This is a genomic window from Bacillus sp. XB1, from assembly GCF_053557995.1.
Genome location: NZ_JBNRIL010000002.1, coordinates 1,367 through 59,037 on the forward strand (window position 1 = coordinate 1,367; position 57,671 = coordinate 59,037).

Sequence of the window (57,671 nt, forward strand, 5' to 3'; positions counted from 1 at the left end):
TCTAAAGTGAATATTTTATCATCGCGGGGTGGAGCAGCACGGTAGCTCGTCGGGCTCATAACCCGAAGGTCGCAGGTTCAAATCCTGTCCCCGCAACCAAATGGTCCCGTGGTGTAGTGGTTAACATGCCTGCCTGTCACGCAGGAGATCGCCGGTTCGACCCCGGTCGGGACCGCCATTTTTTACATAAAGGCTCGGTAGCTCAGTCGGTAGAGCAGAGGACTGAAAATCCTCGTGTCGGCGGTTCGATTCCGTCCCGAGCCACCATTTTGAAATCACGAGCCGACTTAGCTCAATTGGTAGAGCAACTGACTTGTAATCAGTAGGTTGGGGGTTCAAGTCCTCTAGTCGGCACCACTTTCAAAATGAGCCATTAGCTCAGTTGGTAGAGCATCTGACTTTTAATCAGAGGGTCGAAGGTTCGAGTCCTTCATGGCTCACCATTTACAATTTAATGCGGGTGTAGTTTAGTGGTAAAACAAGAGCCTTCCAAGCTCTGGTCGAGAGTTCGATTCTCTTCACCCGCTTTTCAATTATGGGCCTATAGCTCAGCTGGTTAGAGCGCACGCCTGATAAGCGTGAGGTCGATGGTTCGAGTCCATTTAGGCCCACCATAATTGTTCCGCAGTAGCTCAGTGGTAGAGCTATCGGCTGTTAACCGATCGGTCGTAGGTTCGAGTCCTACCTGCGGAGCCATATTTATAGAGAAGTACCCAAGTGGCTCAAGGGGCTCCCCTGCTAAGGGAGTAGATCGCGAACGCGGTGCGAGGGTTCGAATCCCTTCTTCTCTGCCAGAACTGGCCCGTTGGTCAAGTGGTTAAGACACCGCCCTTTCACGGCGGTAACACGGGTTCGAATCCCGTACGGGTCATACTAAAAGAGATAGCATAATCTGCTATCTCTTTTTTGTTGTATAAAAGTGAACTTTGGATAGTCTGCTTTTTTATGCAATAGAAGAAATATGAAGTATGGGCTGTTGCAGTTGGGTATATAGAGCGGTAAATACAATCATGTTGTTTATTTGGGCCTGTATGAATATGAAGGAACTATCTATCTAAAATGATACCTCAAGTTGAACTTTTACCCCAGCTGTATGGCTGTAGCCTCCTAAACTTGGAGAAACCGATGAAAATACATCCGGGAGCTACTGTGGAAAATAAATAATATATAGAAGAAGCTGCCTCTCAATAGGGTGACCTACTGGAGACAGCTTTTTTATGTTGTCATTATTGTCGAGTTTTGTCGGTAAGTCGATATATTACAAAAATCGCTGATATAATTTGAGTTACGATCGATAAATTTTAATAATCGCTGATATATTTGGAGTTACGGTCGATATATTCTAAAAATCGCCGATATAATTTCACTTACCGATGAAAACCACAAGAAAAACCCTTTCACAATCTAAAGAAAACGCCTCCATTGAAATGGATTCCACACCTATTCCAATAACTTTACACTCTATGTGAAAAAGTTCACAAATAGGTCATAATTTGTGAAGTAATTCACAATAATACGTGCTACAATATGAATGTAAAGAAGTTAAACAACATTAAATTAGTATTTTAATTAATTACTTAAACAATCATAAAAAAATATATGTGAACAATAGAGAGGGGAAATTACCATGAAAAAAGGTATCAATCGTGTAGTATTAGTAGGAACAGGAGCTGTAGGTTGTAGTTACGCTTACTCAATGATCAACCAAGGTGTAGCTGAAGAATTCGTATTAGTAGATGTTAATGAAGCAAAAGCAGAAGGGGAAGCAATGGACTTAAGCCATGCGGTACCATTCTCTCCATCACCAACAAAAGTTTGGAGCGGTAGCTATGCAGATTGTAAAGATGCAGATTTAGTTGTTATCACTGCTGGGTTACCACAAAAGCCAGGTGAAACTCGTTTAGACTTAGTTGAGAAAAATACAAAGATCTTTAAACAAATCGTTCGCGGCATTATGGATAGCGGATTCGATGGAATCTTCTTAATTGCAACTAATCCAGTTGATATTTTAACTTACGTAACTTGGAAAGAATCTGGTTTACCGAAAGAGCGCGTAATCGGTTCTGGTACTACTTTAGACTCTGCTCGTTTCCGTTACATGTTAGGTGACTACTTAGATGTAGATCCACGTAACGTTCATGCTTACATCGTTGGTGAACACGGTGACACTGAACTTCCAGTATGGAGCCACGCTACTATCGGTGTACAAAAATTAGAAACAATCTTAGCTAACAACGAACAGTACAAACAAGAAGACTTAGACAAAATCTTCGAAAACGTACGTGATGCAGCTTACCATATCATCGAGCGTAAAGGTGCAACTTACTACGGAATCGGTATGTCACTACTTCGTGTAACTAAAGCAATCTTAAACAACGAGAACAGCGTATTAACTGTATCTGCATACCTTGAAGGTCAATACGGCGAGAAAGATGCTTACGTAGGTGTTCCAGCTGTAATTAACCGCGAAGGTGTACGTGAAATCGTAGAACTTGAGCTAAATGAAGAGGAAAAAGCGAAATTCGCTCATTCTGTAAAAGTATTAAAAGAAACAATGGCACCAGTACTATAATAATTGCTAAATAATTCAGAGGTGGGAAACTGCTTCTTACCTCTGAACTTATATAATTTAATATAAATTCCTTTTCCGGTTTCCCTTGTATATCCCCAATATACCCCTTTGCTGGATAAGGGTCGTTTATAGAAAAGAGCACTCTATTTTACGTAGAGTGCTCTTTATTATTCCGCTATTTGCCGGGCAGTAAAAACCCACTGATTAAAGTTTCAATTTATTATTTTTTAGGTGTTAATCCTAATTTCTTTAAAATATCTGCCAGTGTACCGCTTTTGGATTTTTCTACAGGTGTTTGTGATTTAGATGCATCTGGACCTTTTTTCAAGAAGTTCCTTTCAACGAAGCGAATATCTTTTTCGTCGACAATACCATCTTTATTAAGGTATCCGTCTTTTACAGTTAGTCCTTTTTTACCATAGTTGCTAGCGATAATTTCAGCATCTTTAATATCGATTACTTTATGAGCATTTACATCGCCGGTAAGGTTTTCTTCAGGTCTTGCATAATAATATTGGCCAAGCAGCTTACCGTCTTTTTCAGTACCAAGTTTCGTTGTTAGGCGGCTTGTTAAATGTCTTGGCACCTCTACATATAAGTTATAGTCGCGTTTATTAACTGGAAGTTCATTTAGTTTGAAGTATCCGTATTTATCTAGTGAGCCTTCAAACTTATGACGGTAAGAATCAGTCGCATATACTTTTACGCCAAGCTTTGTATAATCGAACTTTTCATCTAAATATTCGCGTTCATTTAAGAACGCACCAGGTTTAATATTTCCTTCTACTAGTGAGTTTAAGGACATAACTGAGAATGTTTGATCTTGAAGTACACGCATTCTATTTGGTTCTGATTCACCTTGTTTCCAGTAAACAAAAATTGGTGACTCTAATTGAGCGTTTGCTTCATAAAATTCATCATTTTCTACTTTGAAAGTTACATCAATGAACGGGAAATCACCATCTAATCCAGCAAAGTTTTTGTCATCGATAGCGCCGCCAACTGTAACAGAACCTGCCTCTAGTTTCGGTTCATTTACTTTTGCGGTTACTCCTTTTTCGGAAAGTAGCTTTTCAAAAGCAGGATTAAATTTCGCATTTCAATAACATTGTGACAAAAAATATTGAGAAACATTTTTTTATGACAGATTATTTTGTTTTGATTTTGAGTGGAAAATAGCATGAAAAATAGGATAAACATAATAAAATAAAGGTTGAGAAAAAATAATTGGTAAAAATATAGAAGAATAATAAAACGTTTTCAATGAATATTCGTCAAAATTCGATATTTTACACGGAAATGTGAAGAAAAACTAACATTTTTAAGAAAAAAACGAATGTTTTTTATAAATTAACAAGGATATTGCAGTTTTTCGCAGAAATAGTTAAAGTATAAAAAATTCTGTCATCTAAGTGAGGTGAGCATATTGAGTGTAATAAATTGTGAAGAAGTGAAACGAGATGAGTTTCATACAGAAAAGTACTATGAAAGTTATAACATCTTTGGCGCACATGTTGTGACGGAAGATGAGATTCAAGGGGTACGATTTACAGTCTGGGCTCCTCATGCGAAAGCAATGAGTGTTGTTGGAGATTTTAATGAGTGGGATTATGAGCAACATAAGATGCTACAAGTGACAGAAGAAGGGATTTGGTCCTTATTTATACCGCATATTGAAGAAGGAGAAATATATAAATATGCGATTGAAACGTTGGCTGGTGACGTCATTTTAAAGGCAGATCCGTATGCTATATATGCAGAAGTAAGACCGAATACGGCATCTGTAGTTTTTGATATAAAAGGATATGAATGGAATGATAAAAACTGGAATCGTAAGAAAAAGAAAAAACCGATTTATAAAGAAGCGATGACAGTTTATGAATTACATTTTGGTTCTTGGAAAAAGAAAGAAGATGGAACACTATATTCTTACAGGGAAATGGCAGAAGAACTCATTCCGTATGTGGTGGAACATCAATTTACACATATTGAAATTATGCCGCTTGTTGAGCATCCATATGATCGTTCTTGGGGATATCAAGGAACGGGATATTATGCAGCGACGAGTAGATTTGGTACACCGCATGATTTAATGTATTTTGTCGACGAATGTCATAAATATGGAATCGGTGTCATTTTAGATTGGGTACCGGGGCATTTTTGTAAAGATGCTCACGGTTTATATTTGTTTGATGGCACACCGACCTATGAATATAAAGATAAAGATGTACAAGAAAATCTAGTATGGGGAACTGTCAATTTTGATTTAGGAAAGAGAGAGGTACGTAATTTCTTAATTTCAAATGCGTTATTTTGGATGAGATATTTCCATATTGATGGTTTCAGAGTAGATGCAGTTGCGAACATGTTGTACTGGAATAAAGAAGGACAAGAGCAAAGTAATGAGTACGCTGTGTCATTTTTACGGGAGTTAAATGAAGCAGTGTTTGCAGAGGATGAAGATTTTCTTATGACGGCAGAGGATTCAACAGCTTGGCCACTTGTAACAGCACCAACGTATGAAGGTGGGCTTGGATTCAATTACAAATGGAATATGGGCTGGATGAATGACGTGCTGAAATATATGGAGTGTGCGCCAGAGTACAGAAAATATATTCATGAGAAAATGACGTTCTCTTTACTATATGCTTACTCTGAAAACTTCATATTACCCCTTTCTCATGATGAAGTCGTTCATGGGAAAAAGTCGTTATTAAATAAAATGCCAGGTGATTACTGGGATAAGTTTGCTCAGCTTCGTTTGTTATATGGATATTTCTTTACTCACCCAGGAAAGAAATTACTTTTCATGGGAGGAGAATTCGGGCAGTTTGATGAGTGGAAAGACCTTGAAGATTTAGATTGGAATTTACATGATTTTGAAATGCATCGTTATATGCATGATTACTTTAAAGAGCTCATAGCATTGTATAAGCGCTCAAAACCACTTTGGCAGCTTGATCATTCGCCTGAAGGTTTTCAGTGGATTGATGCTAATAATAACGAGCAAAGTATTTTCTCGTTTATCCGCCAAGGGGATAAACAAGAAGATGCGTTAGTTATCGTATGTAATTTTACGAAAGCTACATATGAAAACTATAAAGTAGGTGTACCAGATTTCGAGTATTATAACGAGATTTTAAACAGTGATGCACAGCAATATGGCGGTTCGGGACAAGTGAATAAGAAACGTCTTAAGACGATTCTAGAACCGTACCATAATCAAGCAGCACATGTAGAGATTACAATACCACCATTTGGCGTATCCATATTACGACCAGTGAAGACGAGAAAGGGGAGCAAAAAACAAGATGGCTCAAAAACAAAAGTGCGTAGCAATGTTACTAGCAGGGGGAAAAGGTAGTCGTTTAAGTGCATTAACAAAGAATTTAGCCAAGCCAGCTGTTCCATTTGGTGGTAAATATCGCATTATTGATTTTACGCTAAGTAACTGTGCGAATTCTGGTATTGAAACGGTTGGGATTTTAACGCAATATCAACCACTCGAACTTCATAATTATATCGGAATCGGAAATGCGTGGGATTTAGACCGAGTAAACGGTGGGGTCACAGTCTTACCTCCTTATGCGGAGTCTTCAGGGGTTAAGTGGTATACAGGTACGGCAAGTGCCATTTATCAAAACTTAAACTATTTAAGTCAGTATGAACCGGAGTATGTTCTCATTTTATCAGGCGACCATATTTATAAAATGGATTACAGTAAGATGCTAGATTACCATATTCAGAAAGAATCGGACGTATCCATTTCTGTTATTGAAGTACCTTGGGATGAAGCGAGTCGCTTTGGCATTATGAATACAAATGAAGAAATGGAGATTGTTGAGTTTGAAGAGAAACCACAATTTCCAAGAAGTAATCTTGCATCAATGGGAATCTATATTTTTAATTGGTCAATTTTGAAAGAGTATTTAGAGATGGATGCAAGAAACCCTGAATCTAGTAACGATTTTGGAAAAGACGTACTTCCGCTTTTATTGGATGAAGGGAAGAAGCTAATGGCGTATCCGTTTGAAGGATATTGGAAAGATGTTGGAACGGTGAAGAGCTTATGGGAAGCGAATATGGATTTGCTTCGCGATGAAACATCACTGAATTTAAACGATCGTAATTGGCGTATTTACTCTGTCAATCCAAACGAACCGCCTCAATATATTGCTGAAAAGGCGAAAGTAGAAGAATCGCTTATTAACGAAGGGTGCGTCATTGAAGGGGACGTGAAGCATTCTGTGTTATTCCAAGGAGTGACGGTGGAAGAAGGAAGTATGGTGATTGATTCTGTCGTTATGCCAGGGGCTAAGATTGGTAAAAATGTTGTGATTGAAAGAGCGATTGTTGGATCAGAAATGGTTATCGAGGATGGAACAATCATTCGTCCAGAAAAGAATGTTGACGATGTAGTATTAATTGCTGAAGGGAAATAGAAAAGGGGGATGAAATGAATGGGAGAAAAAATGTTAGGAATTATTAATGCAACGGGAAGTTTTCCTTCCTTAAAGAAAGTAACAGGGCATCGTTCACTAGCGGCGTTACCGTTTGGGGGCCGTTATCGACTCATTGATTTCATGCTTTCAAATATGGTGAATTCTAGTATTCATAGTGTGGCAGTTTTTACAAGCCATAAAAATCGTTCGTTAATGGACCATGTTGGTTCAGGAAAACAGTGGGATTTAGATAGAAAAAGAGACGGACTATTTTTATTCCCGCCAAACTGCCAATGTGACCAAGATGAATTTGGGTCTTTTGCACACTTTAGAAGACATATTGATTATTTTCTAAGAAGCAGAGAAGAGTACGTTGTTATTACGAATAGCCATCTCGTAACAGCATTAAATTTTCAAGCGGTGTTAGAGCGGCATATACATACGGCAGCTGATATTACGGAAGTTTGCCATGAAGGGGTTTCACTTCAAACATATGTGTTAAAGAAACAATTATTGTTAGACTTATTTGAGTCATATAAAGATGTGGAACAATACAGTTTATTTGATGTAGTGAGAGAAAAGCGCGGGAAATCATTACACATTGCTACATATGAACATACTGGATATGTAGCAATTATTGACTCGATTGAAAGTTACTATAAACATAGCTTAGAAATTTTGCAACCTGCTATTTGGAAGCAATTATTTAAGAAAGAAGCACCGATCTTTACGAAAGTAAAAGATGAGCCACCAACTCGTTATTTAAAGGGTGCAGTCGTGAAAAATACAATGATTGCAAACGGTAGTATTATTGAAGGGGAAGTCGAAAACAGTGTTGTTTCCCGTTCAGTTAAAATTGGAAAAGGTTCAATTATTCGTAACAGTATTATTATGCAAAAGAGCCAAATTGGAGATAACTGTATAATAGATGGTGTTATTATTGATAAAGACGTGAAAATTGGTGACGGTGTCGTATTAAAAGGAAACGCCGATGGGCCGTATGTTGTAGAAAAAGGAAGCGTACAAAACAGTACGATTAATAGTTATTCTTAAAAGAATCAGTGGGGGCTTTTTCCTCCACTGATTAAAGTTTTAATTCAAATGAAAACTCGAAGGGAGGAAGCTGCAAGAGGAGTAATAAAAACTTTTCGCGCAGTGGGACAACAAGTGAATATTTTATTTGCAGTATCAGAATGTGTACCGTTTGTGAAATCGGGAGGATTAGCTGATGTAGCGGGTGCGCTCCCAAAAGAGCTGAAAAAATTAGGAGTGGACGTTCGTATTATACTTCCGAATTATAGCCTCATTCCGCAAAAGTTAAGAGATGGATGTACGTTACATAAAGTAATTAACGTCCCGCTTGGGTGGAGAAATCAATATTGTGGAATTTTAAAAGGTGAGCAAGACGGAATTACGTATTACTTAATAGATAATGAATATTATTTTAAGAGAGATTCTTTGTATGGTCATTATGATGACGGAGAGCGTTTTTCTTATTTCTCAAAAGCGGTGTTAGAGTGTATTCCGCACCTTGATTTTGAAATGGATGTTCTTCATAGCCACGATTGGCATACGGCTATGGTTAATTTCTTACTTCGTGAAAAGTATCAAGATAACCCGTTATATGAGCGTATTAAAACGGTATATACAATTCATAACTTACAGTTCCAAGGTGTATTTCCTCCTGAAGTAATGTACGACTTGTTAGAACTTGGTGATGAATATTTCCACAGTGAGCAGTTAGAGTTTTATGGGAATGTGAACTTTATGAAGGGCGGTATTATCGCTTCGGATCAAATTACAGCGGTGAGCCCGACATATAAAGAAGAAATTCAATATGAATTTTTCGGTGAGAAGTTAGATGGATTACTGCGAAAATATAATGATAAGCTTAGCGGCATTGTAAATGGTATTGATACGAGCGTATATAATCCAGAAACGGATTCGTATATTAAGGCTCAGTATGATGCAGAGTCATTATATGAAAAGAGTGAAAATAAACGCGCCTTGCAGCGTTATTTTGGTTTGCCAGAAAAAGAGGATACACCAATTATTTCAATGGTAACGAGATTAACGAAGCAAAAAGGTCTTGATTTAGTACGTACTGTATTCCGCGAAATAATGGAAGAAGATGTACAATGTATTATTTTAGGATCAGGTGATTCGGAATATGAGCAATTCTTTGAATGGATGGCATATGAGTATCCGGAGAAGGTAAAAGTTTATATCGGATTTAATGAAGAATTAGCTCATCAAGTGTATGCAGGAAGTGATTTATTCTTAATGCCATCGCTGTTTGAACCGTGTGGACTTGGACAACTTATCGCATTAGCATACGGTACGATTCCAATTGTAAGAGAAACAGGTGGATTAAACGATACGGTACATTCTTATGATGAAGAAACTGGAGAAGGAAATGGTTTTAGTTTCGCGAATTTTAATGCACATGACATGCTGCATACGATTCATCGTGCAATTGAATTCTATCACGATAAACCGGTATGGGAGCAGCTTGTAAAACAAGCGATGACTGAAGATTATAGCTGGGAGCAATCGGCTCTTGCTTATAAGGAATTGTATAAAAGTCTCATGGAATAACATGTAGGTGGTGAAAAAATGTTTACTCATGTTGAAAGTTTTAAATCAACTTTTCTAGAAAAGTTAGAGACGATGTATGGTAAAAGTTTTAAAGATTCTACAACTCGTGATCAATATAATACACTCGGCCATATGGTACGTGAGTATATGAATAGTCAATGGATTGCAACGAATGAGAGTTATCGATCCGGAGAGCAAAAGCAAATGTATTACTTGTCTATTGAGTTTTTGCTTGGACGTTTGCTTGGAAGTAACATCTTGAATTTAGGTATTAGAGATGTATGCGAGCAAGGGTTATCTGAACTAGGGATTTCGTTACAAGAGTTAGAAGAAGTGGAAGCAGATGCAGGCCTTGGTAATGGTGGGCTTGGACGCTTAGCAGCCTGTTTTCTCGATTCACTTGCATCTTTAAACTTGCCAGGACACGGCTGTGGAATTCGTTATAAACATGGTTTGTTTGATCAGAAAATTGTTGATGGTTATCAAGTCGAATTTCCAGAACAGTGGCTTCTTCATGAAAACGTATGGGAAGTAAGAAGGCATGATCAAGCTGTAGAAGTAAGTTATTTCGGCAATGTTGAACCGCTAGAAATTGACGGGCGTTTAGAGTTTAGGCATACAAATGCAGAAGTCATTATGGCCGTGCCATATGATGTGCCGGTAGTTGGCTATGAGACGAGTACTGTAAATACACTTAGACTTTGGAATGCTGAACCAGTTCCTTTCCCGCAAAACTGCAAAGATATTTTGAAATATAAGCGTGAAACAGAGGCTGTATCGGAGTTTTTATATCCAGATGATACGCATGATGAGGGAAAAATACTTCGTTTAAAACAACAGTATTTCCTCGTATCAGCAAGTTTGCAAAATATCGTTCGAATGCATAGAGAAAGATATGGTGACCTTCGTCAACTACATGAAAAAATTGCGATCCACATTAACGATACACATCCGGTTTTAGCAATTCCGGAACTGATGCGTATTTTACTAGACGAAGAAAAGTTAGCATGGGAAGAAGCTTGGCACATAACGACGCAGACGATTTCTTATACGAATCATACGACGTTATCAGAAGCGCTCGAAAAGTGGCCAATTCACATTTTTAAACCGTTATTACCGAGAATTTATATGATTATTGAAGAGATTAATGAACGTTTCTGTCATGAACTGTGGGAACAGTATCCGTATGAGTGGGATCGTATTGAAGCAATGGCGATTATTGCACATGACCTTGTGAAAATGGCTCATTTAGCGATTGTCGGTAGCCATAGCGTAAACGGTGTAGCGAAAATTCATACGGAAATATTAAAGCAGCGGGAAATGCGATTGTTTTATGAATTTTATCCAGATAAGTTTAATAATAAGACGAATGGAATTGCTCATAGGCGCTGGCTTATGAAAGCAAATCCACAGTTAACAAATCTCATTTCAGAGGCGATTGGAACAGAGTGGAAGAAAGAACCGATTAAGCTTCAAGAGCTACAATTAGTTCAATATGATGCGAGTTTCCAAGAGAAATTTGCAGAGGTAAAACAAGAGCGTAAAGAGATTTTAGCGGAGCGTATTCATAATACAATGGGGATTACCATTGATCCAAATTCTATTTTTGATGTGCAAGTGAAAAGATTACATGCTTACAAACGACAATTATTAAATGTTCTTCATATTTTATATTTGTATAACCGTTTGAAAGAGGATGCTAGTTTTACATTTTATCCGCGTACTTTTATTTTTGGAGCGAAAGCATCACCTGGCTATTATTACGCGAAAAAAATTATTAAATTAATAAATGAACTCGCAAGAAAAGTAAATAATGACCCGTATGTCAGTCAATATATGAAAGTTATCTTTCTAGAAAACTATCGAGTTTCTTTAGCAGAAGATATATTCCCGGCAGCGGATGTAAGTGAACAAATTTCAACGGCGAGTAAAGAAGCATCGGGAACAGGTAATATGAAATTTATGATGAATGGTGCGATTACACTCGGAACGCTAGACGGTGCTAACGTTGAAATAAAAGACCGGGTCGGTGATGATAACTGTTTCATTTTCGGTTTAACAGCCGAAGAGGTTCTTCATTACTATCAAAATGGTGGATATCGTGCAAGTGATTATTATCACCACAATGGGCACATTAAAAAGGTAGTAGATCAGTTAACGAATGGTTTCTTTGCACAGTCGGGAGCCGAATTTGAAGCAATTTACGATTCTCTCGTTATTCAAAATGATGAATATTTCGTTCTGCGAGATTTTGGTCCATATGCTGAAAGACAAGAAGCTGTCGGTAGAGCTTATGAGAACCGAACGAAGTGGCTAGAAATGTCGATTTTAAATATTGCACAGTCTGGTCATTTTGCGAGCGATCGAACGATTTTGCAGTACAGTAATGAAATTTGGGGTATTGGTAATGCAGTTAAACAGTTTTAAAGAGGTTGCTATATTGGGAGATATATTATCGATTTACCAACAGAAATGGATATTAATAAATAAAACGTGCTTAATAAAATTAAGCTCGTTTTATTTATTTTGCTTAAGAAAGAAATGGAACAGTGGTATATATGATACCTGCCCCATCATACTCTCCTGTCGCAAAGTATGAAAATGTAAGGAAACCTGTAACCGTAAAAATTACAATAAGGAAAAATGCGAAGATAAATTTTAACATGTAAGGTCCCCTCATCCAAAAATAACTTCATAGATTATTATAGTATACGAATATTTTATTTCCAATTGTTTACTGGTTAAAAATGAGAAGTCAGACATGTTTTGTATGTTGTAATGGAATGATTATTTGTAATGGATTTTGTGTTTTTTGTAAATGTCATGTTGTGATGGACGTGTGCATACTCCCAATCATGATCATTAAAATTTATGTTTCGGGGAGGGAGAAGTGGAACGACATCGAATAAGTTGACGAAACGAAAGCTACTAGCTACTTGTAGTTTATAATAATTTCGAAAAGCGATATCTCCTACTTTTGGAGAAGCGAATGTATAAAGTCCATACTGTGCGAAGGCAGTATTTATACGTGCATCTAATATGTGTAATGTGGCAAGCGCGCCACCTAGACTATGCCCAGTAGCTAGCAGTTTTTTATGTGCTGGCAATGATACGAGCATATCCATAATAGAATCACGACAAGACTCATAAATAGAGAGAAAACCGTTATGGACATTTCCGCCATTTAAAGCATAAGGATAAGGTTTTTGATTGACGAGAGAATCAATAATCCAATCTGGATCTGTTTGAGTGCCTCTGAAGGCAACGATAATTGTATCCTCAGATTCTAATATAAATCCGAACCATTCTGTTGTTTGAATGGCCTTTCCTTGAAAACCTTGTACATATTGAAAACCATCTGGTATTTCGAAAATACCATTTTGTTTATATTGTTCATACGTTAACTCACAACAAGAAGCTAACAGTATGGCAGTGTCTTTATCAAAGGATAAAGGAGTACGCATTAAGGTAGCCCTCCTTAAGAAAAGGTATAGTTTAATATATGCGGTGAGGAACTTGATTCATTCTTTTGGAGGTGGGGAATAGCTTGTATCGCTTACCTAAATCAGTGGAGGAAATTATAATGTCAAAATAAAACAGTGCCTGATAAGGACACTGTTTACTCTTTTTCATCTCAAGGAATCGACTTTTTTAGTTATTCTTAATGAACTGACGCATGCGTTAGTTGCATAAGTAAGAGGTTTGAAAAAATAGCCTGTATATATTTGAATGATGAATAACTTACCTATTTTCTTGTGTTTGTTTGCGTTACATACAGAAAAAATTCGGAAAATAAAACATATTATTTATCTGTTTGTTTTTGCTTCTTTTTCAAATACTCCGTACGCAATTTTTCAAGTTGCTGCTTTTTATCAAATTTGGCAGGCTTCTGTTTTTCATGGAACTTTGCCACAGCTACCTGACTTTTGGAATCCAATTGATATTTTCCCACTTTGTTCACCTACTTTTCTTGTCTCTAAAGAGAATCTACTCAACAAATATAATATACCTTATTTTCCTTAAGTAAACCTTATTACTTTATTTTAACTGCTTTTTCTCGTTTGTAGACGTAAATTAAAACACCCTTTCACTTTATTACTGCAAGCAAGGGTGTTTTAATTTTATTATTTTATTAGTTGATGGCCATGCCCACATAAGGGCACAGTTTACTCTTTCCCATCTAATAAACGACCAAGGCCACCTAATACACTACCTTCGCCAGTACTTTGCGCTGCTGGGCTTGTAAGGCGTGCTGCTAATCGGCTAAGTGTTAAGGACTGAATCCAAACTGTTCCAGGTCCTTCTAACGTTGCGAAGAATAAACCTTCGCCGCCAAATAGAGCTGTTTTTACTTTTCCAACGAACTCGATATCATAGCTAATGTCTTTTGTCATAGCAACGAGACAACCTGTATCAATGCGAAGTTTCTCACCAGGTTTTAATTCACGTTTATATACAGTTCCACCTGCGTGCATGAAAGCAAGACCGTCACCTTCAAGTTTCTGCATGATAAAACCTTCACCACCGAAGAAACCAGTTCCTATTTTTTTCGTAAATTCAATTCCGATAGAAACACCTTTTGCGGCACAAAGAAAGGCATCTTTTTGACAAACTACTTTTCCTTGATATTCTGTTAAATCTACAGGAATAATTTTACCAGGATAAGGAGCAGCAAATGAGACGTGGCGTTTGCCGTGACCTGTATTTGTAAATACAGTCATAAACATACTTTCGCCTGTAACGAGACGCTTACCAGCGCCCATTAATTTTCCGAATAAACCTCCAGATGGGCCAGAACCATCACCGAAGATTGTTTCCATTTCTATGTAATCTTCCATCATCATCATTGCGCCAGCTTCTGCGATCACGCTTTCTTCTGGATCTAACTCAATTTCAACAAACTGCATATCATCTCCGTATAACTTATACTCGATTTCATGTGCTCTCATTTTTTTCACCTCGTATGTAATAGATACTTATATTGTACAGAATTTAATAGGATTAGAATACTTTAGTTTTGTTAATTTTCAAATAAAGTGGAACAAACCAAAACTGATTATCAGCTCCCGCCAATCAAGCTGTCCGCAAATACCGGGCTAAAATATGAATATGGAAATTCAACATTATATTAAAATTATAAAAAAATGGTGGAATGAAAGTGTTCTCATTTGACGTTTTGGATATAGCGTGATATAGTGAAATCACTATTGAGCTACATAATGTGGTACGGAAATAAAGCACGTTGAATTAAAGGCTGTAAGCTTGTTATACATTCATGTCCTTTATATCCACCTTTTCATGTGGATTCATAGTTTCATTTTTATTTAGGAGGTACATGACATGCAAACAGGTAAAGTTAAATGGTTCAACAGCGAAAAAGGTTTCGGTTTCATCGAAGTTGAAGGTGGAGACGATGTATTCGTTCACTTCTCAGCTATCCAAGGTGACGGATTCAAAACTTTAGAAGAAGGTCAAGAAGTTTCTTTCGAAATCGTTGAAGGTAACCGTGGACCACAAGCTGCTAACGTTACAAAAAACTAATTAGCTAGCGATAAAAAGCATTCCGATTTTCGGAATGCTTTTTTTTATTCTTTGGAACTCGACTCATTTGAAGATAATTCGCCCTTAAAGGTACGCTCTTCAAAGTCATCAAGCATTTGTTCATATTCTTCATGTTCTTCCGTAGCGAAAACTTGCGGATTTTTTCCATACATATCTGTACCAATAAAGTTTTCGAAATCTTCTACGTATCCTACATTTTCCTCACTGTTTACGTACATGCCATTATAGTTTTTCGAATCTTGTCTTTCTAAATCAGACGGTGTTTCAGACGTTCCATAATTGGCAACATCTTGCCACGCATCTTCTGCATCGTACTCAACAGAGCGATCCTCATCGTGTTTATGGAAAGAGGGAGACAATACTTCTTCTTCAACTGGTCGTGTATTCATATTTAGCTTATTTGTCGCGTGCTGGATACATGTTGTAGCAGTCGGCATTGCTTCTAATCTTTCAAATGGAATTTCTTCGCCAGACACTTCGCAAATGCCGTACGTACCCGCTTCTATTTTTTGCAAGGCATGTTTCGTATCCTCTAGCTGTTTATGCCAAAGTTCAATAAGCCCGAAGTCTTTTTCACGTTCATATAGCTCTGTTGCCATATCAGCTGGATGGTTATCATAGCTAGATAATTCTCCAACAGACTCACGTTCAGATGCACGATCTTCATTTTCGTGTGTTTGTATCGTTTGCTCTAGTTCGTGTTTTTGTTTTTCTAAAACGGATTTAAATTGATTTATTTGTTGTGGAGTTAACATAGTCGTCCACCTTCCTACAATTCAGTTTCTTTACATAGTATGAGCGTTGCGAGTAGGAATTATGAGATGAATTTCAGATATGAAAAAGGAGCCGCATAAGCAGCTCCTTTTATAGAAAGTATCCAAGTAATAATCCGATTCCCATGAGGAGACCGAAGATCGTATTTGTTTTTGCTGTTGCAATCATCGCAGGTACCATTTCCATTGGAATGCTTTTGCCGATAAAGCCTTTCGTCGCTTTAAATGCTTTCGGTGCACTTAAAAATACGATAAGCATCCATGGTGATACGATGCCCACGATAATTAAAGCAATTGTCCAAATGTAGGAAACGATGAACATAGAAGCAAGTACACCAACCGCTCGCTCGCGTCCAACGAGAATTGCTAACGTTTTACGACCGTTTTCTTTATCGCCATCTAAGTCACGAATATTATTAGCTAGTAAAATGGCACCAATTAAAATGGAGCTTGGAATAGATAGTAAAATGACTTCTGATGTTACAGTTCCAGTTTGAATAAAGAATGAAATTCCAATAATGATAACACCCATAAATAATCCGGCTGTTAACTCTCCAAATGGTGTATAGGCAATGGGAAGTGGGCCACCCGTGTAAAGGTAAGCAACGGCCATACAAACAAGACCGATTGCAGCAAGCCACCAGCTAGAATTCATACAAATATAAACACCTAATAGTATTGCGATGCCGAAAAATCCAAATGCTAAGTTAAGCACTGTTTTTGGCTGAATGCCATCGCGAACGATAGCGCCGCCGATACCAACTGAACCTTCGTGATCGAGTCCTCTTTTATAATCAAAGTATTCATTAAACATGTTTGTTGCTGCCTGAATGAGAAGACAAGCAAGAAGCATTATAAGGAAAAGAGGGAGATGGATTTGATTTATACCTCCGACCTGCATTGCATAGGCTGTTCCGATGAAAACAGGAACGAAAGCTGCTGTTAATGTATGGGGACGTAGTAAACTCCACCAAATGCGCCAGCCTGTTTGCTTGCTTGGTTTTGGCGCCGTAGGAGAGGAATTCGTTTCGACGTTCATTTCCATGTTGAATCCTCCTTTGGTCACATATTGTACACAACTAAGTGTAGAAAAAGCATCATTTAGTGTCAACGTTTATTTTCTAGGAAGAGAAGGTGAATTTCTCAGAAATGCTAAACGTTGACAGGCCTTTCGTTTGAGGTGTATCTTAAAATCAAGCGTAATTATGACTATTTTTCGCCCATAGGGGGGAGACAATTGTGATTCAAACGAAACAAAAAGGCTTGCAAGAAGTTCTTAGTGCAGCCATTAAGCATGCAACTGATGAAAAAATATTGGTTAGTTTTGTAAAACAAATAGACTGGATGGATCCGCTTCTGTTTTATGCAGCAGGAAAAAGGATTGCATTGGAAAATAGATGTTATTTTGCAGATCCAGCTCAGCATGTAATATTTGCTGGAATTGGCTCTGTTTTCACTATAGCAAATTCTTCTCACAAACGCTTTCAAGCGGCTCGTGACGAGTGGGATAAAGTAAAAGAGAAAGCATTTGTACAAAGAGAAAAATATGAATTTGGAACAGGTCCTCTTTTATTTGGTGGATTTTCATTTGACCAAGAAAAAGAGAAAACGGACTTATGGAAAGAATTCGATGATACGACATTTTCACTACCAGCATTTTTATTAACTGTAAAAAATGAAAAAGCATGGTTAACGATGAATACATTCGTTTCAGCAACAGATTGTGCAGAAACTCTTTATAACGAAATTGTTTCTTTAGAAGAGAAAATTTTTGGGGAGAGTAAATGTGCATTAGAAGGATCGAAATTAACAGTTACTTCTAAAGTGGAAGTGGATCCGAAAGGCTGGATGAAAGCCATTGAGAAAGTGCAAGATGAGATGAAGCAGGGTAACGTGCAGAAGGTTGTATTAGCGAGGGAGCTAAAAGTAGAAATGGATCATCATATTGATTCTGCTCTTGTTTTAGAAGCACTTCGCATTGGGCAACCGGATTGTTACGTATTTTCTTTTGATTATAAAGGAGCATGCTTCTTAGGAGCGACGCCAGAGAGGTTAATTCGCAAAGAAGATGAGAAGTTTACTTCGATGTGTCTTGCTGGTTCAACTGGTCATGGTCAATCTATAGAAGAAAGTAAGCGAAATAGTAATGCGCTTCTTCATGATGAAAAGAATTTAGCTGAACACGGTTATGTTGTGAACATGATCAGGTCGGTATTAAATGAGCACTGCGAATACGTTAATATTCCGGAGAGTCCAGGTCTATTAACAACGAAAAACTTAATTCATTTATATACGCCTGTAGAGGCAAAAGGCACTGCGAGTCTTTTAACGATGGTAGAAGAATTACATCCAACACCAGCTCTTGGCGGGACACCTCGTTTGGAAGCGATGAAACTGATTCGTGATGTTGAATTGTTAGACAGAGGATTATATGGTGCACCGATTGGCTGGATAGATGATGAAGGAAATGGTGAATTTGCGGTTGCACTTCGCTGCGGATTATTAAATGGCGAGAAAGCATCCTTATTTGCCGGTTGCGGGATTGTAATTGATTCAGTACCGCAACTTGAATATGAAGAGACAAGTTTGAAGTTTAGACCGATGCTTGGTGCTTTGGAGGAATTAATGAAATGAACAATCATATAGAAGCATTATCATATTATTTAGGCGCGTTCGTGGATGAACTGACGCGTCTAAATGTATGTGATGTTGTCATTAGTCCAGGCTCACGGTCAACGCCGATTGCTCTACTAATGGAACAACACGAAGGAATGAACACATATTTACATGTAGATGAAAGATCTGCAGGATTTTTTGCGCTCGGTATCGCAAAAGCGAAAAAACGTCCGGTTGCATTATTATGTACGTCAGGAACGGCAGCAGCGAACTACTATCCAGCTGTATGTGAAGCTTTCCATTCACGAGTGCCGCTTATCGTCTTAACAGCAGATAGACCGCATGAATTAAGAGATGTCGGTGCACCACAAGCGATGAATCAATTTAATTTATACGGTACGTTTGTGAAGCAATTTACAGAGATGGCACTTCCAGAAGCGAGTGAAGCGATGTACCACTACGCTCGCATGACAACGCAGCGCATGATAGCAAGTGCTTGTTTAGCGCCGCAAGGACCTGTTCATCTTAATTTTCCAGTTCGTGAACCGCTTATCCCGGACTTTTCATTAGAAAGTTTATGGGATAAAGGACGCGGGGAATATACAGGAGTAGTTCAGCAAGGGAACGTGGTGATGCCGAGTGAATATGTAGATTCTCTTGTAGGGCGCCTTTCACATATGGAAAAGGGGCTTATTATTTGTGGAGATGATAGTCATTCAGAAATCGCAACGTTTGCAACGCAACTAGCTGAAAAAACGGGATACCCAATATTAGCAGACCCACTTTCTAATATTCGTAGCGGACACCACGATAAAACGATGGTAATCGACTGTTATGATACATTTTTACGAAATGAATTGTTAAAAGAGACGTGGAAGCCGGACGTTTTAATTCGTTTTGGTGGTATGCCTGTTTCGAAAGCATTAACGCAGTTCATTAAAAAACAAACGAAAGCTGTTCATATCGTTGTTGACGAATCTGGACAATGGAGAGATCCAGCTCTTGTTGCGACAGAAGTTGTACAGGCAAGTGATATTGCATTTTGCAGTACATTAATAGAAAAAATGCCAGTTATGAAAAAGAATGATTGGTCCCAAATGTGGCAACATATAAACGAAAAAACGAAGGAAACGCTTCGTGAAATGGAAACATATGAAACTGCATTTGAAGGAAAAGTCATTACAGATATTGTACGCGTATTACCAGAAGGAGCAACGTTATTTGCGAGTAATAGTATGCCAATTCGTGATACAGATTCATTCTTCTTCACATCAGATAAAAATATTCAAGTGATGGCAAACCGCGGTGTAAATGGGATTGATGGCATCATTTCGACAGCTTTAGGAGCGAGCATGATTTGCGATCCGCTCGTATTAGTCATCGGTGACTTATCATTCTATCACGATTTAAATGGACTATTAGCTGCAAAATTACATGAATTAAATATAACGATTGTCGTTGTAAATAATGATGGTGGGGGTATTTTCTCATTCTTACCACAATATGAGAAAAAGGAACACTTCGAATCGTTATTTGGAACGCCGATTGGGCTTGACTATGAGCATGTTGTTAAAATGTACGGTGGTTCATTTAGCCGTGTAAATGGTTGGGAGCAATTCCGGGAGGAAGTACAAAAGGGAGCAACGACAGAAGGTTTACACGTTGTAGAAATTTGTACGAACCGTGATGAAAACTTAACGTTGCACCGTACGTTATGGGCAAAAACACAGGACGTAATTACTACATCATTGCAAGGTGAATCAAAATGAAAGTAACGCTGCAAGGTGTATCGTATGAATATGAAGTAGTCGGAAGCGGGGAACCACTTCTACTTCTTCATGGTTTTACGGGAAGCATGGAAACGTGGCGTTCTTTTATCTCTTCATGGAGTGGGCAGTTTCAAGTTATTGTAGTGGATCTTGTTGGACACGGAAAGACCGAGAGTCCTGAAGATGTTGCGCATTATGACATTCGAAATGTGGCATTGCAAATGAAAGAACTATTAGATTACCTTCATATTGAAAAAGCACATATACTTGGCTATTCAATGGGCGGTAGACTGGCGATTACGATGGCGTGTCTATATCCAGAATATGTACGTTCTCTTTTATTAGAAAATTGTACAGCTGGACTCAAAAGTGAAGATGAGCGAAAAGAACGCTGTGAAAAAGATGAACGACTTGCCGATAAAATTGAGCGAGAAGGCATAGAAAGTTTTGTATCGATGTGGGAAAATATTCCGCTGTTTGAAACGCAAAAACGTTTAGCAAAAAACGTACAAGAAGCGGTGCGAAAAGAACGACTTGCTAACAACCCAAAAGGGCTCGCAAATAGCTTGCGCGGCATGGGAACTGGGGCTCAGCCTTCATGGTGGGATGAGCTAAAAAACTTAAAAATACCTGTTCTTTTAATGAACGGAGAGCATGATGAAAAGTTCTTTCGCATATTAAAAAATATCGAAAAATGCGTCTCTGATGCGAAAATTGTCAAAATTGATGGTGCTGGCCATGCAATTCATGTGGAACAACCGGAAAAGTTTGATACAATAGTAAAGGGATTTCTAAAAACTATGCAGTGATGCTTTTTTCAGTTAAGAATGAAGTTACACTTATAGAGGAGATCAGAAATATACAAGGAGGTAGTTGTAATGGCTATTGAATGGGTAAAAGAAGGCAATTACGAAGATATTATTTATTCAACATACAATGGTATCGCAAAAATTTCGATTAACCGTCCTGAAGTACATAACGCATTCCGTCCAAAAACGGTAATGGAGTTAATCGACGCTTTTGCACAAGCTCGTGATGATGCAAATGTTGGCGTTATCATTTTAACAGGTGAAGGTGGACGTGCATTCTGTTCTGGCGGCGACCAAAAAGTTCGTGGTCATGGTGGATATGTAGGTGACGACCAAATCCCACGTCTAAACGTATTAGACTTACAACGTCTAATTCGCGCAATTCCTAAACCAGTTATCGCAATGGTAGCAGGTTATGCAATCGGTGGAGGACACGTACTTCATATCGTATGTGACTTAACAATCGCTGCAGAAAATGCTGTATTCGGACAAACAGGTCCTAAAGTAGGAAGCTTTGACGGTGGATACGGAGCTGGTTACTTAGCTCGTATGGTAGGCCACAAGAAAGCTCGCGAAATTTGGTACCTATGCCGTCAATACAGTGCTGGGGAAGCGCTTGATATGGGCTTAGTAAATACAGTAGTACCATTAGAACAACTTGAAGCAGAAACAGTACAATGGGCACAAGAAATCTTAGCAAACAGCCCAATGGCACTTCGTTTCCTAAAAGCTGCATTCAACGCAGACACAGACGGTCTAGCTGGTATTCAACAACTAGCTGGAGATGCAACGTTATTGTACTACACAACTGACGAAGCAAAAGAAGGTCGCGACGCATTCAAAGAAAAACGCAGTCCGGACTTCGGTCAATTCCCTCGTTTCCCTTGATCAAATCAAAAGCGGAGCCGACTGTTTAGCCTCGTAGGCTAAGGTTCTTTCGCACAGAAAGTGTTTTTTTACTTTCTCGTGCGGAAGGTTCTTAGACGGAAGGGGCTAGGAGGCGCAGCTAGATGAAACCAAAAGCGGAAGCGGCTCGCTTAGAACAAGAGGGCGTTGGAACTCCTGACGTAGAGGCGCTTTTTGCCTCGTAGGAAGGCGTGAAACGACCGACTGTTCTAGCCGCTGTAGCTAGATGAGATCAAACCAGAAACAAAACAACTAAGAGACTTGATGTCACATCAAGTCTCTTTCTTTCATGAAAGGAGAATGTATGATGGAGACGATGCCAAATTGGTTAAAGCAACGTGCATTTTTAACACCAGATCGTACTGCAATTGAAATAGAGGAAGAGAAAGTTACTTTTATGCAGCTGCATGAAAAGGTAGTATCTGTTTGTGAACACCTCACGCATGTAGGAGTGAAGCGAGGACAAAAGGTGGCTGTTCTGATGAAAAATGGTATGGAGATGATTACAGTTATTCACGCCCTATCGTACGTAGGGGCAGTAGCTGTGCTTTTAAATACGCGTCTTTCAAGAGAAGAGCTACTTTGGCAAATGGATGATGCTGAAGTTATTTGTTTAGTGACCGATCAAGAATTTGATGCTAAAGATGTTCCTGTCTATTCATTCGCCGAGGTGATGAATGGACCAAAAGAGGAAGCCTCTATACAAGAAGAATTCTCTTTAGAAGAAGCGATGACGATTATTTATACGTCAGGGACGACAGGGAAACCGAAAGGCGTTATTTTAACGTACGGTAATCACTGGGCCAGCGCGGTTGGCTCTTCGCTTAATTTAGGACTTCGTGATGATGATTGCTGGTTAGCGTGTATGCCGATGTTCCATGTTGGCGGGTTATCTCTTCTAATGAAAAATATTATGTACGGCATGCGCATTTTACTCGTTCCGAAATATGATGCTGATTTTATTCATACAGCACTTCAAACGAGAGGCGTAACGATTATTTCAGTCGTATCAAAAATGTTAACTGATTTATTAGAGAGACTTGGAGAAGAAACATATCCTTCTTCTTTACGATGTATGTTACTTGGCGGAGGACCAGCGCCAAAACCGTTACTCGAAACATGTGTAGATAAAGGAATTCCTGTGTATCAAACGTACGGTATGACAGAAACGTCTTCGCAAATTTGTACGTTGTCCGCAGATTACATGTTAACGAAAGTAGGATCAGCTGGAAAGCCACTATTTCAGTGCCAACTTCGTATTGAAAAAGACGGCGTAGTAGTGCCGCCACATGCGGAAGGCGAAATTGTAGTAAAAGGGCCGAACGTAACAGGCGGTTATTTTAACCGTGAAGATGCGACGCGTGAGACAATTCAAAACGGATGGCTTCATACTGGTGACCTCGGTTATTTAGATGAAGAAGGATTTTTATACGTATTAGACCGCCGCAGCGATTTAATTATTTCTGGTGGAGAGAATATATACCCAGCTCAAATTGAAGAAGTGTTACTCTCTCATCCGATGGTAGCGGAAGCTGGTGTTGTCGGTATGTCTGACGATAAATGGGGACAAGTACCCGCTGCTTTTGTTGTGAAAAGCGGGGCGGTAACAGAAGAAGAAATTCTTCACTTTTGCGAGGAGAAATTAGCGAAATATAAAGTGCCGAAGAAAGCATGTTTCTTAGAGGAATTACCACGTAACGCTTCGAAAAAATTGTTAAGACGAGAGTTAAGAAAATTAGTGGAGGAGAGGTAAGTGGAAATAAAAAAAGCGACACTTCATATAACAGAAATGCCACTCGTAATCCCGTTTGCTGCAAGCTACGGAACGTATGAGAAGCGTGAGAGCATCGTTATTAAATTAGAGGATACGGACGGATACATTGGATTTGGCGAAGTCGTCGCCTTCTCTGAACCGTGGTATACGGAAGAAACAGTGAAGACAGCATTGCATGTACTGCAAGATTTTTTATTACCTGATTTATTAAAGGCTGAAATTTCTCATCCGAATGAAGTGCCAAGTTTGTTCCAGCATATAAAAAGAAACCGAATGGCAAAGGCAGGAATAGAAGGAGCTGTTTGGGATTTATATGCGAAGCGACAAAAGAAGTCATTAGCGACATTACTAGGCGGGACTAGACCTGAAATTGAGGTCGGTGTTGTAATTGGTATCAATACAATTCCGGTTATGTTAAAACAAATCGAAAAGTACGCAGAAGAAGGGTACGAGCGTTTTAAAGTGAAAATAAAGCCAGAGCATGATTACGAATTATTGAAAGAGATTCGAAAAGAGTTTCCGCATATCCCGCTAATGGCAGATGCAAATTCAGCATATACATTAGGGGATACGGAGAGGCTGAAACGACTAGATGAATTCCAATTAATGATGATTGAACAACCGTTAGCCGATTATGATTTTCTTGATCACGCGGAGTTGCAAAAGAAAATTGAAACGCCGATTTGTTTAGATGAAAGTATTCATAGTTTAGAAGATGCACGCGTTGCGATTACCCTTGGTAGCTGCCAAATTGTGAACATTAAACCAGGGCGAGTGGGCGGATTAACAGAATCGGTTCAAATCCATAATTATTGCATGGAGCACAACATACCCGTTTGGTGCGGCGGTATGGTGGAGATGGGGATTTCAAGAGCACAAAATGTTGCGCTTGCCTCATTGCCGAACTTTACGATTCCAGGCGATATATCTGCTTCTAGCAGACATTGGGAGCAGGATATTATTTCGCCGGAAGTGATGCTTGAGAGCGGGAAAGTTATGGTGCCGCAAAGTGTTGAAGCTGAGTATGAAGTAGACCGCGGAAGGTTGGCGGAGATCACGAAACAGCGAATTGTTTTGGAGCGGTAACTTGAGTCTTTAAAGTAGCGGGCGAATTTCGTTGTTAATTGTCGGTAAGTCGATATATTTCAATAATCGCTGATATAATGCGAGTTACGGTCGATATAATTGAGAAATCGCCGATATAATTCAAGTTATGGTCGATATATTTGGAAAATCGCTGATATAATTTTATTTACAAAGGTTACTCTAATGGGTAACCTTTTCGTATTGTACAAATTGGATAGACTAGTTTACAATCGAGCGTATAAAAGGGGGAGTAAAATGAAGCGCATTTCAATTTTAATAGTGGATGATGAGGCAGAAATTGCTGATTTAATTGAGATACATTTAGAAAAAGAAGGGTACCACGTCGTGAAGGCAGCAGACGGGGAAGAGGCTGTTCATATTATTGAAACGCAGCCAATCGACTTAGTGGTTTTAGATATTATGATGCCGAAAATGGATGGGTATGAAGTGACGCGTCAAATTCGCGCGAAGCACCATATGCCAATCATTTTCTTAAGTGCGAAAACTTCGGACTTTGATAAGGTGACAGGTCTTGTATTAGGCGCAGATGATTATATGACGAAACCTTTTACACCGATTGAATTAGTTGCGCGTGTAAATGCACAATTACGTAGGTTTCTTACATTAAATCAGCCGAAAGTAGCGGAGAATAAATCTGCTTTAGAGATAGGCGGAGTTATTATTGATCCTGAGCGAAGAACAGTGAACGTCTATGGAGAGCAAATTGAGTTAACACCGAAAGAGTTTGATATTTTATATTTATTAGCGAGCCATCCGAAGAAAGTGTATAATGTGGAAAATATTTTTCAGCAAGTATGGGCAGATGATTATTATGAAGGCGGAAATACAGTTATGGTACATATTCGTACGTTGCGGAAAAAGCTTGGGGAAGATAAAAGAAAGGATAAATTAATAAAAACAGTGTGGGGAGTAGGTTATACTTTCAATGGCTAATATGATGAAAAGTTTTCGATTTAAAATGATTGCCTTATTTGCGTTAAGTATGGTGCTTGCAGCAACTGTAACTTATATAATTTATAAAGGATTGCAGCTGTATTATAAAACGATGGTTCGCTACGAAGAGCCTTTAGCGCAATTTAGGTCAGTGGTAAGGGAAGTTGGAGACATTAACTTCTTTTTAATTTTCTTTATTCCGTTATCTATTATCTTTTTCTTCTTTTTGACAAAACCGTATTTAAAGTATTTTAGTGAGATTTCTAACGGGATTCATCATCTTGCGAACGGTAACTTTACGAATAAAGTTCAAGTTTCATCAAACGATGAGTTTGGAGATATCGCACGTGAAATAAATGTTGCGAGTGAAAAGTTAAAAGAAGCGGTGGAAAGAGGAGACTTTGCTGAAAGTAGTAAAGATCAGCTCGTTGTAAACTTAGCTCATGATTTAAGAACTCCATTAACATCCGTGTTAGGGTATTTAGATTTAATTCTTAAAGATGAGAATTTAACAAAAGAACAAATTAAACATTTCTCCACAATTGCATATACGAAATCGCAAAGGCTCGAAAGTTTAATTGATGAGTTATTTGAAATTACACGTATGAATTATGGCATGCTAAAGCTGGATAAAAAGCCGATTGATATAAGTGAACTACTTATACAGTTAGATGAGGAATTGTATCCTTTATTAGAGAAACATCATTTACAAGCTAGGTTGAATATTGATCCTCATTTGCCAATTAACGGTGATGGAAAATTGCTAGCTAGAGTATTTGAAAACTTGTTAACAAATGCCGTTCGATACGGATATGATGGGCAATTTGTTGATCTGAATGGGTATATCGATAATGGAGAAGTTGTCGTACAAGTTATGAATTATGGAGACAGCATTCCAGAAGAAGATTTACCGTATCTTTTTGATATGTTTTATACAGGTGATAAATCGAGAACTGAGAACCGTGGCGGGACAGGCCTTGGACTGTTTATTGCGAAAAATATTGTTGAGCAGCATAACGGTACAATTTCTGCTGAAAGTAATGTAGTTAGAACAATGTTTGAAGTGCGATTGCCAAAAGACGAGAACTTAACAATTTAATAAAAATTTAAACTTTACCCCACTTTTTATTTTAATAGTTTTTTCTATTCTATACGTAAGTTACGTTAAGGAGGAACTAGAAATGAAAAAGTGGGTATTTATTTCTTTTTTTATAGCATGCACAGTATGTGTAGGCTTTTATATATCACCGTTATTTCAAAAGGAAATCGATGTTAAAATTGTCGGAAAAGATGAGCTAGTAAAGGCGGCAAATACCGAGAGGAAAGAGATTACGAAGGAACAAATTTATAAGGGTGATTTATTATTAGTTAATAGGGATTATCCAGTAAAAAAAGATAGTATTAGGTCTGATATTATAAATGTAAATCATAATAGTGAATTAGTAAGAGGCTACGTAATATTTGATAGAAATCTTCGTTTATCAAAGTATGTTGTAAAAAAGTTTTTGAACGTTGTCGATGCGGCTGGAAAAGATGGCGTACAGCATTTCTTAATGAGTAGTGGGTATCGAGATTTTAAAGAACAAAGTAAATTATATAAAGAAATGGGATCTGATTACGCGCTTCCAGCAGGATATAGTGAACATAATTTAGGATTATCACTAGACGTTGGATCAACGCAAAAGAAGATGGAGAAAGCGCCTGAAGGAAAATGGATCGAAGAGAACGTATGGAAGCATGGCTTTGTATTACGTTATCCGAAAAATAAAAGTAACATTACTGGAATTCAATATGAGCCATGGCATATCCGTTATGTTGGCCTACCTCATAGCGCAATTATGCAAAAAAAGAATTTCACACTAGAGGAATATTTAGAGTTTTTAAAAGAGGAAAAAGAGATTTCAACTGAAGTAGAAGGTAAGAAATATACTGTTTCTTATTATAAAGTTTCTGAGAATATGAAAGTGAACATTCCGGCAAACAAGCAGTATGAAATTTCGGGGAATAATATGGATGGGGTTATTGTGACGGTTCAGGAATAGAGAAAAAGGCTGTGCCATTTGGGACAGCCTTTTCTTATATAAGAAAGGAATTGAAGTTTTTTTGTCGGTAAATCGATATTCCTTGTCGAATCGTTGATATATTGTAAGTTATGATAGATATATTCAAAAAATCGTTGATATAATTTCCTATACTACTACCATTTTGGAGGAGCATCTTTTTATTCACTTTCAAACATTATAACGTTATATTTACTTCTAACTTTTTTTGTGTTACGCTAAACGTGTGAAAGAGATATAAAAAATGAAACTTAAATGTAAGCGTATTCTTATGGCTTCTTATAGAAAAGGGTGGAAATACAATGACAGAACGATTCGTACTACGTAATGTGAAACGTGTGAACGGGGAAGAGATTGACATTGTAATTGAAAATAACAAAATCGTACAGGTGACGAAAGCTGGTGCTGGTGAGGGTGGAAAGGTTCTTGATTACTCTGGTACTTACGTATCGAGTGGCTGGATTGATTTGCACGTTCATGCTTTTCCGGAGTTTAATCCGTATGGCGATGAGGTAGATGAAATTGGCGTTAAGCAAGGGGTAACGACAATTGTTGATGCGGGTAGCTGCGGAGCTGATCGTATTGCAGATTTAGTAAAAAGTAGAGAACAGGCGAAAACGAATTTATTTGCCTTTTTGAATATTTCTCGCATCGGTTTGAAACGAATTGATGAATTGTCCAATATGGAATGGATAGATAAAGAGAAAGTAATAGAAGCAGTAGAAAAGTATAAAGATGTAATCGTTGGGTTAAAGGCGAGAATGAGTAAAAGTGTCGTTTGTGATAGCGGAATTGAACCGCTTCATGTTGCACGCTCTTTATCCCGTGAAACATCATTACCAATTATGGTACATATCGGTTCAGCGCCTCCTCACATTGAGGAAGTTGTACCTCTTTTAGAAAAAGATGATGTCATTACACATTACTTAAACGGGAAAGAAAATAATTTATTCGATGAAGAAGGCAAACCGCTACCTGTATTACTAGATGCAGTGAATCGTGGTGTTCATTTAGATGTTGGTCACGGTAATGCTAGTTTTTCTTTTAAAGTAGCAGAGGCGGCGAAGCATCACGGTATTGCTTTTAATACAATTAGTACAGATATTTACCGGAAGAATCGTATACACGGTCCCGTGTATAGTATGGCTCACGTTCTTTCGAAATTCCTTTACTTAGGTTATCCGCTAGAAGAAGTAATTGACGCGGTTACGAAAAATGCAGCAGAGTGGCTGAAAAAACCAGAGCTTGGCCGCATTCAAGAAGGAGATATTGCAAACTTAACTTTATTTACAGTGAAAGATGAGAAGGTTACGTTAATTGATTCAGAAGGGGATCAGCGCATTACTGAAAGAAGGATTGATACGAAAGGGGTTGTAATCAATGGGTCATTCATTGAATGCTAAGTACGGATTAAAAAGAGTAATTAATGCGAGCGGTAGAATGAGTATTTTAGGTGTATCCGCTCCTACAGATACAGTTATGGATGCGATGAAACATGGTGGACAAAATTATGTGGAAATTGCTGATTTAGTAGATAAAGCGGGAGACCATATTGCGAGAATTCTAGATTCAGAGGCAGCGGTCGTTGTGAACTCAGCATCGAGTGGCATTGCGCTTTCTATCGCTGGTATCGTGACGGAAGGAAATCGCCGTAAAAGTGAAAGACTTCATCAAGAAGTAATCGCGAAAAACGAAGTAATTATGTTAAAAGGTCATAACGTTCAATACGGTGCTCCTGTTGAAACGATGATTTACTTAGGCGGCGGTAAACTTGTAGAAGTTGGCTACGCAAATGAAGGGAAAGCAGAGCATATTGAAGATGCGATTGGCGAAAATACAGCAGCAATTCTTTATGTGAAATCACATCATGCAGTGCAAAAAAATATGATTTCTGTTGAAGAAGCATGGGAAGTTGCGCAGCGAAATAACGTACCGCTTATCGTGGATGCAGCAGCTGAAGAAGACATTCAAAAATATGTGAAGTATTCAGATCTTGCTATTTATAGTGGTTCAAAGGCAATTGAAGGACCTACTTCTGGTATTGTGGGCGGTAAAAGAAAGTATATTGAATGGCTGAAAGTGCAATTACATTGCATCGGAAGAAGTATGAAAGTTGGGAAAGAAACAACTTTCGGCTTACTTCAAGCGCTTGATGAGTACGGAGTAAAAGAAGATAAAAGTGAGCAAGAAAAAGAATTGCTACAAGTACTTATGCCGCTAAAAGAATTAAAAGGTGTAAATGTAACGATCGTTCAAGATGAAGCCGGAAGAGCAATCTTTAGAGCACGTATTCATATTAACGAAAAAGAGTTAAATAAATCGGCAAAAGACGTTGTGACAGCATTACGCGAAGGGGAAATCGCAATCTATACACGTGATTACGGAGTAAGACAAGGATTCTTTGATATTGATCCACGTCCACTTCAAGGTGATGACATACATGTAATTGAAGAAAAATTGAGAGAAATTGTAGGGGGAAACTAAAATGACAAATATTCAAAAACGTTTTTATAAAGGCCGCGTAGCATTAAATGTATTAGCGAACAATACCCGAAATGCGAAAGATATTTTTGAAGCAGCAGAAGGGTATGTAGTAGTGGGGGTATTATCAAAAGACTACCCAACAGTAGAAGAAGCCGTTACAGCGATGAAAGCATACGGAAAAGAAATTGATGACGCTGTATCAATCGGACTAGGAGCAGGAGATAATCGCCAAGCGGCAGTTGTAGCTGAGATTGCGAAGCATTATCCTGGCAGCCATATTAACCAAGTGTTCCCTTCAGTTGGAGCTACACGTGCAAATCTTGGCGAAAAAGATAGCTGGATTAATAGTTTAGTATCGCCAACAGGAAAAGTAGGTTACGTAAATATTTCTACTGGTCCAATTAGCGCAGCTGGAGAAGAAAAAGCAATCGTTCCAATTAAAACAGCAATTGCAATTGTACGTGATATGGGCGGAAATTCATTGAAATACTTCCCAATGAAAGGTTTAGCTCATGAAGAAGAATATCGTGCAGTTGCGAAAGCTTGTGCGGAAGAAGGATTCGCATTAGAGCCAACAGGCGGAATTGATAAAGAAAACTTCGAAACAATTGTACGTATTGCGCTTGAAGCAAACGTAGAGCAAGTTATCCCGCACGTGTACTCTTCTATTATTGATAAAGAAACTGGTAACACGAAAGTAGAAGATGTTCGTGAATTATTAGCAGTCGTGAAGAAGCTAGTTGATCAATATGCGTAAGAAAATTGCAGCGTTTGGCGAAGTAATGATGCGCATGCAAGTACCTGGATATGAATTGTTGTCGCAAGCTAACACGTTAAATTACTCATTTTCAGGTACAGGTGTGAACGTTGCAGCGGCACTTTCTCACTTAGGGCATGAAGGGCTTCTTATTTCAACTTTACCGGAAAATTCGGTTGGAGATGCAGCTGTATCTTACATTCAAAAGTTAGGGATTCAAACTTCTCTTGTTTCAAGAGGCGGTAAATATGTAGGTATGTATTTTTTAGAAAATGGATTCGGTGCACGTGCAAGCCGCGTTACATATTCGAATCGATTAGAAAGTAGCTTCAATACGGCATGTGAAGAAATGTATCAATTTGAAGAAATCGCAAAGGAAATTGATATCGTTCATTTTTGCGGTATTACACTTGCGATGAATGATACGGTGCGTCATCATATGAAATCTTTAGCGAGAGCAGTTAAAGAAAACGGAGGAACCGTCGTTTTTGATTGTAATTATCGTCCCTCACTTTGGGGAGAAGACGGATATGAACAGGCAAAACCGCATTATGAAGAAATGCTGGGGCTTGCTGATATCGTTATGATGAACGAAAAAGATGCGATGTTCGTTCTTGGAATGAAAACAGAAGAAACGGAGCGAGAGGCGCAGCTTGTTGATCTTATTCCAAAGGTGGCTGAAACGTATCATATCGCTACAATCGCTGGTACTCATCGCTCTATTAACAGTGATAATACACACTCGCTTCGCGGATTTATATGTAAAGATGGCGCGTTCACTTTTGCAAAAACACTTACGTTTTCTGTATATGATAGAATAGGTGCTGGAGATGCTTATACGAGCGGGATTATTCATGGCGAGATAGAAGAGTTTGCACCAGAGAAAGCTGTTTCATTTGCGTCAGCAGCTGGAATGCTTGCACATACAATCGTCGGTGATACGCCAATGTCATCAGAGAAGGATATACTTCGGGCAATGACGGCATCAGTAGGTGATGTAGAAAGGTAGTGGGTGTAACGGTGAACGTAACGAGAAAAAAAGGACCATTATATTTACAAATAAAAAATATTATTCGTGATCGAATATTGCATGGTGTATATGCGATTCATACGAATATTCCTTCCGAACCGCAGTTAGAAGAAGAGTTCAAAGTGAGCAAAATTACAGTGCGTAATGCGATTAAAGAACTCGCTCAAGAAGGATATTTAGAAAAGAAAAGCGGTAAAGGAACGAAAGTTATCCGCAATACTTCTGCGACAAAGTTGTCAAAAGGTAAGAAATTTACAGAAGTGTTAGTGGAAGAAGGATATAAAGTACAAAAAAAATTGCTAAAAGCAGAAATCGTTCAGATTGAAGAAGGAACGGTGCCATTTCGATTATTCGGTAAGGAGAGTTTTCGTATTGAACGTTTATACACGTTAAATGATGCACCGTACATTCATTATACGCACTATTTCTCAGCAGGAATGGCAAGTACAGATTTATCGGACTTTGACTTGCAATCGCTTTATGATTTAGTTGAAGACCGAGGCATTCACCTAGAAAACTTCAGAGATGAATTCGCTGTTGGACTCGCGCCTAGTTTCGTTGCAGAAGCGCTAGGTGAAAAAGAGGGGACAGCGCTATTAAAACGTATGCGTTATTCTTACGATGAAGTTGGCGAAGTAATTGAATATAGCGAAGGCTACTACAATACAGAGATGCAGCATTATGTAGTGAATTATGACGTATAAAAAAGAGGGGATGTTCCCTCTTTTTTTATAAAGTAAAACTTTAATTAGTGGAGGAGGGCATCATCCACTAATTATTAGCTCACACCAATCGGGATAAAAGTAAGGGGAATGAGAGATGGATATATACTTATTAATCGTCACGTTACTTGCGATCACAATTGTTATTTTAGGGGTATCATGGTGGAAATGGCATGCATTTATTAGTTTAACAGTTGCGAGTTTATTTTTAGCTATTATGTCTGGACTGAACTTAACGAAAATAGTGGCTGCCTATGAAACTGGTGTTGGTAGTGTACTAGGGCATTTAGTTGGTATTTTAGCACTTGGAACAATTTTAGGAAAAATGATGTCCGATTCAGGGGCAGGCATGCAAGTTGCAGATTTCTTTATTCGATTTTTCGGCGTAAAAAAATTACCTTGGGCTATGTTATTTGCAGGGTTTGTTATAGGGATTCCCGTATTTTTTGAAGTGGGGATTGTCATTTTATTACCACTCGTTATTTCAATTCGAAAAACGACGAAGCAAAATATATTATTAATTGCGTTACCTGTCATTGCAGGATTATCTATTGTTCACGGGCTCGTACCACCACATCCAGGGGCGATGACAGCAATCGGTATTTATAACGCGAACTTAGGAAAGGTACTTTTATATTCATTAATTATCGCGTTACCAACAGCCATTATCGCAGGCCCAATATTTGCAAAGTGGGTACATAAGAGGGTTATACCTGAAAATGAACCGGAGCTTGTTCGAGTTACGACAGTATCAACTGATTTGCCAAGTCGTAAAGTTTCATTCTTTATTATTTTATTACCAGTTGTATTGATGATTTTATCAGTAGTTGCACCATATATTTCATTACCGAAAAAATTGACTGAATTTTTTGTGTTTATAGGGAGTCCAGTAATCGCCTTACTTATTTCATGTTTCGCAGCATTTTATTTACTTGGTATCAAACAAGGTATTAATAAAAAGATGATTAAAAAATTAACAGATGAAAGTTTATTGCCTGTCGGTTCTATTATTTTAATAATTGGTGCAGGCGGTGGATTTAAACAAATATTAATTGAAAGCGGCGTTGGAACAGCTATTGCACAAATGGCAGAACATATTTCGTTATCACCAATTGTATTAGCTTTCATGGTAGCTGGTTTAATTCGAATTGCAACAGGTTCAGCTACAGTAGCATTAACGACAGCAGCAGGGATTGTTTCACCAGTTATTCAGCACATGTCTGGTGTGAATTTAGAGTTGCTAGTTATTGCAACCGGTGCAGGATCATTAATGTTTTCTCACGTAAATGATGCAGGGTTCTGGCTTGTAAAAGAGTATTTAGGTTTGACGGTGAAGGAAACGTTTAAAACGTGGACGGTACTCGAGACATTGTTATCATTTATTGCATTTGGTTTTGCTCTTTTGTTGAATATGTTTCTTTAGGGAGAAAAGCCCATTTTAATTAATAAAACCCACAGGAGAAATTCAATTTCTCTGTGGGTTTTGCTATTTTTTAATCGTAGTTACTTACAAATATACAGGGCAAGGTGCTTTTTATATCTTTTTTCTATTGTCCTATTATTTAATAGAACGGACATACTGATTTTCTCCATCGTCTTTGACAAAGACTCCTAGCTCATTCAAATCTTTGCGTAAATGCTTCTTTTTTTTCGAGTTTCCTTCTCGAAGGGCATTTCGTCTTTCATACAAAATAGTATTTATGCTTTTATTAAATCGCGCATCCTCTAATTTCCATAAGCTATACTCATGTTTATAAGGATCTTGTTCCACCCAGGGGAAGCCGTGCGTTAAGAAAGTATCTTTAATTTTGCTTGGGGTAATGTCAGATGTTTCACGTAACCATTCTCGGTCTTCTTGATCAATGATAACCACTTGACGCTTATCTACAAAAACGGCTTTTACATTTGATCTGGTGATTTGTTTCTTTTGATCGTCCTTATTCACGTGAATGCTTTCCGAAGTAATGTTCATTTTTAAAGCTTCACTATAAATAATTAAAGAAAATAAAATTCCTGCAATAACACCAATTAGCATGAGGATAATAGGAAGCCAGAAGGGATTAATAAAATTTAAAAGTTCTATAATTTTTGAATCAGAAAAGAGAGGAATCTTTTTTATAATCTCTATTAATTTAGGTGAAAAATATCCAATAACGCCTAAAAGGATTGGACTTACTATAGCAAGTAACTTTTCTAAAAAACCTAATCCAATGACAGATGCCTTTTTCATGTGTAGTTCATCCTTTCTTATATATATTTTTTAACCAGGGCATGTTTTAAATAGTGAGTTTTTTCACCATTTTTATGAGCTCATCTGAGTAATTTTCTATGGATATAGATGAATTTGCCTTCAACATTCTTTCTTCGATTGCTCCTAAAATAAATGAAGCTAATGTGTCGGTTTGAAAAGAGTTAGAAAACACACCATTTTGTTGTCCAGTCTTCAAAATATCTAATAACATCGTTCTAAGAGCATCCTCTTCGTCGTCTTCGATTCTGTAATAAGGAATGTTCTCTTCATTTCTTGCATTAAAGACAATCTCAATTAAGGCAATATTATTTTTGTAATGAGTTTCTTGATAAGCCAAGTGTGCTTCAATAAAAGCCTCTAGTTTATTTATTTCAGATTGAGCTAATAGTACTCGATTACTAATAAATTCATGTTGTTTGGCAACTAAAAATTGTAATGTACGGTTCATAAGGTAAAGCTTATCATTAAAATGATAAGAAATAAGTCCGGTACTAATCTTAGCCTTTTTTGCCACCTTCGTTAAGCTTAAGTTGTTATATCCAACCTCTTCTAATGTATCAATACATGCAAGAATAATTTGTTCACGCCTAGCCTCTGCAATAAAAGAATCAGTCACGCTATTCAACTCCTGATTTATATAATTTGAATGCATAATCAAAAAAATGATTGATCGTTCAATTAAATATTAGTAAGAAATTATTAGTATGTCAAATGTTTTATACCTACATCTTGATAAGGCTCATTTTCTGAAACAAGCCCGTTTTTAGGTAAGCCAAGCTTCCTATTCGCCCTGAAAACATAATATAAATGGAATCCCCTCATTTAGAGCAAGGTGAACTTGTTATGAATGATACTAAAGGAGGAATAGGGTAATGAGCGAAAAGTGTGAACACAGACATGATGATTGTAACCGCAGACATGGTTGCGGAGGCGGTTTTGCGCTTCTAATCGTATTGTTTATTTTATTAATTATCATCGGTGCTAGCTGCTTCGGCGGAGGCGGCGGTTGTGGTTATGGCGGTTACGGCGGCTACGGATATGGTGGCTACGGCGGATATTGCTGCTAATTATTAAAAACTATTGAAAATGGCCTTGTGCAATATGCACAAGGCCATTTTATTCATATTTTTATATGCTGTGATAATTTATTAATGTACAGAGAGCGGATTAAGAAGAAGAAAATAATCTCGATAATCCCGAAAAAGGTGAGTACGATACATGTCTCTTTTAGTAATGAGAAAGAAAACATGCTTTGTAAAAACTTAACCGCAAATAACGTGTGAACACCAGCAACGATGTAAGGAACGAAAAATAAAATTCCTAATTGAATGGTTGCAGAGCGAAACATTTCTGATTCAGTTAAGCCAAGCTTTGTAATCGTAATATACTTTTGTCTTTCAGTTGTTAAGTCATTATACATACGGAAGTATAGAACACTAGCCGCACCGATAAAGAAAATAAAGCCGAGAAATGCCCAAATAAAAAATTGAGCAACTGCATTTCCTTTACCGTAAATGAGTTCATCCGTAGCCGTGTGTATGAAGAAAGGAACTTGAGCGTTCTCTTCTGTATGCTTTTCGTAGAACTCACGTGCATCACCACTAATAACACGTAACATATTTTTTGTTGGAACGATTGCATTTTCCCAGTTTTCTACGAAATAGTTATAGATTACAGTTGTTTCAATATGAGGAATCATATTATCAAATACATAATCTTGTACGACAGCTAAATGAGGGAATGCAAATGATGGTTCGATTCCCTTATTAATAAACCCTTTAATATGAAATTCTTTTTTATTAGATCCAAGTGTAATCGTATTTTGCTTTGCAAATGGATTAGATACGAGATCGAGAAGTTCTGGTGAGTGGCGAGAAATAATATACACTTCTGTAGAATCAATTGTTATTTCCGGTCTTTTCAATTGTTTAGCAATTGCGTTATAATCACTCATCTTCATAAGCATAATATCTTCTTTGGAAGCTGTATCTTTTAATACTGTAAACTTATATTTTTTGTAAAGAAAATTATTAGTTGTAAGCTCCGTTTCAATTGTAGAAATATGTTTTTGTTCAAGGGAATTGTCACCTTCTGATGTATACGTGAAGGGAACGGGATATCGCTCTAATACTGATGCCTTCGTATTGTTATTAGCGGCGAATAATCCAATAATAATCGTAAATGCAAGTGCAGATAGCATAGAAACAATAAAGAGTACATTAATATTACTGCGTGTACGAGAAACTAAATCTGAAATCCATAACATATTTATTTGTTTCAAATAAAACTTTCTGCGCTTCTTTAAAATATAGATGAAAAGAAGGAATGTTTGTGAAAAGAATAAATATGTCCCGACTATTACGAGCGGTAAAATAGATAACATAATAAAAAAGACAGATCCATTTTGCACATTTTTTTCCGTTACGTAGCCTCGCGGATAACCAGCGATATAATAGCATAGCCCTAAACAAATTAAAGCGAATAAAGAGATGAGTATAGATGGTCTTTTTTCAGCTGGCATTTTCTTGTTCCCTTTAATGAGGTGGGCTGTCTTTCGAGTACGAATAAACATTGGTGTAAATGTAGAAACGATTAAAAATAAAATGATAAACGTTACGGTTGTAACGATAATCGCTTCTGTTGGCCAATATAAATAGAGACCTTTCGCACTTGTTAATTTCGAAGTGACTAATAAGAAAAAGTTAGAAAATACAAGTCCACCTTGAATGCCGATAAAGATAGATAATATCCCAATTATCATGTTTTCGGTAAATAACAATCTTTTTAATTGTCTCTGTGAGATACCAAGAATAGTGAGTATCCCGAATTGCTGCTTCCGAACATTTAAAAATGTTCCAATTGAATATAAGAGAAAGAAGAACGAGAACATAACGATCACAAGTTGTGCTGTACTAGCTAAGTTCATTAGAGGATCACGTTCTTGAAAGCTTTGTACACTCTGTAAGCGCGGATGATACGCGTATACAGTAAATGAAAAGAAAACCATGATAGAAAAAGCACTACTTACAAAGTAGGCGAAATATGCTTTCGAATTACGCGAGACATTTTTAAATGCGAATTGCCAAAATGTCATCCACGTCTTCCTCCTAATAACGCTAGAACATCTAATATTTCTTGATAAAATTTCTCGCGATATAATCCGCGGTGCAGTTCATTGTAAAGCTCGCCATCTTTAATGAAAATAACACGGTTACAATAACTTGCTGCAAACGGATCGTGCGTAACCATTAAAATCGTTGCATCTTCTTCTTTATTTAATTTCGTAAATAACTCCATTACGTCAATTGCCGCTTTTGAATCTAAGTTTCCTGTCGGTTCATCGGCTAGTAAGAGAGAAGGGTGATGAATAACAGCACGTGCTACTGCGGTACGCTGTGCTTGTCCCCCAGAAACTTCAAAAATACGCTTGTCCAAAATATGATCAATTCCAAGCTTTTTTGAAATGTTATCAAGCTTTTCATCCATTTCTTTTAATGGAACATTATCTAATGTTAAAGGTAGTACGATATTTTCACCGATTGTTAGTGTATCTAGTAGGTTAAAGTTTTGGAAAACAAATCCTAACTCTTGGCGGCGGAAAATAGCTAACTTCTCTCTACGAAATGTGTGCGGTTTTTTTCCGTTAATTACGACATCACCAGAAGTCGGAGAATCGATTGTAGAGATAACGTTTAAAAATGTAGATTTTCCGCTACCAGATGGTCCCATAATGGCAACGAATTCCCCTTTATCCACGTGTAAATTTATATTTTTTAAAGCAGTATGAGGGACTTTCCCCTCATATACTTTTGAGACGTTTTTTATGTGTAATACTTCTTCCATAGTAATCACCTTTCTACTTTTTAAAACTTAATGTGTTGTGATAATTTTTGCATATAAAAGGAACGAATTAAAAGGAAAAATAAAATTTCAACTGTTCCAAAAATCAACAGTACGACTGTAATTTCAGCGAAGAACGAGAGATGTAATATTTCTTGTAGCATCTTTGTCGCAAACATCGTATGGATTGATGCCATAATGTAAGGTACGAAGAAAAGAATCGCAAGCTGAATTGTCGCTGAACGTTTCATTTCAGTCTCAGTTAAGCCGATTTTCGTAATCGTTATATATTTTTCTTGTTCATTTGTTAAATCTGTATACATCCGGAAGTAAAGAACACTGCCAGCACCGATAAAGAAAATAACTCCTAGGAAAGTACCAATTAAGAAGAACGAAGCGACATTTAGTTTTGTCTTATATAGAGAATCGCTCGCTTCACTTGCATGGAAAGGTGGATGCTCTGCTTGAATTGCTGCATTATCGTTATGGATTTTTGTTATAAACGATGAACCGATATTATGTGCTTTTTCCCAATCTGTAACTTTGAAGTTATATACACTCATTTGTTTGGAAACGGTGGATAAGGCTTCTACATTTTCATCAGATAGTATGAGTAATTGGTATATTAAGCTGTTTGGGAATGGGCTATAACTTTTATATTCTTTCACTTGTAGTTGTAAATTGTTTTGAGTAAGTGTAAGAGTATTTTTCTGTTCTTTATTGTGAAGTGTTCCAATAACTTGATCATCTAAGTCTTTCATAAGAATATAAGATTCATTCTTATTTACCGTGAGTTTTTCCCAATTTAACGCTTTAGCAAGTACATTATAGTCACTTTGTTTAATGGCATAATAGAGCTGCGTGTTATCTTCAGCTGAAGATACTTCATATATATCTGTTTTAAATTTTGTATAAGTAAAGTGCTCTTCATTAAATTTCTGCTCTAACCAGTTTAAATGTTCATCAGCTAACGTATTTTCAGTATGCGATAAATAAGTAAACGGGAAAGGATTTTGTCTAATCGCATCAAACTTTGTAAATTTCCCGAAGCCATATAAGAATGTAATCATTGTAAAAGCGAGCGTCGATAACATCGCTACAATAAAGAGCATGTTAATGTTTGTCCGAATACGTGATGCTAGATCGGAAATCCAAAGCATATTAATTCGTTTCATATAAAACGTTCTTCGCATTTTTAAAATACGAATAAGTAAAAAACTAATTTGTGAAAAGAAAAAGTATGTTCCAGCTGCAATAAGCGATGGAATGACAAATATACTAGAGACGGCATATAAAAGTCCAATTATGTCACCTAGCGACATAAAATACAGCGGATTTGCGGCTAACGCATATCCACATATTAAACAGATCGCACCAAATAGAGAGATGAGCACGGATGCTTTTCTTTCTTTTTGTTGTTTTCCTTCTTTTAAAAGACGTACGGCTTTTCTCGTGCGAATGAGCATCGGTGTAAAAGATGATACGAGAATGAAGAGCCCGAGAAAGATGATGATAGTTAAAACGATAGCACTTGTAGGTGGATATAAATATAAACCAGGTACGTGTGTAATTTTGGCGGTAACTAACAAAAAGAACTGTGAAAAGACAAGTCCAAGTTGAATGCCAAAAAATATAGAAAGAGCACCAATTAACATATTTTCTATAAATATGAGTCGCTTTAATTGTTTTTGAGATATGCCAAGCACTGTTAAAATCCCGAACTGTTTTTTTCGTACTTTTAAAAACGTCCCGATTGAATACAGTAAAAAGAAAAATGAAAAGAACACAATGACAACTTCTGAAATTGTCATTAATATGTTCAGAGAAAAATTCACGTCTGTCATATGCAATTTAGGATGAAATAAATAAACTGCAAATGAGAAAAAGATTGCGATGGAGAACGCACTGCTTACAAAATAGGCGAAATAAGCTCTGGCGTTTCTTGTGACGTTTTTAAATGCAAACTGCCAAAATGTCATTCACCTAAACCTCCTAATAGGGTGAAGATGAAAAGAGTATGAGAGATACTCTTTTCATCAAGTTTGTTTTAAATATTTTGTCCACTCGTGTAATGTGATAATTTTTGCATATAAAGTGAACGAATGAATAAGAAAAATACGATTTCAACGAATCCAAAAATAATAAGAACGGCTGAAACTTCTTTGAATAGAGATAAACCAATTACATCTTGTAGCATTTTTGTTGCGAACATTGTATGAATGGATGCCATAATGTACGGAATGAAAAATAAAATACTAAGTTGAATGGTTGCAGATCGTTTCATCTCTGTATCTGTTACACCGATTTTAGAAATCGTTATATATTTCTCTTGTTCGTTCGTCAAATCCGTATACATTCTAAAGTAAAGAACGCTACCAGCTCCAATGAAGAAAATAACTCCTAAAAATGTCCCGATTAGGAAGTACGCGGCACTACCTGATGTTATTTTGTATAACGATCCTGCTGATTCAAAGGATCGAATAAGAGGCCCTTCATACTGGTATTTATTTCGATCTTTTTGTACCTTTTCTATAAAATTATCAGCAATTTCATATGTCTGTTCCCAGTTTTGAATTTTGTAATTGTATGCTGATATATGTTTTACGGTGTTAGGTAAGTTATTTACGATAACATCAGGCAACACTATCGTTTGATATGAAAAGTCAGATGGGATTGCGTTTACATGCTCATAGCCTTTAACTCTTAATTTCGTATTTGTACTAGAGAGTGTAATGTAATCTCTATTGTAGCTTTGCTCAAATTCGTTGAATATGGTGATATAAGATGTCCCTGTTAGCACATATGCTTCGTTATCATCCATAAATAGTTGTTTCATTCGTAAAGAATCTGCAAGTTTGTTATAGTCACTTTGCTTAATTGCGTATACGTCATTATAAATAGCTATATCTTTATCTTCTTTTAGTGGTGTTTCATATATATCAGCTTCTATTTTTTGATAAGGGAAATGCTCTTTTTGTAATTGTTGCTCAAGCCAATTTAAATGCTCTGTAACAAAAGGGTTCGCATCATAAGAAAAATAAGAAATTGGAAAAGGAGAAGTTCTATTCACTTCTAGCTTAATAAATTTCCCGAATCCATATAGAAACGTAATCATTGTGAAAGCAATTGTAGATAGCATTGCTACAATAAAAAGCATATTAATATTCGTTCGAATACGGTTTGCTAAATCTGAAATCCAAAGCATATTAATCCGTTTCATATAAAATCTTCTTCTTTTCTTTAAAATATAAATCAGTAAGAAACTAATTTGAGAAAAGAAAAAATATGTTCCTATTGTAACAAGCATTGGGATAACGAAAATACTCGAAACCATATATATAACACCGATTTGCGGGCTTACTGATACGAAATATTTAGGATTTCCAGCTAACGCATAACCACCAAATAAACAAATCGCACCAAATAATGAAACAAGTATGGATGGTTTTCTTTCTTTTTGTTTTCCACCATTTGTTTTTAAAAGGTGTACCGCTTTTTTTGTACGAATAAGCATTGGTGTGAATACAGATACAATGATAAAAAGACTAAGGAAAACAATGGTTGTTAAAATAAACGCGTTAGTAGGACCGTATAAATATATTCCTGGAACATGCGTAAGTTTGGATGTTACTAATAAGAAAAATTGAGAAAAAACAACTCCAAACTGCATGCCGAAAAATATAGATAAAATCCCGATTAACATATTCTCCATAAAAACAAGACGATGTAATTGTTTTCTCGATATTCCTAAAATGGTCAAAACACCAAATTGTTTTTTTCTAACTTTTAAAAAAGTACCAATGGAATATAGTAAAAAGAAGAAAGAGAAAAATACAATTACTACTTCTGAAAATATCATTAATCCTGAAATTTCAGAAGTCATGTCAAAGTTTTGTAATTTCGGATGGAATAAGTAAACAGCAAACGAAAAGAACACAGCAATGGAAAAGGAGCTACTTACAAAGTAAGCAAAATAAGCTCTTGAGTTGCGCGTGACGTTTTTAAATGCAAATTGCCAAAATGTCATAGATTATACCTCCGGCTAGAAGATATAGAAGTAGTTGTATTGCAAAAAATGTATGAGAGTGAGTTCTCATACATTTTGCTTGCATATGTTACGATCATGCTTCGGTCACCTTCTCCGTATGTTCTGCTTGATTATTTGCAGCGTTGTGGAAGATGATTTTAATCGTCGTTCCTTTACCAACTTCAGAATCTAGTTTGACAGAGTGACCTAAATAATCACAAATTTTACTTACAATATAAAGTCCCATACCAGTAGATTCTCCGAATGCGCGACCGTTTTTCCCAGTGTAAAATGGTTCAAATACTCTTCGAATATCTTCTTGCGGAATACCAACACCTTCATCGCGAACTTCTAAAATAATATCTTTTCCGTTTCGGTAAGCAGATAAGAAAACTTTCTTTCCGCGCTCACCAGAGTAACGAACAGCATTTGTCATTAACTGATAGATGATAAATTTTAGCCATTTTGCATCAGAAGCAACCTTTAAATCAGAATGAACTTCTAAAACAGGAAAGACACCATTACGAATGAATAGTTCTTTTAATCCGTTAATATTTTTTGTTACCGTATCTTTTAATGAAATCGTCTCAACATGGAAATCTTCATGGAAGTTATTTAACCTAGCCATGTATAAAGCCATATCAAGCCCTTGGTTTAGACGCTCTAATTCTTTTTTAAACTTTGGAATTAAATGCTCGTCTTCCATTTCTAGCACCATAAGCTGCATAACAGAAACAGGTGTCTTCATTTGATGTACCCAGTGGTTAATGAATAATTGATGTTCTTGTTGTTTTACTTCATACGATTGTAGTTCTTTTTGGAAGAGGCGGTACTGCGTACGCACCAGTTCATTGACACCGTGAGGCATCGGAGCAGTTGCTCTTTCAATAAACGCATCTTCCATTTTTTCTGGTTGCTCGCTTAATCTATGGTACATTCTACGATTGCGAACGTAACGGTAAGCGAGGAAACAAATAAATAAATATAAACTTAAAACGACGAAATAAAATTTATTGTTTTGAAATCCATCTACTGCATCATAAAGAACGAAAATGATACCGAAGTTTAAAACGTACAGTAGGAAAAATGCAAAATGATCACGTAAAAATAGCTTCATGCTTATTCACTCCAAGTTGCGTTAAAGCGATATCCAAGTCCACGTACTGTTTCAATAGAGTTCTCAATACCAAGCTCATTAAACTTTTTACGAAGACGCGTAATGTTTACGTTTAATGTATTTTCTTCAACGAAGCTTTCGTCATCCCAAAGCGCAGCTAATAAATCTTCACGGCTTGCTGTACGAGGGAATTTAGATAATAACATTTCAGCTAAAATAGCTTCTTTTTTCGTTAAAAGAACTTGTTCAGATCCGAAGTGAATTTCAGGACGTTCTGGGAATAGTTTTAAACCTTCTACTTCAACGATACGTTCAGAAATATTTGGTGCATAATCACCGTAAATACGGCGTAATTGTCCTTTAATTTTTGCCATTACAACGTCGTAGTGGAATGGTTTTGTAATGTAATCATCCGCACCGCTTTCAATTGCCATAATTTGTTCCATCTCACCAGCACGCGCTGAAATGAAAATAATTGGACAAGTAGATTCATGACGAATTTGACGGCACCAGTAGAAACCATCGAATTTCGGTAAGTTTACATCAAGTAAAACAAGATGTGGTTTCACAGCGTTAAACGATTCCATAATATCATCGAAATTCTCTGCAACAACAGCTTCATAACCGTACTTCTGAATGTGAGATTGCAGTAATGATGAAATATTTGGATCGTCTTCAACGATTAAAATTTTATACATATGTATATTCCTCCTCAGAAAAACAATTGTAGCTATAGTGTATCATGTGTTTCAAGTCTTTTCATTATGTTGAAAGATAAGCTAGTAAACAGTATAGGTTAAAAGTGAGAAAAGTAAAAAGGGCACTGGATACAATTGACAAATAACAGTAATCGGTTTAATATTTAGATAAATATCTAAATGTCTAATTATCGAAAGGAAGAAAGACATTGAATCAAGCATTCAAAGCATTAGCAGATCCAACAAGGCGAAAAATTTTAGACTTATTAAAAGAAGGTGATTTAACCGCTGGTGAAATCGCTGAACATTTCAATATGACAAAACCAAGTATTTCACACCACTTAAGCGCACTTAAAAATGCTGAACTTATTCAAGATGAAAAGAAAGGGCAATTTGTTGTGTACTCTTTAAACACAACTGTCTTTCAAGATTTATTAACTTGGGTGTTTACATTTACGAATAAGGGGGAAGAGGGGAAATGAAAAAACATCTTTTTGCAATCTTATTAATTGTTATAACTTGTTTAGCTTGGGCGTTTGCTTGGCCACATTTGCCGGATACAATTGCAACGCATTGGAGCGGTGGTAAGGTAGATGGATATTCTTCTAAATTGTATGGAATGATTTCTATGATTGGAATTATGATTGTTTTATATATTTTTCTAAACGTGTTACCAAAGATTGACCCAAAGAAAGTAAATTACGAGAAGTTCTCTAAAGCTTTTATGATGATGAATAATGGTGTACTATTGCTACTATTTGTAGGAAATATAGATATTATTACAAGTGGATTAGGATATAACTTATTCATTAATCGTGTGCCGGAATTATTAGTTGGTATTTTATTTATAGTCATCGGTAACTATTTACCACAATGTAAACCAAATTACTTTGTAGGTATAAAAACACCGTGGACATTAAGTAACGAGGAAGTATGGAGAAAGACACACCGTTTTAGTGGGAAGGTGTTTGTTGTATTAGGAGTTATTATGATTCTAAGTGTTTTTGTACCAGTAACGTGGAAATCTTTCGTAATGGTTGGAATTATTATTGGTGCAGTAGGATTAACAATGGGATATTCTTATGTTGCTTATAAAAAAGAAATAGGGGCCTAATAAAAAATTATGGGGGAGAGAGGATGAAAAGACACGTATTACCATGGAGTTTAATTATTGGCATTGCAATTGGATGGTATATTGTATGGCCATATTTACCAGAACAAATTCCACGCCATTATAATGCAGCAGGAGTAGTAGATGGATATTTTTCTAAAGTAGAAGCAAGTTCTGTTTCAATAGGAAGCATGATGTTGCTGTATTTGATATGGCTAGCTCTTGGGTATATTGACGTAACGAAAGATAAGTATAAACAGCATGCTAAAGTCCTTTCCGCAATCCGTTATGCTATTCTTTTGATAGGATTCGGCTGTAACTTATTTGCGCTATTAGCAGCGTCTAATTATATTGCATCGGGCTCAATTGCATTTAATTTTGGACTTGGAACATTGTTTCTTGTATTAGGTAATTACATGCAACAAACGAAGCCAAACGGGTTAGTAGGCATTCGAATGGACTGGACATTAGAAAATCCTGTAGTTTGGAGGAAAACACATAGATTTGCTTCGAGGATATTTGTAATAGGTTCACTTTGTATATATGCCGGGGCTTTGCTTCCAGATCCATTTAATATTTTTATAGGGATTGGAATCATATTAATATGCATTATCGTATCAACAATAAAGTCATATAGTATTTATAAAGAAGAGTTGAAAATGTAAATAAAGCTGCTTTTCCTTTTAGGGAAGAGCAGCTTTGTTTTTTATCACTTCTTCAAAACCGGTATCCAAATTTCACTTTTAAAGTTTGGAGAAGATATATCTTTCTGTTTATTCCACAATATCTCCGGTCCTTCCGCTAGTTCATAGTTCGAAGAAGGGAACCATTCAGAGTAAATACGTCCCCATACATTTTGTAATGCATCAGGAAATGGACCGACAGCTTCGAATATAGCCCATGTTGAAGCAGTAACTTCAAGCTGTTTAAACTGCTCTGGACAATCCTTTGTTGTGATGTAGTGATCGAGTTCGCCTTTTTCCTCCATTCTTCCTTCAGAAAAGTTAGTAGAAGCACTAATGATTCCAGTAGGTTCAATGTTTGAAAGGGACTTTAATGTTTGAATAGAATCTGGGTTTAAACTTTTCCACATAGAAGCAATTTCTTCATTTACACCGTTAAAAACGATTGGTACTCGTTTTGTAATACCTATAATTCGAAATGGCTCTTTTTCTTCAATTCGATAGTTCATTTCATTTCCTCCTTGAATGGATAATTGGAAGGTCATTGGTGAATAAGCCTTCAAAGAATGGCTACTATTTCGGGCTTCAGAAGGTGTTATACCGTGCAAGTTTTGAAATGCACGAGCGAATGAATCTGGTGAGTTGTAGCCATATTTTATAGCGACATCAATGACTTTTGCATCGCTATTTTTTAGTTCAAAGGCAGCAAGAGTAAGACGTCTACAGCGAATATAATCAGACAGTGATATACCTGCTAAAAACGAAAACATTCTTTTAAAGTGATACTCAGAACAGAGAGCTAGCCTCGCAACTTCTTTAAAATCAATTTCATTCGTAAGGTTATCTTCAATATAGCGCATTGCAGTATTCATATTTTTAAGTGAATCCATATTATGACCTCCTCTGTACATAGAATAGCAGGAACGAAATAGCTCCATCCGACATTTCGTGCACAACTTTGTAGGGGACATTTTTAACCTTACAAAATTGTAATGTTCCTGTAAGGAGAATGAATGGATGGTATGATATCCCAATGTTATAGTAACAAAGTACTTTTGTTCAGTAGGTTAAATTTTTATATCTTTACTTATGCGTCTTACATAACTGTCATGTTTGTGTAAGAAACATCGATAGTGGCAAGAGTAGAGAGTGTATATAGTTGAAAATAGAGAATAGAAGAAATGAGGGATGTCGAGATGAAAACAGTGTTAGAAGCAAAAAATATTGAAAAAGTGTACGACACGGGTGGGAATAAATTTGCAGCGTTAAAAGGTATTAACTTACAAGTAAAAGAAGGTGAGTTCGTTGGAATTATGGGACCTTCTGGTTCTGGTAAGACGACTTTACTAAATGTTCTTTCTACAATTGATAATGCGACGAACGGTGAAATTTTAATTGATGGAAAAGATATTGTAAAGATGAATGATGATAAGTTAGCGTTATTCCGCCGTGATCATTTAGGTTTCATTTTCCAAGATTATAACTTATTAGATACGTTAACGGTGAAAGAGAATATCGCTTTACCACTTGCGTTATCAAAGGTGAAAGCGAGTGAGATTGATCGCCGCGTTCTTGAAATCTCAAAGAAATTCGGTATTGATCATATTTTAAGTCAGTTCCCATATCAAGTATCTGGTGGACAGAAGCAGCGCTGTGCAGCATCGCGTGCAATCGTTACGAATCCAAGTATGATTTTCGGAGACGAGCCAACTGGAGCACTTGATTCTAAATCTGCAACAGATTTACTTGAAAGTATGAAGTCGTTAAATGAATATGATAACTCAACAATTTTAATGGTAACGCACGATGCATTTGCAGCAAGTTATTGTAAACGAGTTATTTTCATTAAAGATGGTGAGCTATATAAAGAATTACACCGCGGTGAATCGACGCGTAAACAGTTCTTCCAAAAAATTGTTGACGTAATGTCTTCTATTTCTGGAGGTATGGCTGATGACCTTATCTAGCATTGCCCTCCGCAACATACAGCGGAACTTTAAAGACTACTTTGTATATTTCGCATCTATGATTTTTAGTATCGTTATTTATTTTACATTTAAAGCACTGCAATATAATTCACAGATGGAAAAAGCAGCAGAAGCTTCAAAAAAAATTAGCGGAGCGTTCCAAGTTTCAAGTGTGATGCTTATCATTTTCGTAGCAGTGTTTATTATATATTCGAACGGATTCTTTACACGTAAACGTAAAAAAGAAGTTGGACTCTATTCCTTATTAGGTATTCGTAAAAGACAAATTGGTAAAATGCTCTTTTATGAAAATATGTTAATGGGATTAATGTCATTAGTAATTGGGATTGCGATCGGTAGTGTCCTTTCAAAATTATTCCTTGAGTTATTAGTAAATATGATGGGATTAAATTTAAACGTTCATTTTGAAGTACCGATGGCTGCCATTATTGATACAGCAATTATTTTCTTTGTGATTATTTTATATACATCACTTCAAGGATATCGTTTAATTTATCGCTTTAAGTTAATTGAACTTTTCCGTGCAGAACGTGAAGGAGAAGCAATGCCAAAAGGATCTGTCATTATGGCATTAATTTCAGTTTTCTTAATCGGTTCAGGTTATTTTTTAGCATTAATGTACATGAAAGCAGTTATGTATGCAGACTTTATGGTCGTTGCATTATATATTTTATTAGCGACAGTAGCAGGGACTTATTTACTGTTCATGTTCTTCACAGTATTTGTATTGAAACGTGCAAGAAATAATAAGTCAGCATTTTATAATGGTATGAATATGGTAACGACATCACAGTTACTATATCGTATTAAAGGAAATGCGAAATCACTGGCGACAATCGCTATTTTAAGTGCGGTAACATTAACAGCGGTTGGTACGTCAGTTACGATGTATTACAACACATTTACGCAATCAAAAGTTGCTGCGCCGTATAGTTATTCCTATGAGAAAAAAGATGCAGCATTAGATAAAAAAGTAAATGAAATACTTGCTGGAGAGAAGAATAATCACCCAGTCACATATGAATCAGAAGTTGAAATGATTCCTGTGAAGGGAACATTTAAAGGTGAAAGAGCTGATCAAGTTCTGAACACACACTATAATGTTACGAATCAGTACCAGCTTATTTCTCAATCAAGCTTTAATACACTTGTGAAACATTTAGATGTAGAACCTGTAAATTTAAGTGCGAATGAAGCTTTCGTATATGATAGCTTATATATTGAGAAACTTGATTTTGGTCCTCTTTATACAGGAAATACAGCTGTATTCCCTGTTGGAAACGAGTCAAAAGAATTAAAAATTAAAGGTGTAAATAATAGAAGCCTTACAAATTTAAATGAACTATTTGTAATCGTTCCTGATAAAACATATGAGCAAGTGAAACAAGTAAACGAAACGCGTACTGTAAAAAATATTGATGTAAAAGGTGAGCGAAATAGTAAAGAGTTAACAGCAAAATTAGCAAGCATTATGCCAGCTGGAGAATCAGAAGTTTTAAAACCATTTAACGATTTCTATACAGGATTCCAAATGGGGCTTGAAACAACAGGCTTAATGATGTTTATTGGGTTATTCTTAGGATTAGTATTCCTATTAGCAACAGGCTCAATCATTTACTTTAAACAATTAACAGAAGCAAGTGCTGACCGTGATTGCTACGTTGTTCTTCATAAAATTGGTGTAACGAAGCAAGAGATGAAGAGAGCTATCGCAAAACAAGTGAGCTTTATCTTTGCTATTCCGTTAGTAATTGGTATTTTACACAGCCTATTTGCACTAAAAGGTTTATCAAATATATTACCATTTGAAATTATGATTCCGCTTCTAATTAGTATCGGAGTATACGGCACGATTTATATTGGATATTACTTCTTAACAGTTCGTTCTTATTATAAGATCGTGAGTGCGAAGTAATAAGGGACAGCTATCGCTAGAGGCGATAGCTGTTTTTTTATTCTTCATAAAATCTTAAGAAATCTCCTCAATTTTTGTTAAGAAATAATAGTTATACTTAGAAACAAGTTAAAAACTATTGAACGAATGAGGAGAGGTTTATATGCAACTCATAACATTCTTACATGAATTTATTAAACATCCGAAACATACTGGTGCAATTGCGCCAAGTTCAAAAATATTAGCAAAGAAAATGGTAGATGTAATTGATTTTAATAAAGCGAAATGCATTGTAGAGTTAGGGCCTGGTACAGGAGTCTTTACGAAAGAAATTATGAAGAGAAAGAAGAAGGAAACAATATTTCTTCTTATTGAAATTAATGAAGTGTTTTGCAAGGAGCTAAAGAGAAAATTTAAAGATGAGCAGAATGTCATTGTTGTACACGGTTCAGCCGAAAATATAAAAAAGTATATAGAAGAGCTCGATATAGAATGTATTGATTACATTTTATCAGGGTTGCCTTTCACTTCTTTACCAGAAGAAGTTTCAAAGCGCATTTTAAGCAATGCGATGGAAGTGATACATGAGAATGGTGAATTCATTACATTTCAATATTCACTTGTGAAAAAAGGATTTATACAGCACTTCTTTCCTGAAATTACGCTAGAGAAAGTGTGGCTCAATTTCCCACCAGCGTACGTCTTTAGCTGTAAAAAAGAGCTAAGGAGAGCATATGCATAATGGAATTACATGAATTATTATCTTATATTGAACAATACGGTTATTGGGCATTATTTTTCTGTTTATGGCTAGGTATTATCGGTATGCCAATTCCAGACGAAATGATCGTAATGAGTGGTGGCTTTGTATCTTCACTAGGGATATTAAGTGTCATTCCTGCATTTTTATTAACATATTTAGGTGTTGTATCTGGGCTTTCTTTAGGTTATATATTAGGGAAAATATTTGGTACGAAAGTACTTGATAAGCTAATGAAAAAGAAAAAGGCGAAATATCTTTTGAAATCTCAACAAATGGTAGAGAAGTATGGTCATTATGCGTTAGTCACAAGTTACTTCATACCAGTTGTAAGACATATCGTACCGTATTTAGTTGGAATGAATAACATGTCATTTAAGACGTATGCTTTGTATTCTTATATGACAGGATTTGTTTGGACACTCGTTTACTTTGTGCTCGGTGCTTTATTTGGACAACATATTGAAAGTATTGTAGCGATCGCGATAGAATATGGCGTGTATTTTGGCGTGATTGTTTTTATAGTTACAGGTATTCTTTATTTATATAGACAAAAAAGAATCACACTGATGAGTAAATAGAAGTAAAGAAAGTTTCTTCCAGTATGAAGGACAAGATAGGATTATAAGTATAAAATTATCTTTATTTAATGGTAAAATATAGGTAAGTAGTTAAGGGAGGAAGAGCGTTGTGCTACTCATTTTTAGCCTTATCTTAATTGGAATTATGTGCAGTATGAAAATAGTATCTTTACACATGATAGAACGACAAAAGGTAGAGGAACGATATGTATATTGTCCAAAATGTGATACAAAAATTAGAAGAGGAAATTCAGCTCCTTTTTGTTCGAAATGTAATTTAATATTTTAAAAATAAAAAGTCCGAAATCACTTTATATAGTTTCGGACTTTTTATTTTTAAGTAAACATTAATCCACCTAGTTCTCTTTCGTTTGTTTATTAGCTAAAATGGATTATGAATAACAATAGTATGTAAACGAAAATAAATATAAATGTACACATGGAGTGTTATATTTGGAGATTTTAATCATAGTAGGATGTCTAAACTGTATGGATGTTAACCTTTTTAGAGAAAGATATCCCAGCTAATTTAGTTTGGAAGATTGAAAGAATAGATTGAAAATAGATGAGAAGTGGAGTGCATATGATGGAGACACAAATCGTTATTGGAGTACCTGGTTTATGGAAAGATAGAACAGAATTAATACAAGAAGTTGTGAGTAAAAGTAACTATATATTAGCGGGAAATGTTATGCACCATAAGGAGAAAGAGATTGGCTTTGAAATTGATATATATGAACAAGAGGATCCATTTTATAATCCGTGTGGGGTATGGAAGTTAGAGAGTGCTTCGGCAAAGAAATCTATCTTTCAAAAATTGGGGAGTGTGCTAAAAGGATGGAAAAATACATAAAAGAACAGAGGAGTATATGTGATAAATATAAAGCGGAGTATGTAGAATCTCCGAATGACTTGAAATTAGGAATAGCGCAAAATGTGAAAGATGGTATCGCTCCGATTAATGGGTTACGAATGCCTATAGAAAATGGAACGACAGGTTGGTACATTTGGGCTGGTGAAGAAATGGGGACAGAAGAAGATTTCTTTCTTCCTTTACACGTTCAACATATTGATGAATGGGCACCTGAAATAAAGAAGTATTTAGGGTTACCACCTGGTTGGAGATTTTTAATTGCTGGAGATTACGAGGACGTGTGGTATGATCCGAATTTGTTTGATGAAGATTTAGAAGAGGATGCAGATGAATGGGAAGAAAATATGCTACAAGAGTATGGATGGTACATGCATAGCATATTAGCAGAAGATATTGATGGCATCCATGCTAATTATCATACGCATGGTCTAAGAGATAACTTTAATCATCAAGATTTACAAATAGCATTAAATATGGATCCTGAAGTCGCGCATAGTGTTTTTTGTACCATAATAGAAGAAATAAAGAGCGGAAAAAAGTTTGAACAAGGGATTGAGTATACGAATATTATTGAAGGATATCCCATTATTATGAAGTCTTTCGTAGAGATGGATCGAGAAGTTTTGAGGGTTTTATTACCTGATGAAAGAGGGATTCTTCCTACGAGGCCAGAGTGTGATGAATGTTATAAGACTCAATTGGATAGTATTGAGGAAATTTGATAAAAAATAGCTTGAAACCATTCAAGCTATTTTTGAATTATTACATATGCTGTAAAGTAGGTTTTCGATTTGTAGTAATATCTGCTACTGAATAACGTTTCGTTTTATTAGTGCCAGTTAGCCCATTTCGTATTTAGCATATTTTTTTCTTCTTCTGAAATTATATTGTCTTTATACCAGGGTAAATGTTTACAGGTGAAATTATCAGCTACCCTTACGGCATTATAAAAACCGTTACTAATAAATTTTTTATTGTAAACAGCAAAAGTTGTATCAATTCCAGCGTTGAAAACTTTAGGGTTATTGTATTTAGTTATAGGAAAAAGCCAATACTGCATTTCCCATTCTGTTACTGTACATTTTTCATTTGACATGAGCTCTCTGTTGAAATTAGAAGTAGGTATAATGTCTAAAGCAAGGCCGGCTTTAAAGAGTGAAAGCTCGATTGTTAACTGCTTTAAATACTCTAAAAAGTTATCTGGCATTTTTTCATTAAAAGATAAATCAGGATCAGTTACAGCAAAAAAATCTGGAAGTAAATCGAAAATATAAGGAACGGCAAAAAAACGTGGTCCATAGTTGGCATTATTTTTCACTAAATTATATTTAGTTGATATTTGCTCATAAAAAGCAAGCAAAGCGGGAGCGGTTGAATTATTGTCCCAAATCCATATATCTTCACTTTTTATCTTTTTGTTTTCTAATTGTTTTAACATATTTTTCACATAAGTAAGGTTATTGAAGGCTATTACTATTATAGGAATGTTTGAATTATATTTTAAGTTTTCTATATTAGAGAGACTTAGTTCGTTCTTACATTCGAACACGATTTATAACACCTCCGAGCAAAAATAAAACACACTGCATTAGAAGCAACAATATTCCAATATATGCGTAAGTAAGAGAAATGGAATCGGTGTACGGCCTATATATGATGGAAGTAGGAAAAGCATTTTTGTTAAGATAGATTGAGTATACGAATAGTGATGAAAGAGGAATTTTTCTAGCTACATGAGAGCACGGTAAACGTTAGATAATATTAATGAAAAGGTGATACATGTGCAAAAAGAGATTTTAAGGTTATTAGATAAAAAGCAAAGTAACTATGAATTTCCTGCCTTTGATAATGAATATATGGATATTTCACAAGTGAAATTCTCTCTTTTCTTTAAAGATGCTAAGGATTGGCTAATGGTGTTTCAAATTGTGGGTGTAGGTTCATTAGGTGTATGTAATGATATTCAAGTATATGGCGATAGAATTACTCATTCAATGGGTGATGATTGCATTTTACAATTAAATAATGGCGATTATGAGTTGTTTGATGATGAAGGTGAATTTATACCGAATATTTATAACGGCAGTTTAAAAATTCGCGAGCATCATTTTGAATATGAATTTACAGAAGAGGATTATATAAATAATGGAATAGAAGTACAAACGACAGAGCATTATCCAACATACTTTATGCGTATGCTTGCTACTAATGAGGAAGCTCAAAAATTATTGTGGTGGGATAAAGGAGAAATTTTAGAAGAGTTCGGTTTAGAAGGCGACTGGGAAGTAGCGTATGAAACGGAAGAATGGAAACATGTTGAAGACGAAAAAGTAAGTGAAAATGAATTCTTCCAATCAGTAGCCGCTACAATAGAGAAGAAAGATCCAAGTGTTATTGTGAATGAAAATGCTAATACGCATTGGAGAAATTGGGTAGAGTTTGATTGTGACTGAAAAGGATAGGAGAAAGAATGACAAATGAAAAGAAGAAGAAAATCCGGAGAAAAAGTACAAATGCATCGTTTTGCACTACCTCTATGCTACGGAAGTGAAGCACCATATTATTATTACGAGGTAGCGCCCCATGAAAGAGAGGAACGCTTCCATTTAACATCAGATCTTTGTGTAATGGATGGTGAACATTATTTTATTAGAGGATGTTTAGAGATTCCTATAATTGACTACCACGAAAATTTCATATGGACTGTGTGGGTATCACTTAGTAAAGAAAGTTATGATGAAGTATTAGAAAAGTGAGATGAGAGAGGCCGAGAAAATAGTGATCCTTATTTTGGTTGGTTATCTGTAGAAATACCAGTTTATCCAGAAACATTAAATTTAAAAACAAATGTACATATAAGAGAAGTTGGAATGGCACCGTATGTTGAATTAGAGCCAACCGAGCATCCTTTAGCGATCGAACAAAGAAATGGAATTACTTTAGAGAGAGTTAAAGAAATAGAGGAAATGATCCAACAATATAACTAGATTAGAAGAGAAAAAACGAGTGCTAGCACTCGTTTTTTTATTACACAACCGCAGGATTATAAATCATCGTAAAGTGTCCTGGTAATAATTCAATGTGACAAGGTGTATGAAGCGAGCTTTCTCCATCTGTATCTACTTCTTTTTCTTCTTTCGTTTCAATATGAATGGATTTCGCTTTTACGTGGAAGATGTCATTTTCATTTGAGTCTTCAAATAGTTTCTTTCCGATGTAATCTTTAAATGCTTGAATACCTGTTGATTTGACTACGAAAATATCAAGTGTTCCGTCATCACATTTTACGTTCGGAATAAAGGATGGAATTCCACCAAGATATTCACCATTTCCAACCATGACAAGGACAGCTTCGTCTTCATATACTTGTCCGTCATAAGTAATTTTTACTGGGAATGTTTCAGCATTTTTTACAGTTCGAATTGTGCTTAAATAGTAACCAATTTTACCAAGCTTTGCTTTTTCTTCTGCATCGATATTGTTTGATACTTCAGATACGAGTCCAATGCCCCAGAAGTTTAAGAAATGTTGTTCATTTGCTTTTGCAACGTCAACTGGTTTTATATGTTCTTTTGTAATAAGTTTTGCCGCTTCTGCAATGTTTTGCGGAACACCAAGTGTGCGAGAGAAGTCGTTGCAAGTTCCACCTGGAATGATTGCAAGTGTAGGTCTAGTTTCGAGAGGTGCTAAGCCATTTGTGCATTCAAATACTGTTCCATCACCACCAAAGACGATAATTAAATCTACTTTACTAGCAAACTCTTGGCAATATTTTGTTGCATCACCTTGTTTTTTCGTATGAAGGATATGTAGATCAGGAAAAGCTGCGGCAAGAGGTGGTACGATTTTCGTTAAATTTGTATGTAAGTCACCTTGACCAGCTTTCGGATTTACGATGAGGAGTACTTTTTCAAATTTTGTCTTTGTCATATTTCATCTCTCCCTGTAGTTTGTAATGGAAAGAAAGGAGCTGTTCCCATGTATTTTAGAACAGCTTCTCCCTATTAATTGGGTGCTAAGATTGTCAGTTATTGTCGGTAAGTCGATATATTTAAAAAATCGCCGATATACATTTTATGTACTATCGATTTTTTAAGTTATACGATTATTCCGTTACAACTGAAGCAATGAATGGTAAGTTACGATATTTTTCCGCACAGTCGATACCGTATCCAACGATGAATTCGTCTGGAATTTGGAAGCCAACATATTCAGCTGTTAAGTCTACTTTACGACGTTCTGGCTTATCAAGTAATGTACAGAACTTGAGTGCTTTTGGTTTATGCATAAAGAAGTGGTCTTTTAGGAAATGAAGTGTTAAACCAGAATCGATAATATCTTCTACAACGATTACGTTTTTCCCAGTAATGTTTACGTCGATATCTTTTAGTAGTTTCACTTTTCCTGTTGTTTCTGTTTGATTTCCGTAGCTAGATGCAGAAATAAAGTCAATTGTTACATCATTTTTGATGTGACGAATTAAATCAGCAGCAAATACGAATGAACCTTTTAATACTGCGATAACTACGATTTCTTCTCCTTCAAAGTCACGTTCGATTTGAAGTGCTAATTCTTTAACTTTTGCTTGTAATTGTTCTTCAGAAATTAAAGTGTCTTTTATTTCAATATTCATTGTAATCCTCCTACAGTGTAAAACTTATGAACATTTCGACTGTAAAGGATAGAATAGAAAAAGTCAAAGGAGATAGTAATTTTTTACAAAGATAACGACAAAATCATCTGATGATATGATATACTAAGTATATTAAGAAAACGCTTCCATAAAGGGTGAATATGATGAAGAAGAAACAGTACACAAGTGTAACATTTATAAAAGCATTACTTTTAACAATTGTTCTTGGCCTGTTGGCTTACGTAATTGATGTACCTGCGATTCGTATTTCATTAATTGGAATGACTTTAGTGTTAGGAG

53 protein-coding genes, 10 tRNA genes and 3 pseudogenes (1 of these 66 cut by a window edge) are annotated in these 57,671 nt (G+C 36.4%); 46 read left to right on the top strand and 20 right to left on the bottom strand.

The window, feature by feature from the left end; all coding sequences use genetic code 11:
- Nucleotides 1–22: 22 nt before the first annotated feature.
- The 10 genes from ACK1U5_RS15175 to ACK1U5_RS15220 all read left to right on the top strand — a co-directional run bounded on the left by ACK1U5_RS15175 (nucleotide 23) and on the right by ACK1U5_RS15220 (nucleotide 871).
- Nucleotides 23–99, top strand: a tRNA-Met gene (locus ACK1U5_RS15175).
- Between the two features lie 3 nt (nucleotides 100–102).
- Nucleotides 103–178, top strand: a tRNA-Asp gene (locus ACK1U5_RS15180).
- A 13-nt stretch (nucleotides 179–191) separates the two neighbouring features.
- Nucleotides 192–267: transfer RNA gene (locus ACK1U5_RS15185), tRNA-Phe, on the top strand.
- A 14-nt stretch (nucleotides 268–281) separates the two neighbouring features.
- Nucleotides 282–357, top strand: a tRNA-Thr gene (locus ACK1U5_RS15190).
- A gap of 10 nt (nucleotides 358–367) precedes the next feature.
- A tRNA-Lys gene (locus tag ACK1U5_RS15195) sits at nucleotides 368–443 on the top strand.
- Nucleotides 444–456: 13 nt separating this feature from the next.
- Nucleotides 457–527 (top strand) — tRNA-Gly (locus ACK1U5_RS15200).
- A gap of 10 nt (nucleotides 528–537) precedes the next feature.
- Nucleotides 538–614 (top strand) — tRNA-Ile (locus ACK1U5_RS15205).
- A gap of 7 nt (nucleotides 615–621) precedes the next feature.
- Nucleotides 622–696 (top strand) — tRNA-Asn (locus ACK1U5_RS15210).
- Nucleotides 697–703: 7 nt separating this feature from the next.
- Nucleotides 704–794 (top strand) — tRNA-Ser (locus ACK1U5_RS15215).
- 5 nt (nucleotides 795–799) lie between these two features.
- Nucleotides 800–871: transfer RNA gene (locus tag ACK1U5_RS15220), tRNA-Glu, on the top strand.
- 97 nt (nucleotides 872–968) lie between these two features.
- Here ACK1U5_RS15220 and ACK1U5_RS15225 read toward each other — a convergent pair.
- Nucleotides 969–1,144 (bottom strand): annotated as a pseudogene (locus tag ACK1U5_RS15225) (IS4 family transposase); the annotation flags it as partial.
- 483 nt (nucleotides 1,145–1,627) lie between these two features.
- Between ACK1U5_RS15225 and ACK1U5_RS15230 the strand changes: the two are divergent.
- Nucleotides 1,628–2,572, top strand: coding sequence for an L-lactate dehydrogenase (locus ACK1U5_RS15230; RefSeq protein WP_000715339.1), 945 nt, complete (start codon nucleotides 1,628–1,630; stop codon nucleotides 2,570–2,572).
- Nucleotides 2,573–2,792: 220 nt separating this feature from the next.
- Here the strand turns inward: ACK1U5_RS15230 and ACK1U5_RS15235 are convergent.
- Nucleotides 2,793–3,671: pseudogene (locus ACK1U5_RS15235) on the bottom strand (S8 family serine peptidase); the annotation flags it as partial.
- 327 nt (nucleotides 3,672–3,998) lie between these two features.
- Here ACK1U5_RS15235 and glgB point away from each other — a divergent pair.
- From glgB to glgP, 5 genes are all read left to right on the top strand, one after another.
- A complete protein-coding gene (gene glgB / locus ACK1U5_RS15240; RefSeq protein ID WP_000111398.1) occupies nucleotides 3,999–5,936 on the top strand; it encodes a 1,4-alpha-glucan branching protein GlgB in 1,938 nt (645 codons plus the stop codon).
- A complete protein-coding gene (gene glgC / locus ACK1U5_RS15245) occupies nucleotides 5,884–7,014 on the top strand; it encodes a glucose-1-phosphate adenylyltransferase (protein WP_000057606.1) in 1,131 nt (376 codons plus the stop codon). Before glgB ends, glgC begins: the two co-directional genes overlap by 53 nt.
- A gap of 18 nt (nucleotides 7,015–7,032) precedes the next feature.
- Nucleotides 7,033–8,067 (top strand): glucose-1-phosphate adenylyltransferase subunit GlgD, encoded by a 1,035-nt coding sequence (glgD, locus tag ACK1U5_RS15250; RefSeq protein WP_000504164.1) that lies wholly within the window; start codon nucleotides 7,033–7,035, stop codon nucleotides 8,065–8,067.
- Nucleotides 8,068–8,181: 114 nt separating this feature from the next.
- Nucleotides 8,182–9,612: a glycogen synthase GlgA gene (gene glgA, locus ACK1U5_RS15255; protein WP_087876160.1), complete on the top strand. Its 1,431-nt coding sequence runs from the start codon at nucleotides 8,182–8,184 to the stop codon at nucleotides 9,610–9,612.
- 18 nt (nucleotides 9,613–9,630) lie between these two features.
- On the top strand, nucleotides 9,631–12,039 hold the full coding sequence (glgP, locus tag ACK1U5_RS15260) for a glycogen phosphorylase (RefSeq protein ID WP_000494096.1): 2,409 nt from the start codon (nucleotides 9,631–9,633) through the stop codon (nucleotides 12,037–12,039).
- 103 nt (nucleotides 12,040–12,142) lie between these two features.
- Here the strand turns inward: glgP and ACK1U5_RS15265 are convergent, their stop codons facing one another.
- The 4 genes from ACK1U5_RS15265 to ACK1U5_RS15280 form a co-directional block, all read right to left on the bottom strand.
- Complete coding sequence (locus tag ACK1U5_RS15265) at nucleotides 12,143–12,277, bottom strand: hypothetical protein (RefSeq protein ID WP_448814830.1); 135 nt, start codon at nucleotides 12,275–12,277, stop codon at nucleotides 12,143–12,145.
- A gap of 76 nt (nucleotides 12,278–12,353) precedes the next feature.
- Complete coding sequence (locus ACK1U5_RS15270; RefSeq protein WP_001260111.1) at nucleotides 12,354–13,076, bottom strand: lipase family protein; 723 nt, start codon at nucleotides 13,074–13,076, stop codon at nucleotides 12,354–12,356.
- Nucleotides 13,077–13,414: 338 nt separating this feature from the next.
- On the bottom strand, nucleotides 13,415–13,564 hold the full coding sequence (locus ACK1U5_RS15275) for a hypothetical protein (RefSeq protein WP_000521639.1): 150 nt from the start codon (nucleotides 13,562–13,564) through the stop codon (nucleotides 13,415–13,417).
- 214 nt (nucleotides 13,565–13,778) lie between these two features.
- On the bottom strand, nucleotides 13,779–14,561 hold the full coding sequence (locus ACK1U5_RS15280) for a TIGR00266 family protein (RefSeq protein WP_044796378.1): 783 nt from the start codon (nucleotides 14,559–14,561) through the stop codon (nucleotides 13,779–13,781).
- Between the two features lie 391 nt (nucleotides 14,562–14,952).
- On the opposite strand from ACK1U5_RS15280, the gene cspD reads away from it, so the two are divergent.
- Complete coding sequence (cspD, locus tag ACK1U5_RS15285) at nucleotides 14,953–15,153, top strand: cold-shock protein CspD (RefSeq protein WP_001193054.1); 201 nt, start codon at nucleotides 14,953–14,955, stop codon at nucleotides 15,151–15,153.
- A 44-nt stretch (nucleotides 15,154–15,197) separates the two neighbouring features.
- Here the strand turns inward: cspD and ACK1U5_RS15290 are convergent, their stop codons facing one another.
- Both ACK1U5_RS15290 and ACK1U5_RS15295 read right to left on the bottom strand, forming a co-directional pair.
- A complete protein-coding gene (locus ACK1U5_RS15290) occupies nucleotides 15,198–15,929 on the bottom strand; it encodes a yteA family sporulation protein (protein WP_000957365.1) in 732 nt (243 codons plus the stop codon).
- Between the two features lie 109 nt (nucleotides 15,930–16,038).
- Nucleotides 16,039–16,992, bottom strand: a complete 954-nt coding sequence (locus ACK1U5_RS15295; protein ID WP_000425740.1) for a 1,4-dihydroxy-2-naphthoate polyprenyltransferase — start codon at nucleotides 16,990–16,992, stop codon at nucleotides 16,039–16,041.
- Between the two features lie 194 nt (nucleotides 16,993–17,186).
- On the opposite strand from ACK1U5_RS15295, the gene ACK1U5_RS15300 reads away from it, so the two are divergent.
- The 15 genes from ACK1U5_RS15300 (at nucleotide 17,187) to gntP (ending at nucleotide 34,337) form a co-directional block, all read left to right on the top strand.
- Nucleotides 17,187–18,581 (top strand): isochorismate synthase, encoded by a 1,395-nt coding sequence (locus ACK1U5_RS15300; protein WP_000616750.1) that lies wholly within the window; start codon nucleotides 17,187–17,189, stop codon nucleotides 18,579–18,581.
- Nucleotides 18,578–20,332, top strand: a complete 1,755-nt coding sequence (gene menD / locus ACK1U5_RS15305; protein WP_001059220.1) for a 2-succinyl-5-enolpyruvyl-6-hydroxy-3-cyclohexene-1-carboxylic-acid synthase — start codon at nucleotides 18,578–18,580, stop codon at nucleotides 20,330–20,332. Before ACK1U5_RS15300 ends, menD begins: the two co-directional genes overlap by 4 nt.
- The gene (menH, locus tag ACK1U5_RS15310; protein WP_000869216.1) at nucleotides 20,329–21,141 is read left to right on the top strand and encodes a 2-succinyl-6-hydroxy-2,4-cyclohexadiene-1-carboxylate synthase; all 813 of its coding nucleotides are present in this window, start codon (nucleotides 20,329–20,331) and stop codon (nucleotides 21,139–21,141) included. Before menD ends, menH begins: the two co-directional genes overlap by 4 nt.
- A gap of 69 nt (nucleotides 21,142–21,210) precedes the next feature.
- Nucleotides 21,211–22,029 carry a 1,4-dihydroxy-2-naphthoyl-CoA synthase gene (gene menB, locus ACK1U5_RS15315; protein ID WP_000963886.1) on the top strand — a complete coding sequence of 273 codons (819 nt, stop codon included), beginning with the start codon at nucleotides 21,211–21,213 and terminating at the stop codon, nucleotides 22,027–22,029.
- Between the two features lie 325 nt (nucleotides 22,030–22,354).
- Nucleotides 22,355–23,800, top strand: a complete 1,446-nt coding sequence (locus ACK1U5_RS15320) for an o-succinylbenzoate--CoA ligase (RefSeq protein WP_189644833.1) — start codon at nucleotides 22,355–22,357, stop codon at nucleotides 23,798–23,800.
- Nucleotides 23,801–24,907: an o-succinylbenzoate synthase gene (gene menC / locus ACK1U5_RS15325; protein WP_048568038.1), complete on the top strand. Its 1,107-nt coding sequence runs from the start codon at nucleotides 23,801–23,803 to the stop codon at nucleotides 24,905–24,907.
- A 255-nt stretch (nucleotides 24,908–25,162) separates the two neighbouring features.
- Nucleotides 25,163–25,861: a response regulator transcription factor gene (locus tag ACK1U5_RS15330; RefSeq protein ID WP_000822516.1), complete on the top strand. Its 699-nt coding sequence runs from the start codon at nucleotides 25,163–25,165 to the stop codon at nucleotides 25,859–25,861.
- Nucleotides 25,854–26,960, top strand: coding sequence for a HAMP domain-containing sensor histidine kinase (locus ACK1U5_RS15335; RefSeq protein WP_000002610.1), 1,107 nt, complete (start codon nucleotides 25,854–25,856; stop codon nucleotides 26,958–26,960). Before ACK1U5_RS15330 ends, ACK1U5_RS15335 begins: the two co-directional genes overlap by 8 nt.
- An 82-nt stretch (nucleotides 26,961–27,042) precedes the next feature.
- The gene (locus ACK1U5_RS15340) at nucleotides 27,043–27,903 is read left to right on the top strand and encodes a M15 family metallopeptidase (RefSeq protein WP_087875854.1); all 861 of its coding nucleotides are present in this window, start codon (nucleotides 27,043–27,045) and stop codon (nucleotides 27,901–27,903) included.
- Nucleotides 27,904–28,223: 320 nt separating this feature from the next.
- Nucleotides 28,224–29,324: an amidohydrolase/deacetylase family metallohydrolase gene (locus ACK1U5_RS15345; RefSeq protein WP_087875853.1), complete on the top strand. Its 1,101-nt coding sequence runs from the start codon at nucleotides 28,224–28,226 to the stop codon at nucleotides 29,322–29,324.
- On the top strand, nucleotides 29,302–30,405 hold the full coding sequence (locus ACK1U5_RS15350; RefSeq protein WP_087875852.1) for a DgaE family pyridoxal phosphate-dependent ammonia lyase: 1,104 nt from the start codon (nucleotides 29,302–29,304) through the stop codon (nucleotides 30,403–30,405). The genes ACK1U5_RS15345 and ACK1U5_RS15350 overlap by 23 nt, the downstream gene beginning before the upstream one ends.
- Before the next feature lies 1 nt (nucleotide 30,406).
- Complete coding sequence (gene dagF / locus ACK1U5_RS15355; protein ID WP_061654862.1) at nucleotides 30,407–31,162, top strand: 2-dehydro-3-deoxy-phosphogluconate aldolase; 756 nt, start codon at nucleotides 30,407–30,409, stop codon at nucleotides 31,160–31,162.
- Complete coding sequence (locus ACK1U5_RS15360) at nucleotides 31,155–32,171, top strand: sugar kinase (protein ID WP_087875851.1); 1,017 nt, start codon at nucleotides 31,155–31,157, stop codon at nucleotides 32,169–32,171. Before dagF ends, ACK1U5_RS15360 begins: the two co-directional genes overlap by 8 nt.
- Nucleotides 32,171–32,896 (top strand): GntR family transcriptional regulator, encoded by a 726-nt coding sequence (locus tag ACK1U5_RS15365; RefSeq protein WP_000539269.1) that lies wholly within the window; start codon nucleotides 32,171–32,173, stop codon nucleotides 32,894–32,896. The genes ACK1U5_RS15360 and ACK1U5_RS15365 overlap by 1 nt, the downstream gene beginning before the upstream one ends.
- Nucleotides 32,897–33,011: 115 nt before the next feature.
- Nucleotides 33,012–34,337: a gluconate permease GntP gene (gntP, locus tag ACK1U5_RS15370; protein ID WP_000356187.1), complete on the top strand. Its 1,326-nt coding sequence runs from the start codon at nucleotides 33,012–33,014 to the stop codon at nucleotides 34,335–34,337.
- A 135-nt stretch (nucleotides 34,338–34,472) separates the two neighbouring features.
- Here the strand turns inward: gntP and ACK1U5_RS15375 are convergent, their stop codons facing one another.
- Both ACK1U5_RS15375 and ACK1U5_RS15380 read right to left on the bottom strand, forming a co-directional pair.
- A complete protein-coding gene (locus ACK1U5_RS15375; RefSeq protein ID WP_087875849.1) occupies nucleotides 34,473–35,144 on the bottom strand; it encodes a YqeB family protein in 672 nt (223 codons plus the stop codon).
- Between the two features lie 46 nt (nucleotides 35,145–35,190).
- Nucleotides 35,191–35,781, bottom strand: coding sequence for a TetR/AcrR family transcriptional regulator (locus ACK1U5_RS15380; protein ID WP_000132246.1), 591 nt, complete (start codon nucleotides 35,779–35,781; stop codon nucleotides 35,191–35,193).
- A gap of 256 nt (nucleotides 35,782–36,037) precedes the next feature.
- Here ACK1U5_RS15380 and ACK1U5_RS15385 point away from each other — a divergent pair, with 256 nt between their 5' ends.
- On the top strand, nucleotides 36,038–36,232 hold the full coding sequence (locus ACK1U5_RS15385; RefSeq protein WP_001290395.1) for a YjcZ family sporulation protein: 195 nt from the start codon (nucleotides 36,038–36,040) through the stop codon (nucleotides 36,230–36,232).
- 53 nt (nucleotides 36,233–36,285) lie between these two features.
- On the opposite strand, the gene ACK1U5_RS15390 is transcribed toward ACK1U5_RS15385, so the two are convergent.
- The 6 genes from ACK1U5_RS15390 to ACK1U5_RS15415 form a co-directional block, all read right to left on the bottom strand.
- On the bottom strand, nucleotides 36,286–38,259 hold the full coding sequence (locus ACK1U5_RS15390) for an FtsX-like permease family protein (protein ID WP_000144954.1): 1,974 nt from the start codon (nucleotides 38,257–38,259) through the stop codon (nucleotides 36,286–36,288).
- Nucleotides 38,256–39,008 (bottom strand): ABC transporter ATP-binding protein, encoded by a 753-nt coding sequence (locus ACK1U5_RS15395; RefSeq protein WP_000393250.1) that lies wholly within the window; start codon nucleotides 39,006–39,008, stop codon nucleotides 38,256–38,258. Before ACK1U5_RS15395 ends, ACK1U5_RS15390 begins: the two co-directional genes overlap by 4 nt.
- Before the next feature lie 20 nt (nucleotides 39,009–39,028).
- Nucleotides 39,029–40,984: an FtsX-like permease family protein gene (locus ACK1U5_RS15400; RefSeq protein WP_061654859.1), complete on the bottom strand. Its 1,956-nt coding sequence runs from the start codon at nucleotides 40,982–40,984 to the stop codon at nucleotides 39,029–39,031.
- 68 nt (nucleotides 40,985–41,052) lie between these two features.
- Nucleotides 41,053–43,032 carry an ABC transporter permease gene (locus tag ACK1U5_RS15405; RefSeq protein ID WP_087875846.1) on the bottom strand — a complete coding sequence of 660 codons (1,980 nt, stop codon included), beginning with the start codon at nucleotides 43,030–43,032 and terminating at the stop codon, nucleotides 41,053–41,055.
- A gap of 94 nt (nucleotides 43,033–43,126) precedes the next feature.
- Entirely contained in the window at nucleotides 43,127–44,149 is a 1,023-nt protein-coding gene (locus tag ACK1U5_RS15410; protein WP_000765341.1) for a sensor histidine kinase, read from the bottom strand.
- 2 nt (nucleotides 44,150–44,151) lie between these two features.
- Nucleotides 44,152–44,847 carry a response regulator transcription factor gene (locus tag ACK1U5_RS15415; protein WP_000276738.1) on the bottom strand — a complete coding sequence of 232 codons (696 nt, stop codon included), beginning with the start codon at nucleotides 44,845–44,847 and terminating at the stop codon, nucleotides 44,152–44,154.
- A gap of 209 nt (nucleotides 44,848–45,056) precedes the next feature.
- Here ACK1U5_RS15415 and ACK1U5_RS15420 point away from each other — a divergent pair, with 209 nt between their 5' ends.
- Genes ACK1U5_RS15420 through ACK1U5_RS15430 form a run of 3 tightly spaced genes read left to right on the top strand, consistent with a single transcriptional unit; the run spans nucleotide 45,057 to nucleotide 46,623 of the window.
- Nucleotides 45,057–45,329, top strand: coding sequence for an autorepressor SdpR family transcription factor (locus ACK1U5_RS15420; RefSeq protein ID WP_001070531.1), 273 nt, complete (start codon nucleotides 45,057–45,059; stop codon nucleotides 45,327–45,329).
- Entirely contained in the window at nucleotides 45,326–45,961 is a 636-nt protein-coding gene (locus ACK1U5_RS15425) for an SdpI family protein (protein WP_087875844.1), read from the top strand. The genes ACK1U5_RS15420 and ACK1U5_RS15425 overlap by 4 nt, the downstream gene beginning before the upstream one ends.
- Before the next feature lie 23 nt (nucleotides 45,962–45,984).
- Nucleotides 45,985–46,623 (top strand): SdpI family protein, encoded by a 639-nt coding sequence (locus ACK1U5_RS15430; protein WP_087875843.1) that lies wholly within the window; start codon nucleotides 45,985–45,987, stop codon nucleotides 46,621–46,623.
- Nucleotides 46,624–46,667: 44 nt separating this feature from the next.
- Here ACK1U5_RS15430 and ACK1U5_RS15435 read toward each other — a convergent pair whose 3' ends face one another.
- Entirely contained in the window at nucleotides 46,668–47,531 is an 864-nt protein-coding gene (locus ACK1U5_RS15435; RefSeq protein ID WP_448814831.1) for an AraC family transcriptional regulator, read from the bottom strand.
- A 306-nt stretch (nucleotides 47,532–47,837) separates the two neighbouring features.
- Between ACK1U5_RS15435 and ACK1U5_RS15440 the strand changes: the two genes are divergently transcribed.
- The 7 genes from ACK1U5_RS15440 to ACK1U5_RS15470 all read left to right on the top strand — a co-directional run bounded on the left by ACK1U5_RS15440 (nucleotide 47,838) and on the right by ACK1U5_RS15470 (nucleotide 53,460).
- Nucleotides 47,838–48,608, top strand: a complete 771-nt coding sequence (locus ACK1U5_RS15440; RefSeq protein WP_000859655.1) for an ABC transporter ATP-binding protein — start codon at nucleotides 47,838–47,840, stop codon at nucleotides 48,606–48,608.
- A complete protein-coding gene (locus ACK1U5_RS15445) occupies nucleotides 48,595–50,544 on the top strand; it encodes an ABC transporter permease (RefSeq protein ID WP_448814832.1) in 1,950 nt (649 codons plus the stop codon). The genes ACK1U5_RS15440 and ACK1U5_RS15445 overlap by 14 nt, the downstream gene beginning before the upstream one ends.
- 142 nt (nucleotides 50,545–50,686) lie before the next feature.
- Nucleotides 50,687–51,265, top strand: a complete 579-nt coding sequence (locus ACK1U5_RS15450) for a class I SAM-dependent methyltransferase (protein WP_001176054.1) — start codon at nucleotides 50,687–50,689, stop codon at nucleotides 51,263–51,265.
- Nucleotides 51,265–51,864 carry a DedA family protein gene (locus tag ACK1U5_RS15455; RefSeq protein WP_000418923.1) on the top strand — a complete coding sequence of 200 codons (600 nt, stop codon included), beginning with the start codon at nucleotides 51,265–51,267 and terminating at the stop codon, nucleotides 51,862–51,864. Before ACK1U5_RS15450 ends, ACK1U5_RS15455 begins: the two co-directional genes overlap by 1 nt.
- A gap of 109 nt (nucleotides 51,865–51,973) precedes the next feature.
- A complete protein-coding gene (locus ACK1U5_RS15460) occupies nucleotides 51,974–52,153 on the top strand; it encodes a hypothetical protein (RefSeq protein WP_001986677.1) in 180 nt (59 codons plus the stop codon).
- Between the two features lie 294 nt (nucleotides 52,154–52,447).
- Nucleotides 52,448–52,717 (top strand): hypothetical protein, encoded by a 270-nt coding sequence (locus ACK1U5_RS15465; protein ID WP_000970753.1) that lies wholly within the window; start codon nucleotides 52,448–52,450, stop codon nucleotides 52,715–52,717.
- On the top strand, nucleotides 52,702–53,460 hold the full coding sequence (locus ACK1U5_RS15470) for a DUF4262 domain-containing protein (protein WP_087875841.1): 759 nt from the start codon (nucleotides 52,702–52,704) through the stop codon (nucleotides 53,458–53,460). The genes ACK1U5_RS15465 and ACK1U5_RS15470 overlap by 16 nt, the downstream gene beginning before the upstream one ends.
- Nucleotides 53,461–53,567: 107 nt before the next feature.
- Here the strand turns inward: ACK1U5_RS15470 and ACK1U5_RS15475 are convergent, their stop codons facing one another.
- Nucleotides 53,568–54,287 (bottom strand): hypothetical protein, encoded by a 720-nt coding sequence (locus tag ACK1U5_RS15475; protein WP_000461059.1) that lies wholly within the window; start codon nucleotides 54,285–54,287, stop codon nucleotides 53,568–53,570.
- 232 nt (nucleotides 54,288–54,519) lie between these two features.
- Between ACK1U5_RS15475 and ACK1U5_RS15480 the strand changes: the two genes are divergently transcribed.
- A complete protein-coding gene (locus ACK1U5_RS15480) occupies nucleotides 54,520–55,191 on the top strand; it encodes a DUF7003 family protein (protein ID WP_087875840.1) in 672 nt (223 codons plus the stop codon).
- Nucleotides 55,192–55,215: 24 nt separating this feature from the next.
- Nucleotides 55,216–55,725 (top strand): annotated as a pseudogene (locus ACK1U5_RS15485) (DUF2199 domain-containing protein).
- A 40-nt stretch (nucleotides 55,726–55,765) separates the two neighbouring features.
- Here the strand turns inward: ACK1U5_RS15485 and ACK1U5_RS15490 are convergent.
- Nucleotides 55,766–56,668: a diacylglycerol/lipid kinase family protein gene (locus ACK1U5_RS15490; protein WP_000167895.1), complete on the bottom strand. Its 903-nt coding sequence runs from the start codon at nucleotides 56,666–56,668 to the stop codon at nucleotides 55,766–55,768.
- Between the two features lie 175 nt (nucleotides 56,669–56,843).
- Nucleotides 56,844–57,371 carry a hypoxanthine phosphoribosyltransferase gene (gene hpt, locus ACK1U5_RS15495; RefSeq protein ID WP_001019295.1) on the bottom strand — a complete coding sequence of 176 codons (528 nt, stop codon included), beginning with the start codon at nucleotides 57,369–57,371 and terminating at the stop codon, nucleotides 56,844–56,846.
- A gap of 161 nt (nucleotides 57,372–57,532) precedes the next feature.
- Between hpt and ACK1U5_RS15500 the strand changes: the two genes are divergently transcribed.
- On the top strand, nucleotides 57,533–57,671 hold the 5' portion of the coding sequence (locus ACK1U5_RS15500) for a hypothetical protein (protein ID WP_002001286.1). The gene runs 77 nt beyond the window's last position; 139 of the gene's 216 nt are visible here — the first part of the coding sequence; its start codon is at nucleotides 57,533–57,535; the stop codon falls past the right edge of the window.

Coding starts and splice junctions, on each gene's coding strand:
- ACK1U5_RS15230 (WP_000715339.1), top strand. CDS start 1,628: ATGAAAAAAGGTATCAATCGTGTAGTATTAGTAGGAACAGGAGCTGTA.
- glgC (WP_000057606.1), top strand. CDS start 5,884: ATGGCTCAAAAACAAAAGTGCGTAGCAATGTTACTAGCAGGGGGAAAA.
- glgD (WP_000504164.1), top strand. CDS start 7,033: ATGGGAGAAAAAATGTTAGGAATTATTAATGCAACGGGAAGTTTTCCT.
- glgP (WP_000494096.1), top strand. CDS start 9,631: ATGTTTACTCATGTTGAAAGTTTTAAATCAACTTTTCTAGAAAAGTTA.
- ACK1U5_RS15265 (WP_448814830.1), bottom strand. CDS start 12,277: ATGTTAAAATTTATCTTCGCATTTTTCCTTATTGTAATTTTTACGGTT.
- ACK1U5_RS15270 (WP_001260111.1), bottom strand. CDS start 13,076: ATGCGTACTCCTTTATCCTTTGATAAAGACACTGCCATACTGTTAGCT.
- ACK1U5_RS15280 (WP_044796378.1), bottom strand. CDS start 14,561: ATGAGAGCACATGAAATCGAGTATAAGTTATACGGAGATGATATGCAG.
- cspD (WP_001193054.1), top strand. CDS start 14,953: ATGCAAACAGGTAAAGTTAAATGGTTCAACAGCGAAAAAGGTTTCGGT.
- ACK1U5_RS15290 (WP_000957365.1), bottom strand. CDS start 15,929: ATGTTAACTCCACAACAAATAAATCAATTTAAATCCGTTTTAGAAAAA.
- ACK1U5_RS15295 (WP_000425740.1), bottom strand. CDS start 16,992: ATGGAAATGAACGTCGAAACGAATTCCTCTCCTACGGCGCCAAAACCA.
- menD (WP_001059220.1), top strand. CDS start 18,578: ATGAACAATCATATAGAAGCATTATCATATTATTTAGGCGCGTTCGTG.
- menH (WP_000869216.1), top strand. CDS start 20,329: ATGAAAGTAACGCTGCAAGGTGTATCGTATGAATATGAAGTAGTCGGA.
- menB (WP_000963886.1), top strand. CDS start 21,211: ATGGCTATTGAATGGGTAAAAGAAGGCAATTACGAAGATATTATTTAT.
- ACK1U5_RS15320 (WP_189644833.1), top strand. CDS start 22,355: ATGGAGACGATGCCAAATTGGTTAAAGCAACGTGCATTTTTAACACCA.
- ACK1U5_RS15330 (WP_000822516.1), top strand. CDS start 25,163: ATGAAGCGCATTTCAATTTTAATAGTGGATGATGAGGCAGAAATTGCT.
- ACK1U5_RS15335 (WP_000002610.1), top strand. CDS start 25,854: ATGGCTAATATGATGAAAAGTTTTCGATTTAAAATGATTGCCTTATTT.
- ACK1U5_RS15340 (WP_087875854.1), top strand. CDS start 27,043: ATGAAAAAGTGGGTATTTATTTCTTTTTTTATAGCATGCACAGTATGT.
- ACK1U5_RS15345 (WP_087875853.1), top strand. CDS start 28,224: ATGACAGAACGATTCGTACTACGTAATGTGAAACGTGTGAACGGGGAA.
- ACK1U5_RS15350 (WP_087875852.1), top strand. CDS start 29,302: ATGGGTCATTCATTGAATGCTAAGTACGGATTAAAAAGAGTAATTAAT.
- dagF (WP_061654862.1), top strand. CDS start 30,407: ATGACAAATATTCAAAAACGTTTTTATAAAGGCCGCGTAGCATTAAAT.
- ACK1U5_RS15360 (WP_087875851.1), top strand. CDS start 31,155: ATGCGTAAGAAAATTGCAGCGTTTGGCGAAGTAATGATGCGCATGCAA.
- gntP (WP_000356187.1), top strand. CDS start 33,012: ATGGATATATACTTATTAATCGTCACGTTACTTGCGATCACAATTGTT.
- ACK1U5_RS15375 (WP_087875849.1), bottom strand. CDS start 35,144: ATGAAAAAGGCATCTGTCATTGGATTAGGTTTTTTAGAAAAGTTACTT.
- ACK1U5_RS15385 (WP_001290395.1), top strand. CDS start 36,038: ATGAGCGAAAAGTGTGAACACAGACATGATGATTGTAACCGCAGACAT.
- ACK1U5_RS15390 (WP_000144954.1), bottom strand. CDS start 38,259: ATGACATTTTGGCAATTCGCATTTAAAAATGTCTCGCGTAATTCGAAA.
- ACK1U5_RS15395 (WP_000393250.1), bottom strand. CDS start 39,008: ATGGAAGAAGTATTACACATAAAAAACGTCTCAAAAGTATATGAGGGG.
- ACK1U5_RS15400 (WP_061654859.1), bottom strand. CDS start 40,984: ATGACATTTTGGCAGTTTGCATTTAAAAACGTCACAAGAAACGCCAGA.
- ACK1U5_RS15405 (WP_087875846.1), bottom strand. CDS start 43,032: ATGACATTTTGGCAATTTGCATTTAAAAACGTCACGCGCAACTCAAGA.
- ACK1U5_RS15410 (WP_000765341.1), bottom strand. CDS start 44,149: ATGAAGCTATTTTTACGTGATCATTTTGCATTTTTCCTACTGTACGTT.
- ACK1U5_RS15415 (WP_000276738.1), bottom strand. CDS start 44,847: ATGTATAAAATTTTAATCGTTGAAGACGATCCAAATATTTCATCATTA.
- ACK1U5_RS15425 (WP_087875844.1), top strand. CDS start 45,326: ATGAAAAAACATCTTTTTGCAATCTTATTAATTGTTATAACTTGTTTA.
- ACK1U5_RS15430 (WP_087875843.1), top strand. CDS start 45,985: ATGAAAAGACACGTATTACCATGGAGTTTAATTATTGGCATTGCAATT.
- ACK1U5_RS15435 (WP_448814831.1), bottom strand. CDS start 47,531: ATGGATTCACTTAAAAATATGAATACTGCAATGCGCTATATTGAAGAT.
- ACK1U5_RS15440 (WP_000859655.1), top strand. CDS start 47,838: ATGAAAACAGTGTTAGAAGCAAAAAATATTGAAAAAGTGTACGACACG.
- ACK1U5_RS15445 (WP_448814832.1), top strand. CDS start 48,595: ATGACCTTATCTAGCATTGCCCTCCGCAACATACAGCGGAACTTTAAA.
- ACK1U5_RS15450 (WP_001176054.1), top strand. CDS start 50,687: ATGCAACTCATAACATTCTTACATGAATTTATTAAACATCCGAAACAT.
- ACK1U5_RS15455 (WP_000418923.1), top strand. CDS start 51,265: ATGGAATTACATGAATTATTATCTTATATTGAACAATACGGTTATTGG.
- ACK1U5_RS15465 (WP_000970753.1), top strand. CDS start 52,448: ATGATGGAGACACAAATCGTTATTGGAGTACCTGGTTTATGGAAAGAT.
- ACK1U5_RS15470 (WP_087875841.1), top strand. CDS start 52,702: ATGGAAAAATACATAAAAGAACAGAGGAGTATATGTGATAAATATAAA.
- ACK1U5_RS15490 (WP_000167895.1), bottom strand. CDS start 56,668: ATGACAAAGACAAAATTTGAAAAAGTACTCCTCATCGTAAATCCGAAA.
- hpt (WP_001019295.1), bottom strand. CDS start 57,371: ATGAATATTGAAATAAAAGACACTTTAATTTCTGAAGAACAATTACAA.